Source organism: Pseudomonas sp. B414 (assembly GCF_055408445.1).
Genome location: NZ_JBUZTQ010000002.1, coordinates 1 through 56,424, shown reverse-complemented (window position 1 = coordinate 56,424; position 56,424 = coordinate 1). Strand labels below are relative to the sequence as shown.

Genomic DNA, 56,424 nt, shown 5'->3' with positions numbered 1-56,424 from the left:
CGGCAACCATGAAGTCCTCAAGGGCGTGTCGCTCAAGGCCAAGGCCGGTGATGTAATCAGCATCATTGGCTCCAGCGGCTCGGGCAAAAGCACCTTTTTGCGCTGTATCAACTTTCTCGAACAACCCTGCGCCGGCAGCATCGCGGTCAATGACGAGCCTATCCGCACCCGGCAGGATCTCAACGGTGCCATGCACGTGGCCGATCCGCGCCAGTTGCAAAAAATCCGCACAAAACTGGCGATGGTGTTTCAGCACTTCAATTTGTGGCAGCACATGACCGTGCTGGAAAACATCATCGAAGCCCCGGTGCATGTGCTGGGGATCAAGCGCAAAGAAGCTGTCGAGCGGGCGCGTCAGTACCTGCACAAGGTCGGCCTGGCACCGGAGGTCGAAAGCAAATACCCGTCGCACCTGTCCGGCGGTCAACAACAGCGGGTCGCCATTGCCCGGGCGCTGGCGATGGAGCCGGAGGTGATGCTGTTCGACGAACCCACCTCGGCCCTGGACCCGGAACTGGTGGGCGAAGTGCTCAAGGTGATGCAGGCTCTGGCCGAGGAAGGCCGCACCATGGTGGTGGTGACCCATGAAATGGGCTTTGCACGCAACGTCTCCAACCATGTGATGTTCCTGCATCAGGGCCTGGTTGAAGAACAGGGGCCGCCCGGCGAAGTGCTGGTCAACCCCAGGAGCGAGCGCCTGACCCAGTTCCTTTCCGGGCGCTTGAAGTGAGCATTTTTGAGCAGGAGCAAGGCATGACCACAGGTTTCCCTTCACACCGCAGTTTTGCCCACCAGCGGGAACAGTTTCTGGCCGCGGCCAACGAGGCCGGGGCACAGCTTTACGAGTACCCACACCCGCTACGCGGCCCGTTTGGCGAGGCTCTGGGCACTGACGTCGCCGTGCTGGGCAATCCGCTGGCCAAACACCTGCTGGTGGCCCTGAGCGGCACCCACGGCGTGGAAGGCTATTACGGCTCGGACTGCCAGCGCCAATGGCTGCACAGCTTGCGCGGGCGCAGCCTGCCCGATGATGTCGCGGTGCTGATGATTCATCTGATCAACCCCTGGGGTACGGCGTGGATGCGCCGGGTCAATGAAGACAATATCGACCTCAACCGCAACTATCTGGACTTCAGCCGCACACCGCCCGACAACCAGGCCTATGAAGCGCTGCATGAGGTCTACAGTTGCGACCAATTGCACGGCCCGCACCGCGACCGGGCCGATGCCCTGCTCAATGAGCGGGTGCAGGGCGAAGGCTGGTCGGCGGTGATGTCCATCGTCGAAGCGGGCCAGTATCGGCATCCCGACGGTCTGTTTTACGGCGGCAACAGTGCCAGCTGGTCGAACCGGACGTTGCACCGCATTCTCCAGGAACACCTCGGGCACGCCAGCAGCGTCATGTGCTTCGACCTGCACACCGGCGCCGGTGACTATGGTCATCCGATGCTGATGACCATCGCCCAGGCCCCTTACCCGGCACTGGAAGATGCACAGCATCTGTTTGGCCCCTGGCTGTTCACCCTGATGACCGGCGCTGGCAGCCACAGCGACACCGGCGTTGCCGCGACCGCCACCGGTTACACCTCGCAGGCAATCATCGACGCCCTCCCCGGGGTGCGTTTGATGCCCTTTGTGATCGAGTGCGGCACCTACCCCGGCGAGCAGATTCACACGGTGCTGCGCGACGACCAGTGGCTGCATCTGCACGGTGATTTGTTCAGCCCCGAGGCGCGGCAGATCAAGCTCAAGCTGCTGGAGCAATTCTTCCCGGCCGACCCGGACTGGCAGGAACTGGCGTGGGTGCGTACACGGCAAATCTGGGAGCGGGCGTTGGCCTCTCTGACCGGTTAATCGCGGTAGTGACTCACTACTGTGTGAGCGGGCTTGATAGTTAAGCAAAGCTAAATCACTTAACAGTTTTAGCCATCTATTCTTACTCAATCACTCCCTCTTATTCTGGTCTCGTCCTCGCACAGGGCACACCCCAGAATAATAAGGAGAGACCGCATGTTTATGCGCAACGCGTGGTACGTCGCAGCCAGTGAAACTGAATTGGGCGATGCCCTGCTCCCGGTCAAGCTGCTCAACGAATCTGTGGTGCTGTATCGCAAGGGCGATGGCACCCCGGTCGCCCTGGAGGATGCCTGCCCGCACCGCAAGTTGCCGCTGTCATTAGGCCGACGCAAGGGTGATGACATCGAGTGCGGTTATCACGGTCTGACCTTCGACTGTTCCGGCAGTTGTGTAAAGGCTCCCGGCAGCAGCCATGTGCCCAAGGGCGCAAAGGTGCGCAGCTACCCGCTGCAGATCCGTTATGGCCTGATCTGGATCTGGATGGGCGATGCCGCTCTGGCCGATGCCGACAAGATCTGCCACGTGCCGGAATGGGATGACCCGGACTGGGGCCTGAACCGTGGCGACAGCATGCTGATCCCCTGCAATTACCTGTATATGACCGACAACCTGCTGGACCCGTCCCATGTGGCCTGGGTCCATCAATCATCCTTTGGCAACGCCGCCTGCGCCCTGGAGCCGCTGAAAACCACGGTCACCGATGCTGGTGTGATTGTCTCGCGCTGGATGCGTGACGTTGAGGTGGCGCCCTTCTATGCCAAGTTCGTCAAATTCAGCGGCAACTGCGACCGCAAGCAACACTACGAAGTCCATTACCCGGCGCAAGCCATTATCAAGGCTATCTTCACCCCGGCGGGTACCGGCAGCGATGACGGCGAGCTGCATGAGCAGGTGTTCCTGATGAACTCCTACAACTTCATGACCCCCATCGATGAATCGAATACCCGCTACTACTGGTTTCAGGTGCGTAATTTCGATCAGGACAACCAGGAGATTTCCCGCCAGTTTGACGAAGACGTACGCCACGCCTTTGCTGAAGACCGGGTTGTGCTCAGCGCGGTTCATCAGGGCATGAGCCACAAGCGCAGCCCCAATATCGACCTGGCTTCAGACGCAGGGCCGCTGCGCTTTCGACGCAATCTGGGGCGGTTAATTGCCCTTGAGCAAGCCGAAAACCTGATCCCGCTGGTACCCGCCCTGTCGAACACTGTGGAGGCCTGAGATGAGCAGTTTCAACGCCTGGCGGGTGATCGACAAACAGCCGGAAAGCGCGATCATTACCTCCTTTGTCCTCGCCCCGGTCGATGGTATCAGACGTCTGGATTTTCGCCCGGGGCAATTTCTGACCCTGCGCTTGCGCCTGGCCGACAACAGCACCCTGCTGCGCAACTACAGCTTCAGTGCCTGCGCCACCCAGCCGGGCCAGGTGCGAATTTCGGTCAAGCGCGAGCCAGCGCCCTTCGACCAGCCTCACCTGAAACCGGGGCTGGGCTCCAACCATCTGCATGACTGTGTGCAAGTAGGGGACGAGTTGCAAGTCGCAGGCCCGTCCGGCACCTTTATGCTGGACGAACTCAGCACCCGGCCCGTGCTGCTGTTCAGCGGCGGGGTCGGGCTGACGCCGATGGTCAGCATGCTGCACACCCTGAGCCTGCAGCAGGGCCGCGCCGTGCACTTTGTGCATGCCTGTGAAAACGGTGCGGCGCATGCCTTGCGCGACGAAGTACTGGCACTGGCCGATCGGCGTCCGGGCATTGCGGTGCATTTTTGCTACCGCAACCCTGCTGCAGAGGACCGACAGCGCTATCACAGCCAAGGCCTGATCAGCCGCCAGACCCTGCAACAGTTACTGCCTCTGGATGACTACGATGTCTACCTGTGCGGCCCGCGCCCGTTTATGCAGGCGAACTGGCGCCTGTTGCGCAGCCTTGGAGTGGGCAAGGAGCGTATTCACTATGAATTTTTTGGGCCCGCCGCCGTGCTCGCGGAAGACGAGATCGGGCCGGTTGCAGCACCCGCCATCACACCCATCTTACCGAGCCCGGGCAACGACACGCTGAACGTGTGCTTTATGCCGTCAGGCACTCGGGTGGTTTGGGATAAAGATTGTCACTCGCTGCTGGACCTCGCAGAGCAGGCCGGCCTGGCACCCGCATTCAATTGCCGGGCGGGTTTGTGCAACACCTGCCAGGTTCGTCTGCAGGAAGGCTCTGTGGAGTACTTTGAAGAGCCGCTGGAGACACCGCAAAACGGCGACATCCTGTTGTGCTGCAGTCGGCCCACCAGTGCAATCACCGTGCATTTGTAGTCGCACACAAAAACGCCGGAGCAAGCCCGGCGTTTTTATCGATCTGATTTCAGGTATTGGCCTGAGGGCGCTTGTGGCGCTCCATGTAACGTTCTACATACGAGCATGAGGGAATCACCTCATAACCCATCTTGTCGGCGTAATCGAGCGCCTGCTCGGTCAATGCTGCCGCAATACCCCGACCACGCAAGGCATTGGGCACGAACGTGCGATAGATATCCAGAGTCTGCTTGCCCAGATCCATATAGGTCAGGTAAGCACGATGACCGTCGACAGTGGTCTCAAACTGGTGACCTGCCTGGTCATGGTGGATAGACAACGCCTCGCTCATCATTGCTCCTCGCGGGTCTTGAACCGTGACCCCTACCTTACTGTGGTTTTTCCGCTGAGGAAACAACTACGCCATCACGCACGCGTTGCCAGCACAGGTTGTGCCGACAGGTCTGATTACAGCGTAGCCAATCTCAATGCAAATGTTCGGCTCATGTAGTCGTCAGTTGTCAGCAGAACTCGACTGCCCAAACGACTCGTCAGAACCAGGGACATTTTCCGGAAGGTTGAGGCTATGACGCACAGCCGCACTTAAAGTCACGTGATGCCATCATGAGGATGTCACTGTGCACGCTCCAAACTGACTGTTTTACAAGCACAATCCGTTAAAGCTAGCCCATCTACATAGCTTGCCAATTATTTTTTTTGGTTCTTGCGCTAGGTCATTTTACTTACTACAAGTAATGGGTACTATGTACGCCGGCTGTTTCCTCACTTTGAAGGAGCAGCTTTAATTAGAAAGTCCTTGAAGGGGAACACGATGAACAACGTTCTGAAATTCTCTGCTCTGGCATTGGCCGCAGTTCTGGCTACCGGTTGCAGCAGCGTATCTAAAGAAACTGAAGCCCGTCTGACTGCAACTGAAGATGCAGCAGCTCGCTCCCAGGCTCGTGCTGACGAAGCCTACCGTAAAGCTGATGAAGCTCTGGCTGCTGCTCAAAAAGCACAGCAGACTGCTGATGAAGCTAACGAGCGCGCTCTGCGCATGCTTGAAAAAGCAAGCCGCAAGTAATAGTCCTTCGGGACTGTTATCAAGCCGACCTATTTTTAGGTCGGCTTTTTTATTGCCTGTCGCACAATAAGCAGGCAATAAAAAAGCCGCCGGGGGGTATTAACCACGGCGGCTTTTTATCGGGCTGTTTAAAGTACCTTACTGCACGTAATCCAGCGACTGGCCTGCAGCCACTGCCGAATTGGAAATGCCGATTTCTGCAGGTATGCCCGTTTCGGCACCCACTACAGGAAATGCCCTGTCTTTGTCGATCTGGACGCTGTTTTCCAGGTCTTTGTGCTTGAGCAGGAAGTTGATAAAACCCGCGTACTTGTTCTGCAAGTCTTCAGGGGTCAAATGGGACTTGTCGCTGACAGCCAGCAGCGAACCATCCTTGACGTTCAACGGCTCATGCACCTCCAGGAACACCTTGCCATCGCGAACACCCAGTTTGTACGGTTCGTTGATGATGCGCACCGGCGTGCCGACCGGCACCATCTGGGCCATTTCCAGCACGTTCTTGTTCAGCATGCGGAAGCAGCCGTGGCTGGTGCCAGTACCGATGCCGAACTTGGCATTAGAGCCGTGGATCAGGTAGCCGGGCATCCCGAGAGTGAACTTGAACGGGCCCAACGGGTTATCGGGGCCTGCGGGCACCACATTAGGCAACGGGTCGCCATTTTTGGCGTGCTCGGCCTTGATGGAGGCCGGAGGCGTCCAGGTCGGGTTCGGCGTCTTGGCGGTGATCTTGGTCTGCCCCAGAGGCGAGCCCCAGCCTTCGCGACCAATACCCAGCGGAAAGGTGTAAACCTTGTTCTGGTCCTTCGGGAAGTAATACAGCCGATATTCCGCCAGGTTGATCACGATTCCTTCACGCTTGCCCGGCGGCAGGATGAACTGGGTCGGCAACACGATATCGGTGTCGATGATAGTGCCATCCGGGTTCTTCTTGACCGGCAACCAGGCGTCTATTCCCGGGTTGGCAGCGATCATTTCCGAGTAGCCCAGTTCGTACTGACTGCCCAGATCGGCGAAGGAGTCTTCGTACTTGCCCTTGATCACCTGCACTTCGCCGACGACATCTTCGCCTGGCGGTGGCAGCGGGAACTCAAGCGCAACAGCGGGCCCCGCAACACAAAGTGCGGCAACTGACAGGTAGCGGGTGACTGCAGGTAGGCGCGACAACATCCGGAACATCCTTCGCATAAACAACGGGGGGACAAAAAAGGGAGTGTACACCGCGCCCACGGGGAGCGTGAGCCGGTCAGGGCAGCAAACAGCTTACATCATAGTTCAAAGCGCAGCTCTGGCCAGATGGGCTCGGTGCCACGGCGCTGCGACTCGATAATGGCCCGGCACAGCGGGCACAACCGGTGGTCCTGAAAGACCTTGCGCGTGACATCCGACCAGCGCGGTTGCGCAGGCAGCAACGAGCCACACAACGTACGGTCAATGGTGCCTCCCAGCTCCAGTTGACGCGTCACCAGATGCACCCGTACCTCCTGGCAGGCGAACAAATCGAGCTGCTCATCGGGCTCGATCAGTTGATAGGCATATAAAGACCAGGCAGGACGCGACATCGGGGGCTCCAAATCGGGGGGGCGCCACCTTAGCCGAAACACTGCCACTAGAAAAGCATCAAAGCAGGGGTTTTAACGCCGGCCATACATTATCCAGCAAAAGCCCCTGCGCACCGACCGCTGGATGGATGCGATCGGCCTGCATCAGCTCGGGTTTGCCGCCCACGCCTTCAAGGAAAAACGGTACCAGCACGATCTGTTTTTCCTTGCCCAGTTCGGCATAGACCGACGCAAACGCCTGGGTGTAACGCGCACCATAATTGGGCGGCAATTGCATACCCAGCAGCAGCACTTTGGCACCCGCCTGCTGCGACGCATCAATCATCCCTGCAAGATTTTGTTTCAATTGCGCGGGCAGTTGACCACGCAGGCCATCGTTGCCACCCAACTCGACAATCACCACATCCGGTTTATGCTCTGCAAGCAGCGCCGGCAGCCGCGCCAGCCCGCCAGCGCTGGTGTCGCCGCTGATCGAGGCATTGACCACCTGGTCGTCGTATCCTTGCTCCTTGAGCCGCTGTTCGAGCAAAGACACCCATCCCAGACGGGTATCCAGGCCGAAAGCTGCGCTGATACTATCGCCGACGATCAAGATTGTTCCCGCCGTTGCCGTCTGTGCCATGCACATCAGGGCCAGAGCAGCACTTATAAACCACACACGCATTGGATTCTCCATGGGCGAAAGTATTCTCACCGCGCAGAACCTTAGCAAAGTGGTTCCCAGCGCGGAAGGCGAGTTAACCATCCTGCACCCTTTGAGCCTTGAGCTGAACAAGGGCGACAGCCTGGCCATTGTCGGCGCATCCGGCTCCGGCAAGTCCACTTTGCTCGGCCTGCTGGCAGGCCTGGACCTGCCCAGCCAGGGCGAAGTGATCCTCGCCGGGTGTGCCCTGAGCACCCTCGACGAAGACCAGCGCGCACGGGTGCGGGCCGAGCACGTAGGCTTCGTGTTCCAGTCATTCCAGCTGCTCGACAGCCTCAACGCCCTGGAAAACGTCATGCTGCCGCTGGAGCTTGAGGGCCGCAAGGATGCCCGCGAGCATGCCCGCCATCTGCTTGAGCGCGTCGGCCTGGGCCAGCGCCTGAGCCATTCACCGCGCCAGCTGTCCGGTGGTGAGCAGCAGCGGGTAGCGATTGCCCGGGCCTTCGCGGCCAACCCGGACGTGCTGTTTGCCGATGAACCCACCGGCAACCTCGACAGCCACACCGGTGAGCGCATCACCGACCTGCTTTTCGAACTGAACAAGGAAAGCGGCACCACCCTGGTGCTGGTGACCCATGACGAACGCCTGGCTCATCGTTGCCGGCGCCTGATCCGTCTTGAAGCCGGCCATCTGGTCGGCCCTCTGGAGCCCTGATGGCACGCCTGCCGCTGTTGCGCCTGCTGAGTCTGGCCGTACGCCAATTGCTGCGCGATGCCCGCGCCGGTGAGCTGCGCGTGCTGTTCTTTGCCCTGCTGGTCGCGGTGGCGGCCAGTACCGCCATCGGTTACTTCGGTGCCCGCCTCAATGGTGCGATGCTGTTGCGCGCCACCGAATTCCTCGGTGCCGATCTGGTACTCGATGGCAGCGCCCCGGCCCGCGACGAGCAAATCAAGGCCGGTACCGACCTGCAGCTGCAACACGCCCGGGTGGTGGAGTTTGCCAGCGTGATTGCCACCGACAACGGCATCCAGCTCTCCAGCATCAAGGCGGCAGACGATGCCTACCCGTTGCGCGGCGAACTGAAAAGTGCCCCCCAGCCCTATGCCGAAGAACAGTCAGGCGGCGGCCCTGCCACCGGAGAAACCTGGGTTGAAGCCCGGCTGCTGACCGCGCTGGACCTCAAGGTCGGTGATGAGATCGATGTCGGCGCAAAAACCGTACGCATCACCCGCGTGCTGACCTACGAACCAGACCGCGCCGGCAATTTTTACAGCCTGACACCACGGGTACTGATCAATCTGGATGATCTGGAAGCCACCGGCATCGTCCAGCCGGGCAGCCGGGTGACCTATCGCGAGCTGTGGCGCGGGGAGGCACCAGCCCTTGAATCCTATCGCCAGGTGATCAAGCCCGGGCTTGAGGCCAATCAGCGCCTGCTCGACGGCCGTGATGGCAACCAGCAGATCGGCGGTGCCCTGGGCAAGGCCGAGCGCTACTTGAATATGGCCAGCCTGGTGGCGGTGCTGCTCGCGGGCGTGGCCGTGGCCCTGTCTGCCACCCGCTTTGCCAATCGACGCTTCGATGCCAGCGCCCTGCTGCGCTGCCTGGGCCTGTCACGGCGCGAAGCCCTGTTACTGTTTACCCTGCAACTGGCAGTGCTCGGGCTGCTGGCCAGCCTGGCCGGCGCATTGCTCGGCTGGCTGGCCCAGCTTGGCCTGTTTGCCCTGCTGCATGACCTGCTGCCGGCCAATGTGCCTGCTGGTGGCATGATGCCCGCGATCGCCGGCATGGGCACCGGGCTGGTAGCACTGGCGGGATTTGCCTTACCGCCGCTGGCAGCATTGGGCCGCGTGCCACCGTTGCGGGTTTTGCGCCGCGACATGCTGCCGATACCGGCCAGCACCTGGACGGTCTACGGTGCAGCCCTGCTGGCCCTGGGGCTGATCATGTGGCGCATGAGCCTGGATCTGGTACTGACCTTCGCCCTACTCGGCGGTGGGGTGATTGCCGCGTTGGTGCTTGGCGGCATCCTCCTGCTGGGCCTGCAAAGCCTGCGTCGCCTGCTGGCAGGGGCCTCGCTGCCTTGGCGCCTGGGCTTGGGCCAGTTGTTGCGTCACCCGCTGGCAGCCGCGGGCCAGGCCTTGGCTTTTGGCCTGATCCTGTTGTCGATGGCCCTGATCGCCCTGTTGCGCGGCGAGCTGCTCGACACCTGGCAAAACCAGTTGCCCAAGGACGCGCCCAACTACTTTGCCCTGAATATCCTGCCCGCCGACAAGGAGGCTTTTGGCGCCCACCTGATGACTCTTCAGGCCCAGGCAGCGCCGCTGTACCCGGTGATTCCGGGACGGTTGGTCAGCATCAATGGCGAGCCGGTGCAAGATATCGTCAGCAAGGATTCCAGCGGCGACAAGGCCATCCAGCGCGACCTGAGCCTGACCTGGGCCGCCGACCTGCCTGCCGAGAATAAACTGACAGCTGGAAGCTGGTGGGGACCGAAGCCCGACGGCAATGTGCCCGGCGTCTCGGTGGAAGCCAAAGTTGCTGAAAGCCTCAAGCTGAAGCTGGGCGATGTCATGACCTTCACCATTGCCGGGGTCAATCGCGAAGCGCGGGTCACCAGTTTGCGCAGCATCAACTGGGACAACTTCCAGCCCAACTTCTTCATGATCTTCCAGCCCGGCACCTTGCAGGATTTACCGGCCACCTACCTGACCAGCTTTTACCTGGCACCGGGGCACGACAAAGAGATCATCGAGCTGTCGCGTACCTTCCCGGCCGTGACCATCCTGCCCATCGACGCCTTGCTGGAGCAATTGCGCAGCATCCTGGCGCAAGTGACCATTGCCGTGGAATACGTGCTGCTGTTTGTGTTGGCGGCGGGCATGGCGGTGCTGTTCTCCGGCTTGCAATCCACCCTCGATGAACGCATCCGCCAGGGAGCCCTGCTGCGCGCACTGGGGGCCGAGCGGCAACTGCTGGTCAAGGCCCGGCGCATCGAGTTCGGCCTGCTGGGCGCCACTAGCGGCCTGCTCGCGGCGCTGGGCGCCGAATTGGTCAGCCTGGTGCTGTACCGTTTCGCCTTTGACCTGCCGTGGCAGCCGCATCCGTGGTTGTTGCTGCTGCCGGTGCTGGGCGCGGTGATGGTGGGGGGCGCCGGGGTGTTCGGCACTCGCCGGGCGCTCAATGCCAGCCCGTTAACGGTGTTGCGTGAGGGCTAAAGACTGAAAGTGTGGGGCTGGCTTGCTCGCGAAGGTGCTAACTGGATCACTGCCGTCGCGAGCAGGCTCGCTCCCACCTGCTGAGCTAGCTTTTTTCGTAATAAATATCGTTTATCCACCACAGCACTTCCCCGCTCGGGGTCTGCACTGTGGCTTCATCCCCCACTTCTTTCTTCAACAGCGCACGGGCCATTGGCGAATCGATGGAGATGTAATCGTTGCGACCGTAGATTTCGTCATAGCCCACAATGCGGAATTTCTTGACCTCCCCGGCTTCGTTTTCGATCTCGACCCAGGCACCAAAAAACACCCGGCCTTCCTGCTCAGGTGAGTAAGCCACCACCCGCACATCTTCAAGGCGCTTGCGCAGGTAGCGAACCCGGCGGTCGATCTCGCGCAGCAGCTTTTTGTTGTACTGGTAGTCGGCGTTCTCGCTGCGATCACCCAGAGAGGCCGCCCAAGTGACCTTGCGTGTGGTGTCCGGGCGCTTTTCCCGCCACAGGTAGTCGAGCTCCTTTTTCAGGGCTTCATGACCTTCCTTTGTGATGATGTTGGTACTCACTGACGGCTTGTCTCCAGCACGGTTGCATGGGCTCTAGGGGACGTATGTCACCCCGGCGCGACGAAATAAATAAGGGCGCTTGCACAGATCACAAGCGCTGCAGATATCTGGCCTTGACCTGATCGATATAGCGTATGACCGCCGGGGCCTTTTCAAAGCGCCGATAGATCAAGGCCAGCCAGGATGAACCAGCATTACCCTTGATCGTCCGGTAGATCACATTGGGCAAATTCAGATGCCCCACTACCGATTCAGGCACAACCGCCACGCCCTGCGCCAGTGACACCAGCGCAATCACTTCCAGCAGCCCCCCGGGTTGCGGCCCCAGTGTCGGGGAGAACCCTGCGTCGGCGGCGACTTGCAAGGTACCGCTGATTTGCTCCGGCAGAATGAAAATCTCCTGCTGCAGATGCTCGGCCCTGATTTCCGGTAACCCGCAGAGCCAGGAATCCGTGGCCAATGCCAGCACGAAACCCTCCGCATCAAGGCGCAAGGAGGCCACGCCATCAGGCAGAACCATCGGTGCGCGGATATAGCCGATATCCAAACGCCCATCAACAATCATCCCGGGCAGCGATGCCATAGGGCTTTCGCACAGCCTGAGGGTGACATCAGGGTATTCGCGGCTAAAGCCCTGGATCTGCTTTTGCAGTTGCCCCGAATATACCGCTGAGGCGACATAGCCCAACTCGATATGGCCGATTTCGCCACGCCCGGCGCGTTTTGCGCTGCGTTGGGCGAACTCGAATTGGCGCACGGCCGCTTCGGCCTCCCTGACCAGCGCCGCGCCTGCCTCGGTCAGGGTGACTTCGCGCTGCTGGCGAATAAACAGGCGTGTACCCAGTGCCTGCTCCATATCCTGGATCTGACGGCTCAAGGTTGGCGTTGCAATGCCCAGTTGCCCGGCTGCGCGGGTGAAATTGCGCTGCTGGGCGACTTCCAGGAAGTAGCGAAAATGACGAATATCCATAGTTGTGTCAGCTCGGGCTCAGCTCATTTGAGCGTATCGCATAAAAAACTGAGCGGATCGGGCAAATCCGGACCAGATTGAAAGAGGAAACTGAACGAGTCGAAACACTACACCCAACCTGCTCAGGAGTTAACCCATGTTCAATAACTGGTCTGAATTGCTGCCCACCATCCAGAAGGCGTTCGGTGCGCTGGGCAAGAGCAATCCAAAAATGGTCAAGGCCTATATGGCCCTCGGTGAAGCCTCTGCCGAAAACGATGTGCTGGATGCCAAGACCCGCGAGCTGATTTCCATCGCCGTGGCCGTCACCACCCGCTGCGACGGCTGTATCACCGTTCACGCCGATGCGGCAATCAAGGCCGGGGCCAGCCGCGAAGAAATCGCGGCAACCCTGGCAACCGCCATCTCGCTCAATGCCGGTGCGGCCTATATCTACTCACTGCGCGCACTTGAAGCCTACGACACGCTGAAAAAGTAATCCTGCAAGGCAGTGCACCGGGCCACGGACACTTCACTGTGCCGTGGCCTGGCGGTACTGGCGTGGCGTGAAGCCGGTCAGTGCCTTGAACTGGCGGGTAAAAGCGCTGTGATCGGTGTAGCCGCACTGCAGGGCCACTTCAGTAATAGGGAGATCGGTCAACAACAGGCGATGGGCATGTTCCAGACGCACCTTCTGGATCATCTGCCGTGGCGTCAGGTGAAACACCCGCTTGCAATACCGCTCCAGCTGCGCCACGGAAATCCCGGCAATGCGGGTCAACTCGACCAGGGTGACGCGGCGATAGAAATGCGTACGAATATATTCGTCCACCGCTGCCAGCCGCTGATAGGCCGGGTGGGTGTCGCTGGCTGATTGCAGGTCCACGGAAATCCCGGCCAGACCGATGATCTCGCCCTGGCGGTTATACAGCGGGCGTTTGTGGGTCAGGCACCAGCCCGGCTCACGGGTCCCGTACAGATGCAGCTCCAACTGGTCTTCCAGCACCAGCCCCTGCTCCAGCACCTGGCGATCCTGCTCGGTATAACCGGGCCCCAGTTGCGCAGGAAAAACCTCGGCGCTGGTTTTGCCCAGCAGCGGTTGCAGATGCTTCAAGCCACAGCGCTGCACCAGAGTGCGATTGGCCAGGACATAGCGTGCGGCATTGTCCTTGATAAAGATCGCAGCATTGGGGATGGCATCCAGCATCGGCAGCAACAGCGCCACACCCGAGAGCAACTGCTCAAGGCTTTCAGGACGGCTCAGCTCATTGCCCTGGTTCAGGATTGCAAAAGCATTCTGCGTCATCAATCTCACTCTCCCACGTCTGACCAGGCATCGAGCGCCTGCCTGCATTGTGCCGATTTCGTCATCCGCTTCAATGGAAAAGATCAATCGCAAAATGCTTGAACGGCCCACTCTGGCTCCATTGTTCTCATCAATGGGCAGGCCTATGAAACAAGTACATGTCATTGATTCCCACACCGGCGGCGAACCCACCCGCCTGGTACTCAAAGGCTTTCCGCAACTGGCCGGGCGCAGCATTGCCGAGCAGCGCGATGCACTGCGCGACCAGCATGACCAATGGCGCCGGGCCTGCCTGCTGGAGCCCCGTGGCAACGATGTACTGGTCGGCGCGCTGTACTGCGAGCCGGTGTCGGCAGATGCCACCTGCGGCGTGATCTTTTTCAACAATGCCGGTTATCTGGGCATGTGCGGTCACGGCACCATCGGCCTGGTTGCCTCGCTGTACTACCTGGGCCTGATCGAGACGGGCGAGCACAAGATCGACACACCGGTCGGCCCGGTCACCGCCACCCTGCATCCAGACGGCCAAGTCACCGTAGGTAATGTGCCTTCCTACCGCTACCGCCAGCAGGTCGCCGTTGAGGTGCCGGGGCATGGCCAGGTGCATGGCGATATTGCCTGGGGCGGCAACTGGTTCTTCCTGGTTTCCGACCACGGCAAAGCGCTGCAACTGGACAATGTCGAAGCCTTGACCGAGTACACCTGGGCAATGCTCAAGGCCCTTGAGGCCCAGGGCATTCACGGCGAAGACGGTGCCCTGATCGACCATATCGAACTGTTTGCCGACGACGCCCGGGCCGACAGCCGCAACTTCGTCATGTGCCCGGGCAAGGCCTACGACCGCTCACCCTGTGGCACCGGCACCAGCGCCAAACTGGCGTGCCTGGCGGCCGACGGCAAACTGGCACCAGGACAGCCCTGGGTACAGGCCAGCATCACCGCCAGCCAGTTTGTCGGCAGCTATCAATGGCAAGGCGAGCGCATTCGCCCGTTTATTACCGGCCAGGCCTTTATGACTGCCGACAGCATGCTGCTGATCGACGAAAAAGATCCTTTCGCGTGGGGCATTTAAGCCCCTCGCTGTTCACATATCCGAATAAACGACTCGAGGCGTAAGAACAATGAGCGATAACATTTTCACCGGTTGCATGCCTGCCCTGATGACCCCGTGCACCGCCGAGCGCAAGCCGGACTTCGACGCACTGGTGGCCAAGGGCCGCGAACTGATCGAAATCGGCATGAGTGCCGTGGTGTATTGCGGCTCCATGGGGGACTGGCCGCTGCTGACCGAAGCCGAGCGTCAGGAAGGTGTGGCACGCCTGGTGGCTGCCGGGATTCCGACCATCGTCGGCACCGGTGCGGTCAACAGCCGTGAAGCGGTATCCCATGCGGCACACGCTGCCAAGGTCGGCGCCCAGGGCCTGATGGTGATTCCACGCCTGCTGTCCCGTGCCGCCTCGCCTGCTGCGCAAAAAGCTCACTTCGCCGCCATCCTGCAAGCCGCTCCACAGCTGCCAGCCGTGATCTACAACAGCCCTTACTACGGTTTTGCCACTCGTGCCGACCTGTTCTTCGAACTGCGCAGCCAGCACCCGAACCTGATCGGTTTCAAAGAGTTCGGCGGTGCTGCCGATATGCGTTACGCCGCCGAGCACATTACCTCCAAGGACGATGACGTGACCCTGATGGTCGGTGTCGACACCCAGGTGGTGCATGGCTTCGTCAACTGCAACGCCACTGGCGCCATTACCGGTATCGGCAACGCCCTGCCGCGCGAAGTGCTGCGACTGGTGGCCCTGAGCAAGCAAGCGGCCAAGGGCGACCCTAAAGCCCGCCGTCTGGCCCGTGAGCTGGAAGCCGCCCTGGGCGTGCTGTCGTCGTTCGATGAAGGCACTGATCTGGTGCTCTACTACAAGCACCTGATGGCGCTCAATGGTGACAGCGAATACAGCCTGCACTTCAACGACACCGATGCCCTGAGCGATGCCCAGCGCCACTACGCCGAGGACCAGTACAACCTGTTCCGCCAGTGGTACAAAAACTGGTCCGCAGAACAGAACGTCGCCTGACCCGGTACGCCACAGCCAGATGTTGGTCCGTCAAGGAGCATTGTCGGTGCGGGCTTGCTCGCGATACAGACTACGCGGTTTAAAGTTGGGCCGCGTTGCTCCAATCGCGAGCAAGTCGAATCGTCGCACCGCCGCTCCCACAGGGATTGAGCATCCCCACCTTATTGATCGGCATTAGCCCCCAGCCTTTTTTTCAGGAACACGCCATGACTCTGACAGGCAATATGCTGATCGGTCAGCAAGCCATCACCGGTAACCGCGAAGCGATCCGGGCGATCAACCCTGCCACCGGCACTGTGCTCGAACCGGCTTACCCCGGCGGCAGCGGCAAACATGTCGAGCAGGCGTGCGCCCTGGCCTGGGAGGCTTTTGACCGTTTTCGCGAGACACCACTGCAAACTCGCGGCACTTTTCTAGAGACCATCGCCGATGAGATCGAAGCCATAGGTGATGAACTGATTGACCGCGCCGTCAGCGAGTCCGGCCTGCCCCGCCCGCGTATCCTCGGTGAGCGCGGACGCACCTGCCAGCAACTGCGTACCTTTGCCCGTACCGTGCGCGCCGGGGAATGGCTGGATGTGCGCGTCGATAATGCGCTGCCTGAGCGCCAGCCCCTGCCCCGCGCAGACCTGCGCCAGCGCCAGGTACCGCTGGGGCCGGTGGCCGTGTTCGGCGCCAGTAACTTCCCGCTGGCCTTCTCCGTGGCGGGTGGCGACACCGCATCGGCGCTGGCGGCAGGCTGCCCGGTGGTGGTCAAGGCCCATAGCGCCCACCCCGGCACCAGCGAACTGGTTGGCCATGCGATTGCCCGCGCCGTGAAAAAATCAGGTCTGCCTGCCGGTGTGTTTTCCCTGTTGTTCGGCTCCGGCCGCGAAGTGGGTGTGGCTCTGGTCAGCGACCCACGTATCAAGGCTGTCGGTTTCACCGGCTCGCGCAGTGGCGGCATCGCGTTGTGCAAAGTAGCGGCCGCTCGTCCCGAACCCATTCCGGTGTATGCGGAGATGAGTTCGATCAATCCGGTGTTGCTCTTCCCAGCTGCGCTGCAGGCTCGCGGCGAAGCACTGGCGCAGGGTTTCGTTGCTTCGCTGACCCAGGGTGCAGGCCAGTTTTGCACCAACCCGGGGCTGGTTATTGCACACCAGGGCCCGGCACTGGATACCTTTATCAGCACCGCTGCCAGACTTGTCCAGCAGAGCCCGGCACAGACCATGCTCACGCCCGGGATTTTTCAGGCCTATGAGACCGGTATTGGCTCGCTGCAGGAACTGAGCAGTGCACAAGAAGCCGCTGCCGGTTTGCAGGGGGAGACGCCAAACCAGTGTCAGGCTCACCTGTTCGTGACCCAGGCCAGGGACTTCCTCGCCGACCCTGCATTGCAAGCCGAAGTATTCGGTGCTGTATCGCTGGTGGTGCAATGCGCCGATGAGCATGAGGTGCGCCAGGTACTCGAGCACCTTGAAGGCCAATTGACCATCACCCTGCAACTGGATGATGCCGACCTCGACAGTGCCAGGGCCTTGCTACCGACCCTGGAACGCAAGGCCGGGCGCCTGCTGGTCAATGGCTGGCCAACGGGGGTTGAAGTGTGCGACGCGATGGTCCACGGCGGGCCGTTCCCGGCTACCTCGGACACCCGTACCACGTCGGTCGGGACTGCTGCCATCCTGCGTTTCCTGCGCCCGGTCTGCTATCAGGACTTCCCCGACAGCCTGCTGCCGACCGCACTCAAGCACGCCAATCCTCTGCACGTGCGCCGCCTGCTCGATGGCCACAGAGAAGTACTGGAAAATGCCTGATCACTTCGACTCGAATACAGCCGACATTGCCGTCGTCGGCGCCGGCATTATCGGTGTCGCCTGTGCCCTGCAACTGGCGCGTCAGGGCCAGCGGGTGGTGGTCATCGACCCTCAGCAACCGGGCCACGGCGCCTCGTACGGGAATGCCGGGCACCTGGCCACTGAGCAAGTGTTTCCGATTGCCGACCTGTCGATTCTCAAACGCTTGCCGGCCATGCTGATGGACCCGATGGGCCCACTGCGCCTGGACTGGAAATACATGCCCCGCGCCCTGCCGTGGTTTACCCGCCTGCTGCTTAACCTGCGACCGGCGCCGTTTCAGCGCACCGTGGCCGGTATTCGTGCCCTTAACGAAAGCAGCCTGGGTGCCTGGCACCGGCTGCTGGAGGGCATTGATTGCCCGGGCCTGATGAGGGAGGACGGCTCGTTGCTGGTCTTCGAACGCCCCGAGTCCCGCCAGGTACTCCATACACTGCAAACACGTATGCGCCAACAGCAGGTACCGGTGGAGTTCTGGCAGGCCAAGACCGTACGCGAGACTGCGCCACAATTGAGCGAGCAGATTCAGGGCGGGTTGTTTTTCCCGGCCACGGGGCACTTTATCGACCCCTACCGCGTGGTCTGCGAACTGGTAGAAGCTGCCAAAAAATGCGCCGTGCAGTTTCTCCAACAGCAGGTAACCGGCGCGCAAGTGAGTGAGGCAGGTGTTTCTCTGGTTACCGCTCAGGGCCGGGTGACCGCCCGCCGGGTCGTGATTGCCTGCGGCGCCCACTCGGCCAAACTTACCGCTGCCCTCACCGGCAAGAAAGTCCCGCTGGATACCGAACGCGGGTACCACCTGATGCTGCCGCACGAGCATGAGCGGCTGCCGTTTGCCGTCACCTCGCTGGAGCGCAAGTTCATCATGACGCCGATGACCGATGGCCTGAGACTGGCAGGTACGGTCGAGTTTGCCGGGCTACAGGCCCCGCCCAGCATGGAGCGCGCCTGGCAGTTGCATCGCCTGAGCAAAGGGTTGTTTCGTGAGGATTTGAGCGCTGCAGGGGCCACGCCGTGGATGGGCTTTCGGCCATCGCTGCCTGACTCGCTGCCAATCATAGACCGGGTGTGCGACGGCAAGGTGCTGCTTGCTTTCGGCCATCAGCATCTGGGCCTGACGCAGGCGGCGGTGACGGCGGAGCTGATTGCGCAGTTGGCGGGGGCGACCAGCGCCCATGCACTACCTGAGCTGCAACCTTACCGGCTGGAGCGTTTTTGATACAGAGCTCGCTGCCTTCGTTCCTCGGCAGCGACTACAGGTCCAGTTCCCAGGGTTCAACGCAGGGTGATCAAGCCCTGCCGACAAACACGAGTCAGATTGCGAATCACCCGCTCGGCATTTTCTGCACAGGGGGACTGGATCACCGCCAGGTCAAAACTGTCAGCGGCAAAACGCTCCAGTTGATCACCCTCTTCCACAAACTGGATCAAAAACGCCGTGGCCCGACCTTTGCGCCGTGGCCAGCCATCGAGATAACGCAGCAAGGTAGGCTGGTGTTTACCACCCAGAAGGATTTTTGGATTGCGCAAGGCAGGGCTGGCCGAGATTGGCGCAAGACGTACAAGGGGACGTGGGTGACTCATGTGTCGGTTCTCCGCCTCAAGTTTCTGCGTGGCAGGTGAGAGGCAACACCGAACCAGCGCTTTAGCGGTATTTCAAGGCCTGTTACAAGCCTCTTAGACGGTCTGTGACCCTCTGGCGCCCCGCAAGTAGCTGTTTAAATCGGCGCAAGAAAACATCCTAGATAAACCTGCTTCCACCTGTCAACAGTCATGTAAAACGAAAAAGACCCGCTCTGGGCAGGCCTTTTGCTGAACATCCGGTTTTCAGTCGGCAATTGCACGATCAAGGGACAACCTGCCTGCACCTTCGATCAATACCGCTAGAGTGCCGCCCAGCAACGCCAGAGCGAATTCATAGCCATTGTTGGCCATAAACAGGCCGTTGCTGATGTGCACAGAGAAAATCGCCACCAGCAAGGTGAACGTCAAACCCAGTGCCGCAGGTCGGGCCAACAGGCCGACAATCAGCGCCAGACCACCAAAGAACTCGGTGCCACCGGCCAACGCGGCCATCAGCGTGCCCGGCGCCAGACCAATGCTTTCCATCCATTGCGCCGTACCGGCCAGGCCACCGCCGCCAAACCAGCCAAACAGTTTTTGCGACCCGTGGGCGGCAAAGATGATGCCCACAAAAATACGCAGCACCGTCAAGCCATACCCTGCACGGCTACCCAGAACGGTATCGATCAATTTGCTCATGGTGAAATCCTTTAGGTCATCAGTTGGGGAATGCTCGCCATACTAATCAGTTTTTATAATGTTAAAAGCCGAATAAACCGGGAATTACAATCAACTTCTTCGATTATTTGCGTAAGACCCGCTCAGCTTTTTTGGGCTCCAGCGAATCCCGTTCCCGATCAAAGGCCAAATAGTACTTGTTAACACTATTAACATAGCTGACAGCGCCCATTCCCACCTGCTCCATGGCAATCCGCTCCACCTGAAAGAACCACTGATTGGGGTTCAGGCCACGTCTTTTGGCCTCGGCACGCATGCCTTGCACCCGCTCGGGGCCCATGTTGTACGCCGCCAGCACGAAGGCCATACGCTCGCGCTCGTTAAGCCTGGGGCTGGCAAAGAATTTACGCCGGATCATCGCCAGGTATTTGGCCCCGGCCTGCACGTTGTTGTCGACGTTCTGAATATTGCGCACGCCCACCCGCTGCGCAGCAGAAGGGGTGATTTGCAGCAGACCGGTCGCCCCGCCGGTGCCTTTGGCATCGGGGTCGAGGGTGGATTCCTTGAATGCCAGCGCCGCCAGATTCAGCCAGTCCATGCCTTGCTGCTGCGCATGTTTCTGCAACACTGGACGCAGTTTCTCAAGCTGCTGACGATCGGCCCTGTCCAGCGGGTAATGCACCCGATACAAACGCCGGTAGACCCGTTCAAAGGCTACATCCTGATCGGCCGGGGCCTTATAGCCATCGAGAAAGCGGTCGATACTGGCACGCAACATCGAAGCATCGCGGCGCACATACCAATGCATGGCTTCGGGCTCGCTGACCAGCACCTTGCGATCAAAACGCAGCTTGGGCATCAGCGTGGCCCAGCGCTCGGCAATTGGCCGCTCGACAATGGTCAGGTGAAAAATACCGGCCTGCACCATCTCCAGCACATCTTCCACGGCCAGGGTCGGGTCTACCCATTCGATCTTCACGGGCGGCAATTTGCGCAGCGCCAGTTTCTGATTGATCAGATTGACCGATGCGCCAGCGGCACTGCCGGTGGTCAACGCCACGGTGCGGCCCGACAGTTGCTCCAGGCGGGTAAAACGGCGCTCACCCTTGACCCCGACCAGCAGCAAGGGCACATCGTCAACGATCGGATCACTGGCGCTGATGGCCCGGCTGGGCTTGAAGTCGATCAACTCACCCGGAGCGACCACATCGCCCTCGCCGCGAGACAAGGCACCCAGCAGCTGGTCCTTGGCCTTGGGAATGATCTTGAGGGTAATTTCCTGACCGTCACGGGCGTGACTGTTGAGGTAGCGCTCAAAGGCACGCAGCCTGTGATATTCAACGCCAATGGCCTGGCCCTGCACTTCGCCGGAGCTGTTGCGGCTCTGGTTGACCAGCACGCGCAGCACCTGACTGCTGCGAATTTGCGCCAGATCGCGGACCAGACTTGGCTGCCCGACCTGCAAGGGTCCAGCCAGGCGTGCCAGTGCCGGGAGTGGCAACAGCAGCAGGCACAGCGCAATCAATAGCGTCGGTCTTGTCATCCGTTCTCCGGAAAGAATACAGCCCAGCACCCTGTCGGATTTCCCGACAACCGGTTACCCCAATTGAGGCTTTCAAGCGCTGGAATCAGCGCGCAAAACAGTCAATGCGTCCTTTAAACAACCGGGCATTGCGTTGTTGCGGCATTCAAAGACAACCATAACTGTCTGTAGTTCTTGGTTTTTCTTGTAAATCTACAGCTCTGATATGCTTCGTGGCCTGTGGCCTGAGGTAAAACCATGCAACTCATTGATATCGGCGTCAACCTGACCAACCCAAGCTTCGACGGCAAACACCAGGCCGTGCTGGACCGCGCTTACGCAGCCGGGGTGTGCCAATTGGTACTGACCGGCACCAGCGTGGAAGGCAGCGAACAAGCCTTGCAACTGAGCCGCGAGCTGGACGAAAGCGGCCAGCGGCTGTTCTCGACTGCCGGTATTCACCCGCACTCGGCCAGTGACTGGAACGGCGACAGCGCCCGCCAGTTGCTGGCCTTGCTCAAGGAGCCAGGCGTGCGCGCCGTGGGTGAGTGCGGGCTGGATTTCAACCGTGATTTCTCGCCGCGCGCCCAGCAAGAAAAAGTGCTGGAAGAACACCTGGCCATGGCGGTGGACCTGCAATTGCCGGTGTTTGTGCATGAGCGTGATGCCAGCCAGCGCTTGCTGGAGATCTTGCGTGATTTCCGTGACCGCTTGCCGGCGGCTGTGGTGCATTGCTTCACCGGGGAGAAAAAGGCCCTGTTCAGTTACCTGGACATGGACCTGCACATCGGCATTACCGGCTGGATTTGCGACGAACGCCGTGGCACCCACCTGCACCCGCTGGTACGCGACATCCCGCGTGGCCGCCTGATGCTGGAAAGCGACGCGCCGTACCTGCTGCCGCGCACCCTGCGGCCCAAGCCGAAAAATGGCCGCAATGAACCGGCTTACCTGACGGACGTGCTGCGCGAAGTGGCGCTACATCGTGGCGAAAGCGAGCAGGACCTGGCCGAACACACCACAGCGTGCGCGCGGGCTTTTTACGGGTTGCCGGTGCTGGCTGATAACTGACGTCCCCTCTGTGGGAGCGGGCTTGCTCGCGATGGCAGACACGGTTTGTCTGAATCACCGCGTTGATGCCATCGCGAGCAAGCCCGCTCCAACAGAGAAACAGTGTTGACCCATATCAACAAGATCGTCACTGAATAGCGGCACAATGATGGCACCTTGCCAATATTGTTTGCGCCAAATCAGAGAAGACCTCCCATGGGTACCTGGCTTAGCAACATCTCGCTCAAATACAAATTCTGGGCCGTCAATGCGGTGGCCTTTGTCACCACCCTGCTGCTGGTGCTCTATGCCGTGCAGCTTGAGCAGCAGTCGCGCAGCAAAGCCGCCCAGGCCAACGCTCAAGCTCAAGCGCAATTGCTCAGTGCCTGGCCTGCCGGGCAAGCCCTGCCTCAGGCCGGGTATTTGCTGCGCCTTGAGCCCGGACACCCCCCCAGTGTCAATGATCAACCGCTGCCCCAACTGACCGCAGCCAATGGCTGGGTTGCAATCAATCCCATGCCATTGTTCGGCCGCGACCTGCTGCTGGGCGCCGATGTGCTGACCCGCGACGACGGGCAAAAAATCGCCGTCCTGGCCTACACCCCAAGCCTGGCCCAAGTGTTTGTCGAGCGGTTGCCCAACTATGCCGCCGCCGTACTGATACTGATGCTGGCCATGCTCTGCGCCTCGCAACTGCTGATCCGTTTTCTGCTCAGCCAGCTCAACACCCTCAAGGATGTGATGCTGCATGTGGAGAAAACCGGCGACCTGTCCGCCCGGGTGCCTTTGGCCTGTACCGATGAAGTCGGGCAGATGGCCAGTGCCTTTAACGCCATGCAGGCCGGCTACCAGCGGGTCGTCAACACCGTGGCCGAAACCGCCGCGCAACTGGACGCCGGCGCCGCGCGCCTGGCCAGCAGCATGGATGAGGTACGCCACGGCATGCTCGGTCAGCAAAGCGAGACCGATCAGGCCGCCACCGCCATCAATGAGATGTCGGCCACGGTCTACCATATCGCCCAACATGCCGGTGCCACCCGCGACCTGTCGCAAACCGCAGACGACCTTGCCGGCAGTGGCCAGCAGGTGGTCAGCCGCGTGCAGCAATCCATCGCCAGCCTGTCTGCCGGGGTGCAAACCACCGCCGAAATGATTCAACAACTGGCTCAGGACAGTCAGAAGATTAACGGTGTGGTCAGTGTGATTCACAGCATTGCCGAACAAACCAACCTGCTGGCATTGAACGCGGCCATTGAAGCCGCCCGCGCTGGCGAGATGGGCCGCGGCTTTGCCGTGGTCGCCGATGAAGTGCGGCACCTGGCCAAGCGCGTACAAACCTCCACAGACGAAATCACCGCCATGGTTGCAGCCTTGCAGGCCGGCACCCGTGACGCCGTGGACTTTATGCAGGAAAGCTCGTTCAAGGCCGACGACTGCGTGCAGCAAGCCCAGGAAGCAGGCGTAGCACTGGCTGAAATCACCCATGCCGTGGCACAGATGCGTGAAAGCAATACGCAAATTGCCGTGGCCGCCGAACAGCAAAGCCAGGTGGCTGAGGAGATGAACCGGGCGGTGGTGAGCATTCGTGATGTCACCGAAAACACCGTGCAACAGACCGTTGATTCGGCCACCACCAGTAATCAGTTGGCGACCCTGGCCGGCGAGCTGAACCGGGCAATTGGCCAGTTAAAGCTATAGGTATCTGGCTATAAGGCCAATAGCCATTGTTGATTCGCCGTGGATTAACCTCGGCCCTATTCTTTGTTTATCCGGTTCAGCCGAGGCTGAACCCCAGAACAAGGAGAGCAATCATGGGCAAACGTCATCCAAATCTACCGGCCTGGCAGTGGCGCTCCAACCCGCAGGGCCAGCACAGCACTGCCCATCAGGCCATCAACCTGATCGCAGTCCCTATGCTGGTAGTGGCCTTTCTGCTGCTGGTGTCTGGCGTGTTCAGTGAAAATGCCACCAGCGCAGTAATCGGTCTGGTTGCCTTGTTTGCAGCGCTGATCCTGCAACACCAGGGTCGCAAGCTCGACGACGCGACGCGCAACAGCCAGCAGTTCTGACTATCCGAAAACTGCCACCGTCTGGCGGCTGATCGCAATAAGCTCGCCACCCGGAGCCCAAAGATTGGCCGCCACATGGCCGTAGCCGTCACGGGCATGCTCGATGACGGCCAGGTACTTGCACCACTCCAGGGTACTGGCCTTGGGCAGTGGCTGCACAAATTCGATGGTCCAGGTCAGCGTGCTGCCCGCTGTCGGCTTGTTCAGCAACGGCAACAGTGCGGGTGGCCAGGTATCCACCAACGCCAGCAAATGGGTTTCGGTCAGAGGTTCGTCCTCAACCTCACCGTCAAAACGCACCCAACCGCCCATTTCCCGCGTTCCACGACCGGTAAACGGCAGTGCGCCCACGGCCCAGGCCATCGACATATGGCGCATGAATTCAGGGGTAACACCCTTGATATAGGGTAATAGCGGGCATTCTTCGGGCGCCTTCATTTCAGGAGCGAGCAAGCCGTCAACGCTGACGGCCGACTCCCGTGACGCGCCAAAACTGCCCTGTACCAGCGTCACCACCTGACCGTCTTGCACGGCGCGGCCGAGGACCTGACTGACCGCCTTGCCCTCGCGCAGCACCTCGACCTCAAAACGGATCGGCACATCCGCGGCAACCGGGCCCACAAAGCTCACCGCCAGCGAACGCAAAGCCCGTTCAACAGACACTTGCGCGCGCATGGCTTCGTACTGCAAAGCCACCACCAGCCCGCCAAAACAGGCACGGCCCTGGCCCCAATCTGCCGGGATGGTGACGTCCAGTGGCGTTGTACGTACTGCCGCAACCAATTCGCGAAACTGCATAGGCACCTCGAAACAGATAAATATGACGGGATACTACCCATCCATCTGAGTCTGCACAGTGCTATATCGGCCAAAGATCAGGAGCGAAAGCAGGCGGCGCTCAGTTTGATCAGTGCCTTGTCAGCCCGTTTTTCGCCGTGCTCCAGGGTGGCCTGCCACTGCGCAACACATGGTTGCAAATCGGCCTGTTGCCCGGCCTGCAGCAGCCACTGCCAGGCATCGTGCCACTCGCCCAGGGCCTGTTGCGCTCCCTTCAAACGCGCCAGAACCAGCGGCGACAACTGATTCAGCTCAGGGTAGGCCTCAGCTGCATAGCGCACCCGCTTGATCAGCAACCTGACACGGTGGCGGTCATGGCCCGGGTCATTGAGGGCCTTTTCCAGGGTTTGCCACTGTTTCTCCAGTACCTTTTCAATGCGCTGACGCAAACCACGCAACATGCCTTCACGCTCGGCAGCCCGCAGAAAACGCGGGAACACATCGAGGATCATCAGCAACTGGGTCAGTTGCTCGCTATCAGCGACCCGGGCATAACTGCCGGACAATTGCTGCAAGCGGCGTTGCGCCTGGGTCGTGTAACCATGCTTGTGCAAATGCGCAGCCAGCACTTCAAGGTCGCGCAACGGCGTGGTCAAAACCCCGACCTGAGACGCTGACATTTCCAGTTGCACCACCCCCGGCAGCCCGCGCAATGGCCGTAACAGGCTGCGCAAGCGGCGCACCGTGGTACGCAGGTCGTGCAGGGCCTCCGGGTCCGTATCGGCCTCCAGACGCGCCTGGCAGGCCAGCAACTTGACCTCCAGACGCACAATATTGGCCACTATCCGGTCAACCAGCTCAGACATCCTCACCCTCCCCCATTACCGCGACGGCTCAACGCCCGGCGCGGGATTCACGAATATAGAAACGCGCCTTTTCGGCTTTTTTGGTGCAGCCCTCAAAGGCTTCGAATTGCTGCTGGGTTTTGGCCGCGGTCAGCAAGGACAAGGCCTTGGAGTAGCTGACCGTACCGGCAAAGCCCTCAGCCTTGGCCAGGTCCAGCTCATGCCAGGCCGCATCCAGGTTGGTTGCACAGGTGTCGCGGTAGGCTTTGGTCCCCGCACAACCAGCCAATGCCAGGGCAATCAACGGCACACAAATCCATGCTTTCATGGTGTTTCCCTCAAAGATTAATTGTTCAGTGCAGTCTAAGACGAACAATCCGCATAAAAGTGCCACAACCAAACGCCAACAAACCCTAGCCTAGCTTGTGGATACGAGTTCATCCGCAAAGCTGTCACTACACTTAACAAAAAGGCATTGTGAGTGTCTGTCAGGGGGAAGGGGCCGCTCATGAAAAAACGTATTGCATTGGTATTGGGCTCAGGGGGCGCCAGGGGCTATGCCCATATTGGCGTGATCGAAGAACTCGAAAGCCGCGGCTATGACATCGCCTGTATCGCCGGCTGCTCCATGGGCGCGGTGGTGGGCGGAATTTACGCGGCCAGCAAGCTTGACCAGTATCGCGACTGGATTCAAAGCCTGGATTACCTCGATGTGTTGCGACTTGTGGATGTGAGCTTTCGCCTGGGGGCGATTCGTGGTGAAAAAGTCTTCGGCCAGATCCGCAATATCGTCGGCGAAATCAATATTGAAGACCTGCGTATCCCCTACACCGCTGTTGCCACCGACCTCACCCATCAGCAGGAAATCTGGTTTCAGGAAGGCTGCCTGCACCAGGCCATGCGCGCCTCGGCGGCGATTCCCAGCCTGTTTACCCCGGTGATGCAAGGCAACCGTATGCTGGTCGACGGCAGCCTGCTCAACCCGCTGCCGATCGTGCCGGTGGTGTCCAGCCACTGCGACCTGATCATTGCCGTCAACCTCAACTCAACCCATCAGAGTAACTACCAGCTACCCGTTATCCAGCGCCCTGCGGCCTTCAAGGGGCGCTTTGACAACCTGATGAGTTCGCTGGGTTCGCGCATGCCGTTTCGCAACAGACATGCCGAGCAGTTGCTCAATCTGGAACAGGAAATGCTCGCCCCCCTGGCCGAACCACTGAGCAACCCCTGGCTCGACTCGACTCAACCCGCCCGGCCTGCCACTGAAGAAGGCTCGCCCAAATCAGCCACCGGCTCGGTAATTATCGACAACGTTGGCCCGGCCTCACTGCTGGATTTGATCAACCAGAGTTTCGAGGTGATGCAAACCTCTCTGGCGCAATACAAGATCGCCGGTTACCCGCCCGATATCCTGATCAACGTGCCCAAGCGGGTATGCCGCTTTTTCGAGTTTTACAAAGCCGCAGAGCTGATTGAACTGGGCCGGATGATTGCCAAAGACACCCTCGACCGTTACGAAAAGGATGCAGGATCCAGCAACCGGTAACCAACCCCGGCTTCGGTTACGATAAACCGCGGCCGGGTCGGATCATCCGCCAGTTTCTGGCGTAAATGGCCAACCACGATGCGCAGGTAATGGCTGTTCTCGGTATGGGTCGGCCCCCAGATATCCTTGAGCAATTGCTGCTGGGTGATAACGCGACCGGGGTAGCGCGCCAGTTGCGCCAGCACTGCGTACTCCTTACGGGTCAGGGCTACTTCAACACCATCGAGCAAGACACGGCGAAAGGCCAGGTCGACGGTCAAGGGGCCAAGCTCCAGCGCGGACTCCTGAACTTCACCCACAGGGGCCTGACGCAGCAAGGCACGAATGCGCGCCAAAAACTCCTGAATGCCAAAGGGCTTGGTCACGTAGTCGTTGGCCCCGCCGTCCAGCGCCTGGACTTTCTGCGCTTCACTGGCCCGTACCGAAAGCACCAGCACCGGCACACCGGACCATTCGCGAAACTCGCGCAGCACCTGCTGGCCGTCCATATCCGGCAAGCCCAGGTCCAGCACCAGCACATCGGGGCGCCTGAGCGCAGCCTGGCTCAGCCCTTCGGCACCGGTCGCGGCCTCCAGTACGGTGTAGCCCTGGGACACCAGACTGATACGCAGGAATTTGCGGATCTGCGGTTCGTCGTCGATGACCAAAATGGTCGCGCTCTGGCTCATGGCTTGTTGTCGCGGTAAAGGAATGGGCAAAGAGTATCAGTCTTCACGTTCTGCCTCTTCATTCTCAACGCCAGGCTGCACACTCAGCGGCAGATACAGGGTGATGCAGGTGCCCAGCCCGCCAATGCCCTCACCCACCGTGATGCGCCCACCGTGGGCACCCACCATGCCCATGCAGATGGCCAGCCCCAGCCCCGTACCCTGGCCGCCGCGATCGCCACGGGCAGCGGTGTAGAACATGTCGAAAATCTTCGCCCGGTCTTCCTCGGGAATACCCGGCCCCTGATCACTGACGGCAAACCACAGTTCCTGGTCATCGGCCCCAGCGGTCAGCTGCAACTGACCTTGAGCCGGTGAAAAGCGTGCGGCGTTTTCCAGCACATTGACCAGTGCCTGCTCGATCAAGGCGCCATGCACATGCAGCAGCGGCAATTGCGCCGGCACATCCACCTGCACCTGCAAGGGCGCCAGCACCGCACGCAAGCGGTTCAGGGCGCTGCCGGCAATGTCGGCAGGCGATACCCAGTCACGGGCCAGCTTCAGGGCACCGTGGCCCAGGCGGGTCATATCCAGCAGGTTCTGGATATAGCGATCCAGGCGCTCGGCCTCATCGCGGGTGCCTTCGAGCAGCTCGCGGCGGTCAGCCAGCGGGATCGCTTCAGCCAACGCCAGCAAGGTGTCGATACTGCCGCGCATGCTGGTCAGCGGGGTGCGCAGGTCATGGGACACCGACGCCAGCAGCGCGCTGCGCAACTGCTCGGTTTCGCCGTGCAGGCGGGCGGCTTCGAGGTCCTGGACCAGACGCGCCCGGGCCAGCGCCTGGGCCAGGGGCTGACTGAGGGCCATCAGCAGGCGCCGACGTTGGCCGCTGAGTTGCTGCCCCGCTTTCGGACACACGCCGAGCAAGGCCAACGGCCCTTCTTCAGCGCTGATCGGCCACCACCACCAACGGCCCATCGGCAATGTCCCGGTGCCTTTGCCCGCTGGCTGATCATGGGTCCAGGCCCAGTCCGCAGCGGCGCGCTCGGCTTCAGAAAACTGCAGTGGCCCACCGTTTTCAACATCCCAGCCACCATTGCCATCGCGGTTGAGCAGGCACACATCCAGCTCTTTCCAGCCGCTCAAGTGCTGCCCGGCGGCATTCACTACGGCCTTGCGGTCGGTGGCGGCAGTGAGCTTGCGCGACAGGTCGAGCAGCTCGGTGGTTTCTTGCTGGGTATCACGCAAGGCCTGCAATTGCCGACGCTGGCGGGCCGCCAGTTTGCCGGTGAGCGCCGCCATCAGCAGAAAGAACAACAGGGTCAGCACATCTTCTTCGCGCTGGATGCTCAATGAGAAGTTGGGCGGGATAAACAGAAAATCATAGGCCAGAAAGGACAGCGCAGCACAGGCCAGCGCCGGCCCAAGGCTACTGCGCACCGCGACCAGCAAAACGGCGGCAAGAAACACCAATGAGATATTGGGCAGCGCCAGCACACTGGACACCCCCCAGGCCAGGGCGCTGGCCAGTACCGTGGCAACCACCGCCAGCCCGTAGTCAAACCACACCAGCGAGTGCTCCGGGCGGCTGACGGTGGGCGCTGGGGATTGCTCATTGTCGAGCACGTTGATTTCCAGGCCGTGAGCATCGCGCAACAAGCGCGCTGCCAGCCCGCCACCAAACAGGCGGCGGCGCCAGGTCAGCCGTGACTGGCCCACCAGCAGCAAGCTGGCGCGACGTTCGCTGGCGTGCTGGATCAGGGTTTTGGCCACTTCACCGGCGCGCAGCACTACCACTTCCCCACCCAGGCGCTCGGCCAGTTGCTGGGCGCTTTGCAGGCGCAGGCGCGACTGCTCGTCGCGCGCCGTGCCGTTGTCCACATGCACCAGGCTCCAGGGCAAATGCCTGCGCTCGGCAACCCGGCTGGCGTGGCGCACCAGGCGCTCGGCATGCATATCGCCATCGATCCCCACCAACAAGCGGCCGCGCAGCGCCGGGGCCGATTGCCCCTGCTGGCGATAGCCCTTGTCCAGTTCATCGTCGACATACACCGCCGCCGTCTGCATCGCCAGTTCGCGCAGGGCGTTGAGGTTGGTCTGGCTGAAAAACGCATCGATCGCCGCCCGCGCCTGCTCCGGCACATACACCTTGCCCTCGCGCAACCGCTCCAGCAGCTCCCGGGGTGGCAAGTCGATCAGCAGCAGTTCATAGGCTTCCTGCACCACCCAGTCCGGCACGGTTTCACGCACTTGCACCCCGGTGATGCCGCGCACCTGATCATTGAGGCTTTCCAGGTGCTGGACGTTGACCGTGGTGTACACGTCGATCCCGGCGGCCAGCAACTCCTGCACATCCTGCCAGCGCTTGGCATGGCGGCTGCCGGGGGCGTTGCTGTGGGCCAGCTCATCGACCAGCACCAGTTTGGGTCTGGCTGCGAGCAAGCCGTCGAGGTCCATTTCTTCGAGCTGCACACCGCGATATTCCGAGCGCAGCATCGGCTGTTGGAGCAAACCGTTGAGCAGTGCTTCGGTTTCAGCCCGGCCGTGGGTTTCGACCACCCCCGCGAGTACTTCGACGCCCTGACGCAGTTGCGTGTGAGCTGCTTGCAGCATGGCGTAGGTCTTGCCCACACCAGGTGCCGCGCCTAGAAACACTTTGAGCCGGCCACGGCCTGGGCGTGGTAGATCGGCTAGCAGCGCGTCGGCGCGGGCAGAATGAGTCATGGGGGGGTCCTGTGTATGTACGACCTGTGGGAGCGGGCTTGCTCGCGATGGCATCACGGCGGTTTGCCTGACAAAACGCGTCGACTGCATCGCGAGCAAGCCCGCTCCCACAGGATCAAGGTCAAGATCGAAGTCAGTTGTTAAGCTGCGCCAACGCCTGATTCAGCAGCAATACGTTAACCACCGGCGGGCCCACCAGCGGCTGCTCGATATGCTCTGCCACAAGCTGCTCAACAGCCTGCACCGGCAGATTGCGGGCGGCAGCGACACGGGCTAGTTGATAGCGTATTGCCGCTGGTGGCAAGTGCGGGTCCAGCCCGCTGCCCGAAGTGGTCAGCAACGCCAGTGGCACCGGGCCCTGATCGCTAACCGCAAGCTGGGCCGCGCTGTCCTTGATCCGTGCAGCCAGTGCCGGGTTGCTCGGCGCCAGGTTGCTGGCCGAGCTGGCCACGGTGGCAAACGCCCCCGCCGATGGCCGCGGATGAAACCAGCTATCGCCGGTAAAATCCTGGGCGATCAACGCTGATCCCAGCACCTTGCCAGCACTGTCGCGCAGCAAACTGCCGTTGGCCTGTTCCGGGAACGCCAGTTGCGCAATCCCGGTCACGGTCAGCGGGTAAACCACGCCGGTAATGGCGGTCATCAACAGCATCAGGCTCAGGGCCGGGCGTAATAAAGTAGTCATGGTGCCTCCAGGGCTTAAACCAGATGCAATGCGGTAAGCAGCAGGTCGATCAGCTTGATGCCCACAAACGGCACCACCAGCCCGCCCACGCCATAAATCAGCAGGTTGCGACGCAGCAGGTGCGCAGCGCTCGCGGCCTGTACCCGCACGCCGCGCAATGCCAGCGGAATCAGCACCACGATAATCAGTGCGTTGAACACGATGGCCGACAAAATCGCACTCTGCGGGCTGCTCAGGCCCATCACGTTAAGCACGCCCAGTTGCGGATAGACCGAGGCAAACAACGCCGGCAGAATGGCAAAGTACTTGGCCACATCGTTGGCAATCGAAAACGTGGTCAAGGCACCGCGGGTCACCAGCAACTCTTTGCCGATCTGCACCACATCCAGCAATTTGGTCGGGTCGCTGTCGAGGTCGACCATGTTCGCCGCCTCGCGGGCCGCCTGGGTGCCGTCATTCATCGCCATGCCGACGTCTGCCTGGGCCAGGGCCGGGGCGTCGTTGGCGCCGTCACCGCACATGGCTACCAATCGCCCGTCATTCTGTTCATGGCGAATGCGCGCCAGTTTTTTCTCCGGCGTGGCCTCGGCCAGCACGTCATCCACACCGGCTTCCGCAGCAATTGCAGCGGCGGTCAACGGGTTATCGCCGGTCACCATCACGGTGCGAATGCCCAGCTTGCGCAACTCGGCAAAGCGCTCGCGGATCCCCGGCTTGACCACGTCCTTGAGGTGAATCGCGCCGAGCAATTTGCCCTGGGCGCACACCAGCAACGGGGTGCCACCACTCTGGGCGATCTTGTCGATTTCCCGCGACAGCGCAGGCAACAGTTCACCGCGCTTGAGGCCGACAAACGCCAGCACCGAATCCACCGCACCCTTGCGGTATATCTGGCCGTTGTAGTCGATGCCCGACAGCCGCGTCTCGGCAGTAAACGGCACCGCGGTAAAGTCGGACACCGGCAGTTCAGGCAGGTTGTACTGGCCGCGAATAAACTCGACGATGGATTTGCCTTCAGCAGTTTCGTCCGCCAGCGAGGCGCGCAGAGCACCTTCGGCCAGCTCTTTGGCGGTTATCCCGGGAGAGGCATACAGCGCCGTGCAGCGACGGTTGCCGAAGGTGATGGTGCCGGTCTTGTCGAGCATCAGTACATGCACATCACCGGCTGCTTCCACCGCCCGCCCGGATTTGGCGATCACATTGAGGCGCACCAGCCGGTCCATACCGGCGATACCAATGGCCGAAAGCAAGCCGCCGATAGTGGTGGGGATCAGCGTTACCAGCAACGCCACCAGAAACACCAGCGGCAGGCTACCACCGGCGAAGTAAGCAAATGGCTGCAAGGTCACAACCACTATCAGAAAGATCAGGGTCAGGCCGATCAGCAGGATATCCAGCGCCACTTCGTTGGGAGTTTTCTGCCGTTTGGCGCCTTCGACCAGAGCGATCATGCGGTCCAGGGTCGATTCGCCGGGGTTGGCGCTGATCTGCACCAGCAACCAGTCACTGACCAGCCGCGTGTTGCCGGTCACCGCCGAGCGATCACCGCCCGATTCGCGGATCACCGGCGCGGACTCGCCGGTAATCGCCGCTTCGTTGACCGCGGCAATCCCTTCAATCACCTCGCCATCACCGGGGATCATCTCCCCCGCTTCGACGCGCACCACATCGCCCTTGCGCAAACGGGTCGCGGGGACGATTTCAAAGTCACCACTGGCGCTGCGGCGGCGTGCACTCAAGCCCACGCTACCGGCCTTGAGGCTGTCGGCCCGGGCCTTACCCCGGCCTTCAGCGAGGGCTTCGGCAAAGTTGGCGAACAACACGGTAAACCACAGCCACAGGGCGATTTGCACCGCCACCCCGGTGGGCACCGCAGGCTCGGGGATAAAGCACAGCACAGTGGTGAAGATCGCCGTCAGCTCGACCACCAGCATCACCGGCGAACGCTTGAGCTGGCGCGGGTCGAGCTTGACGAACGCTTGCAGCAGCGCCGGGCGCCAGATATCGGCGAACGAGGTTTTCGGTGACTCCGGCGCCTTGGCTTCAGGCGTTGGCGTCAGTTTTGAAACAGGAGCAGGCATAGTCATGATCGTCTCCTCAGAAGCCCAGAGTCAGTTGTTCGGCGATTGGGCCAAGGGCCAGGGTCGGCAAAAAGGTCAGGCCGCCCACCAGCAAAATGGTCATGGTCAGCAGCGCGACAAACAGCGGGCCGTGGGTGGGAAAACTGTCCTGGCCAATCGGCGCGGATTTCTTCAGCGCCAGGCTGCCCGCTAATGCCAGCACTGGCAGGATGTAACCGAAACGTCCGATCAACATGCCCAGGCCGAGCATCAGGTTGTAGAACGGCGTGTTGGCGTTGAGCCCGGCAAAGGCTGAGCCGTTGTTGGCACTGGCCGAGGTGAAGGCATACAGGATCTGGCTGAAACCGTGGGGCCCGGGGTTGCTCACCGAGGCCACGGCAGCGGGCAGCACGGCGGCAATCGAACCCAGCACCAGCACGCCCACCGGCATCACCAGCAAGGTCACCACCAGCAACTGGACTTCCCTGGCCTGAAGTTTTTTACCCAGGTATTCAGGGGTACGACCAATCATCAGGCCCGCAAGGAACACCGCGATCAGCACGTTGAGCAACATGCCGTAGAGCCCTGCACCGACACCGCCGAAGATCACTTCACCGACCATCATATTGACCAGCGCCACCATCCCGGTCAGCGGGTTGAGGCTGTCGTGCATGGCGTTGACCGAGCCGTTGGAGGCCGAGGTAGTGGTTTCGGTCCAAAGCACACTACCGGTGGTACCGAAGCGTGTCTCCTTGCCTTCCAGCGGTGCGGTCTGTTCCACCAGCGGGCTGTTGAGTGCCGGGTTCGGTTGGTACTCGGCATACAGCGCGGTGCCGCCGCCGATCAGGAACAACGCCAGCATGCAGGCAACGATCGCCCGGCTCTGACGCAGGTCCTTGACGTAATGACCGAAGGTAAACACCAGCGCCACCGGGATCAGGATGATCGAGGCCAGCTCGAACAGGTTGCTCCAGGCACTCGGGTTCTCGAACGGGTGCGCCGAGTTCACGCCAAAAAAGCCCCCGCCGTTGGTGCCCAGCTGCTTGATCGCAATCTGGCTGGCAGCCGGGCCCAGCGGGATGACTTGATCCACGCCTTGCAGGGTCAGCGCATTGACGTAATGAGCGAAGGTTTGCGGCACCCCCTGCCAGACCAGCAACAGCGCCAGCACCAGGCACAGCGGCAGCAGGCCGTATAGCGTGGCACGGGTCATGTCGACCCAGAAGTTGCCCAGGGTATGCGCCGAACGACGGCTGATACCCCGGCACAGTGCGACCAGCACGGCCAGGCCGGTGGCGGCGCTGACAAAGTTCTGCACAGTCAGGCCAGCCATCTGGCTGAAGTAACTGAGGGTCGCCTCACCGCTGTAGCTCTGCCAGTTGGTGTTGGTGACAAAACTGACTGCGGTGTTGAAGGCTTGTGTCCACTCCTGCCCCGGCAACTGCTGCGGGTTAAGCGGCAAGTACTGCTGAAACAGCAAAATGGCAAACAGCAGCACAAAGCCCATCAGGTTAAAGGCCAGCAGGGCCAGAGTGTATTTCTGCCAGCTTTGCTCGGTTTGCGGATCGACCCCGGCAATGCGGTAGCAGATTTTTTCCACCGGCCCGAACACCGGGCTCAGCCAGGTACGCTGGCCTTCCATGACCTTGTAGTAAAAACGCCCCAGCCAGGGTGCGGGCAACAGCACCAAGGCAAAAAAGGCGAGGATCAGCCCATAGTCATAACTGTGCATACCCGCTCCTAGTTCCGGTCTGCGCGCAACAGCGCAACCAGCAGATAAACGAACAGCGCCACTGCCAGCAGCAGTGACACCCCATCCAGAACGCCCATGGCAACTCTCCCGAAGCGGCATTTGCCGCGTATGGACAGAGTGTGGGGAATCAGGGCGTAAAGGATCGAGATCGAGAGGGATGCGGGGGCGTAAAGAAGGCGTAAAGAAGCAGGAAAAACAACCGACCCGGTGGGGTGACCCCATAGAAGGCTCAGCGCAGCAACGGCGTGTCCAGCACCTTGGAGGAGCCGCCAAGTACGCTTTCGCTTAGCTGGATAAAGCTCTGAGTGTTGACCTTGCCCATGCGCATCAGCGCCTGGCTGACATCATCCAGCGAGCGCTTGTTGTGGGTCTGCAAACGGATCTCACGGTCCAGCGCCTGCAACAGTGTGACCGCCCGCGCTACCATTGCCGGGCTGGCCTGCTGGCCGCGCAGGCGGGTGACGCCCTTGCCGGCCGCATTGAGCTTGTGCTGCAGGGCCTGGTACCGCTCATCACTCATGCCCCCGGCACGGCGCATCAACTCAATGGCGTAATACTCGCTCAGGCCTTCGCCAATCCAGTCATGGCCCGGTTCGTCATTGATGCCACTGAACAGTTGCACCACTTCACGCAGCAACGGGCTGGTGCCGCTCTCACTGACCAGCGGCAGGCCGCTGTACAGGTAGATCGAATTGCGCGCCGCCGCGCTGCCCTTCCACATCGGGCTACCGGCACCGACAATCAGCAGCTTGGGCGGGTTGCGCGGGAATACAGCCTGCACCTGCGGCCAGACAAACGTCAGCAGGGTCAGCACATCCATACGGTGCATGCCCTGCCCTTTGGGTGCACTGACCGTAACTTCGGTTTCACCTATCGTGGTGCGGCGGCTGCCCAGGTTGCCCGCCAGCATCCAGCCGGTGGGCCGGTCGAACAGCCGTGAGGTATCATCGATGCGAAAGCGGTTCTTGCCAATACGCGGCCAGGCGGTTTCAACGCTTTTCCAGCCGTCGGGTAATTCGAACTCAAGGCGCGACACCAACTCGACGCCATCCTGCTGATCGAGATTGGCGGGCGGAACCAGCGCTTCGCCACGAAACAAGGCCCATTCGGGGGTGATGCGCGCGTCATAAGTGCCATTTTTGCGCGGCTGGCTCAAACGTACTCGGTAGCTCAGGCTGGCCTTGCCCGGCGCGGGATGCCACAGGCCACGGCTATGGGCCGGGTCAGCAGTCAGTTGCCATTGCCCCTGCGCCTTGAAGTCGCTGTAACTGCCCGGCGCACCCAGGTCAAAATCCAGGCTGCGCACCGCCGAACCTTCAGCCAGGGTCAGGCGCACATCGGCCTGATCGCTTTGCGGCAACAGGCGCACGTGGTAATTCAGATCGACTTTTTGCCCGGCCCACAGCGGGCCGCCCGCCAGTAACAGCAGCAAGCCCAGGGACATTATGTAACGCAGCGGCATACTCACTCCTTTGGCAACCGCTCCGGCGTTTAACCGGCGCGGAAAATCAGATGATCTTCCCAGTCGTCTTCCGGCACGCTGCCCTCGGCGAGCATGCGGCCCGACTGCGAAATGCGTTCGTGGTGCACAGCGTCCGGGTCACCGCAGACCAGATGGTGCCAGAGCGGCAAATCCTTGCGCTCGCTCACCAGCCGGTAACCGCAGGTCGGCGGCAACCACTTGAACTCTTCAGCCTTGCCCGGCGACAGCTGAATGCAGTCCGGGACTGAATCACGACGGTTAGGATAGTCGGTGCACTGACAGGTCTTCAGATCGAGCAGTTTGCAGGCGATGCGCGTGTAGTAGACGCTGTTGTCGTCTTCATCTTCGAGCTTTTGCAAGCAGCACAAGCCGCAGCCGTCGCACAGCGACTCCCATTCCTCTTGATCAAGTTGATCGAGGGTTTTGCGGATCCAGAACGGTTCAACTATTGCGGCCATGGCTCAAACATCAACATCAGGGAGTGGAAAAGGCCGCCAGTCTAGTGCCCAAGGCCGCGCGGGCCAAGGGCTTGTCGTCAGACTTGTCAGCTTGACGGCATCCCAGTAGTTTTAGCCCCCTGAATTGAGCCGTTACATTTACCTCAGGAAACCGCCATGCCTGCTAACAGCCGTAAAGCCGACCACTCGATTGACCAGCAATTTACCCTGCGCTGGTCGCCCCGCGCCTTTACCGACGCGACCATCGACAAGCCCACCCTGATGAGCTTTTTCGAAGCCGCTCGCTGGGCACCATCGGCCTACAACGCACAACCCTGGCGCTTCTTGTTTGCCCTGCGCGGCACCCCGGAGTTTGACCGTTACCTGAGCCTGCTGGTGGAGTTCAACCAGGGCTGGGCCAAGCATGCGGCCGCATTGGTGGTGATTGTTTCCAAGACTTCATTCGCCGCACCGGGCACCACCGAAGAAAAACCCGCGCCAACTCACGCCTTCGACACGGGCGCGGCCTGGGGCCATCTGGCCCTGCAAGCGCACCTCAGCGGCTGGCACACCCACGGCATGAGCGGTCTGGATTTCGAGCGGGCGCGCACAGAGCTGAAAATCCCTGAGGGCTATGCGGTGCAAGCGATGGTTGCCATCGGCAAGATCGGCGACAAGTCGACCCTGGTCGATTATCTGCAAGCCAAGGAAGTGCCAAGCCAGCGCGAACCGCTGAGCAAGCTGGTGGCTGAAGGCGATTTCAGCCTGTAAACACACCACACTCTTGCTGTGGGAGCGGGCTTGCTCGCGATGGCATCAGCGCGGTTTATCAGTTAGACCGCGTCGCCTGCATCGCGAGCAAGCCCGCTCCCACAGAGTCAAGCCAGGGTTTCAATAGCCGCGGTCAAAATCCACTTCGCCACGCAGGGCTTCACCCGCCTGAAATGCACGCAGGTTGTCGACAAACAGCTGCACCATCATCGGTGGCGAAGTCGGCGCCGAACTGTGACCAGTCAGCAACAAGCCCCAGGCAGTCCAGAACGGATGCTTGGCCGGCAACGGCTCCTGACGGCAAACATCAATCACCGCCCCCGCCAGATGCCCCACGCGCAAGGCCTCGACCAGATCGGCATCGACCACGGCCACGCCACGCCCGGCATTGATAAGTACGGCATTGGGATTGAACTGCGCAAACAGCTCGGCATCGTACACATCATGAGTGTCCGGGGTGTTGGGCAGCAGGTTGATCACGTAATCCACCTGCCCGACCAGACGCGGCAGATCGCTCAGCACGCCCACTTCCTTGAACGGCGCCAGCTCACGGGGGGTATTGGCAATGGCGTAAAGCTCAACGCCAAAGGGCAGCAGAAACTGCGCCACAGTCTGACCGATATCTCCAGCGCCAACGATCAACACCTTGCGCCCGACCAGGCTCTGGCCCATGCGGTTGTCCCACTTGCGCTCGACCTGGCTGACCAGGCGGGCCATGACTTCACGCTCGTGACCAAGCATATAAGTCAGAACGTATTCGGCCATCACCTGGCCAAAAATCCCCACCGCGCGGGTCAGTCGATAATCACGATTAAGGCCCTCGGCCAGTAACGGCGTTATCCCCGCCCAGGTCGACTGCAACCACTGTGGCTTGTGGCCCTGACGCATCAGGGTCGCCAGCAGGTCCGGCTGGCCCAGCCACACCGGGCACTCGCCCGCCATGCGCGACAGTTGCTCAGAGTCACCGCTGGACAGCACCTCAAGGTCCGGCGCAAGGCGTTGCAGTAGCTGGGTATAGAGCGGGTAGTCTTTCTCGGCAATCAGGACGCGCATGTTGCTAACCTTTCCAAAACACTGCCAGCACCCGCCGCCGGGATTTGCCCCGTCGCGCTCGGCCACCGCCAATCAAAATGAGTCCGCTTGAGACAGGTGCCCGGAACCGGGCACCTGGCGCTGCACTTACATCGGGTCGTTGCGACGCAACAACTCTTCGGGCAAGTGCTCGATATATTCGTCTTCAGCCGGTGGCATTTGCAGGTGATAGCCCTGGGTCTCCAGGTTTTCCAGCACCTTGACGATGTCTTCGCGCGACAGCTTGCGCTCCGGGGTCAACACCAGATCAAAGGCATGGATCGGCTTGCCGAACGCCAGCATCAGGTTTTCCGGCACGCGCTCCAGGGCATCGGCCTTGAGCACATACAGGTACATTTCGTTGCGTTTGGTGCTGCGGTAGATAGAGCAAATACGTTTCAAGACGGTTCTCCAGCGGTGGCCAGGCAATCGAGCAAGCCCTGGCCCATCAGCTCACGGCGCCAGCCGCGCAGTGATTCCGGCAATTGATAAGGGCCATTGGGGAAGCCGCTTTTAAGCAGGGCTTCCAGGGTTTTCTTGCGCAGCATCAGTTCCGGCGCCATATTCAGGCGCTCGGCCTCAGCCTGGCCGATGGCCCGCAGACGCTTGATCTGCAAGGCCGCTTCAACCGGCAAGGGCTCGGGCACGGCGGGCGGCCATTGTTCCGGTGGCAGACTGCCAGCACGCTTGATCAGATCAAGCAAAAACTCGCCGTCCTGACGCACGGTACGCGGGTGCATATCTTCGATACGCGCCAGTGCGACCAGATTGTCGGGCTGCGTCTTGGCCAAAGGCCACAAGGCGTGTTCACGAATCACCCGGTTACGCGGCAGATCGCGGGCACGGGCTTCGTGCTCGCGCCAGGCGCAGATTTCCCGCAATACCGCCAGTTGGGCCCGTGACAGCTTCCAGGCCAGCTTGGCTTCGCGGTAAACCTCGTAAGGGTCTGTTTCGCGACGCAGGTTGGCGACCAGTTCAGCACCATCTTCCAGCACCCAGTTGTACTTTTCGGCCGACAGCCGCGGGTACAGTAACTTGTAGACTTCAGCCAGATGCAGGGCATCTTCGGCGGCGTAGCTGATCTGGGTTTCCGACAGCGGGCGTTGCAACCAGTCGGAGCGGGTCTCGCCCTTGGGCAGGTCGATATCCAGCACTTCCTTGACCAGGCGCGAGTAGCCCATGGAGAAGCCCAGGTTCAAATAGGCAGCGGCCAGTTGGGTGTCGAACAACGGCACCGGCAGGCTGCCAGTCAGGCGCAGCAAAACCTCAAGGTCTTCGCTGCAGGCGTGCAGGACTTTGACCACCGCCTGGTTTTCCAGCAGGTCAGCCAGCGGTTGCCAGTTGTCGATGGTCAACGGGTCGATCAGGTACGCCCGGGTGCCGTCGCCAATCTGGATCAGGCCGGCAATCGGGTAAAAGGTATCGACCCGCATAAATTCGGTGTCGAGGGCTACGAACGGCAATTGTTGCCATTCGGCGCAATGTTGGCCGAGGCTATCGTTGTCGCGAATCCAGTGAATATCGATGGCCACACGGCTCTCCCTTGAAGAATGGCGCGCAGTATATATCGCTGCCAGGGATTTCCGGACATCGACTCGTCATGTTGTGCACGAAAAAACCTACAAGGAATCGATATAAAACCTGCATCCACATACTGTTTTTACCTGTAGGTTGCTCGATTGCGCATCACACAAGTTTTGTTACAACACATTATGTGACAAGCCAACCGAACCGCAGCGTCAGGACACGGGTAGATTTGCGCCCTATAAGAACCGAGGATGATCCTATGCATATGTCCCGCAAACTGTCAGGTATTGCTCTCTCGCTGATAGGTATGAGCGCCTTCGTCAATGTTGCTCTGGCTGAAAATACCGGGCCAACGATCGATGCTGTTGTACAAAACGGCGCGAAAAAGCTCATGCAGGAGTACAACGTACCGGGCCTTGTCATCGCCGTAAGCGTTAACGGCAAGCAACAATTTTACAACTTTGGCGTGGCGTCAAAGGCCACCCAGGAGCCCGTAAGCCCCGACACGCTGTTTGAAGTCGGCTCCATCAGCAAAGTGTTTACCGCCACCCTGGCCACTTATGCCCAGGCCAAGGGCCAACTTTCGCTGAGCGATACGGTCGCCAAATACGAGCCGGAACTTGCAGGTACCCCCTTTGGCAAGGTGACGCTGATCCATCTGGCCACCCACACTGCAGGCGGCTTCCCGTTGCAGGTCCCGGACAGCGTGCAGAACGAACGTCAGTTGCTGGACTACCTAAAGGGCTGGCAGCCGGTCTACCCCACAGGCACCCAACGCAGCTACGCCAACCCCAGTATTGGCATGCTCGGCGTGATTGCGGCCAAAAGCATGAACCTGCCCTTTACCCAGGCCATGGAACAGCAACTGTTCCCGCAACTAGGGCTGACAAGCAGCTACTACTCCGTACCTGAAAACAAAATGGCGCTCTATGCCCAGGGCTACAACAAACAGGACGAACCGGTCAGGCTCAATCCAGGTGTACTGGGTAACGAAGCCTACGGCGTCAAAACCACTGCCCGCGACCTGATCCACTTCACTGAACTGAGTCTGGGCCAAGGCCAGGCCAGCCCTCTGTTGCGCAAGGCTCTGGCTGACACCCGCACCGGTTATTTCCGGGTTGGGCCCATGACACAGGACCTGATCTGGGAACAGTACGCTTACCCGGTCGAGCTGAAATCGCTGCTGGTGGGCAACTCGAACAAAATGGCTTACGAAAACAATGGGGCGATTGCCCTGAACCCGCCTTTAGCACCCCAGCAAGCGGTATGGGTCAACAAAACCGGCTCAACCAACGGTTTTGGCGCCTATGCGGTGTTGGTGCCGACGGAACAAAAAGCCATCGTTATCCTGGCCAACAAGAATTACCCCAACGACGCACGGGTCGAACTGGCGTACGAAATCCTCAAAGCACTGAATTAAGTGTCTTTACGCAAGATATAGATGCTGCCCATGCCACCACCGGGCAGCACTTCATACTGTTTGAAGATGCTAAAACCGGCCTGCTCAAACTGAGTTTCAATCTCGCCCTTGCCCACCACTATGCATTGCGGGTCATTACCCTGCCCCGCCGGGCGGCCGAGCGGGACTGACAGGATCAGGCTGTCACGGCTGACCCGGTGCAGCTCGCGCAAAATCGCCAGGCGATGATCACTGTCACGCACATGGTGAAACAACTGCATGCAAAAAATGCAGTCCACCGCGTTTTCGGAGATATCGATGGAAAACACCGAACTCTGGAACAGTTTGATGCGCGCCAGCAGGCTGGCAGGATGGTGGGTCTGGGCATGATTAAGCATGTCTTGCGACGAGTCACAGGCCAGAATCACCCGGTTGGCATGCTGGGCCAGTAACGGCCAGAAACGCCCGGCACCGCACGCCAGGTCCAGCACCAGCCCTGGTTCCCCGGCGACCTTGAGGGCACGGCGCACCAGACGCTTTTCGCGCCACAACGCCAACCTGTGAACAAGCCCCCGGGGTTCAGGTTGCCGGCAAACCTTCGCGTGCTCGCGGCCATAGCGCTCGGCGAACTCATGCTCAATATGGGTAGAAGGTGGCTGCGACGACATGGCCCGCGAACTCTTGAGTTTGATGATGATCGACACAGAGATTAACGGGGCGCCAGTGAAAAAATTGTCACAAAAGCATGAAAAGCCAAGGGATCAGGAGAATCGTTGGTGCATGTGTGGCAGTGGGCTTGCTCGCGATGATGACTCGGTATCTCAGACCGAAGTGATGCCATCACGAGCAAGTCGTGCGCCCCCACAGATCCAGGTCACTCCGTACTTAAGCCTGCTGCAGATACCAGCGCCAGTCCTGCTCGCCCACCTCGCCCATAAACTGGCGGTACTCGGAGTTTTTCACCGCCAGGTACACCTTCAGAAACTCAGGCCCGAACGCCTCTTTCGCCCATGCCGAGCCCTGCAGCGCGCGCAAGGTGGTCAACCAGTCGGTCGGCAGCATTTCCGTAGCCTGGGCATAGCCATTGCCTTCAACCGGCGCCCCCGGATCCATCTGCTGGCGGATGCCACGATGAATCCCGGCCAGAATCGCAGCGGCGGCCAGATACGGATTGGCATCAGCACCACAAATGCGATGCTCGATATGCCGTGAAAACGCCGGGCCTCCCGGCACCCGCAAGCTCACCGTACGATTGTCCACCCCCCAGGTCGCGGCCAGCGGTGCATAGCTGTTGCTCTGAAAGCGCCGATAGGAGTTGGCATTGGGGCAAAACATCAGCAAGGAGTCGAGCAAGGTGCTGAGCATCCCGCCCACCGCCTGTCTGAGCAACGGCGTACCGTCCGGCGCTTCACTGGCGAACAGGTTGTTGCCGTCTTTATCGGCCAGGCTCACATGCATATGCATGCCGGTGCCGGCCAGGTCATCGAATGGCTTGGCCATAAAACAGGCAACCATCCCGTGCTTGTGCGCCACACCCTTGACCAGACGCTTGTAACGAACCGCCTCGTCCATCGCCTGCAACGCGTCGCTGCGGTGCTCCAGGGTGATCTCCACCTGCCCCGGCGCATATTCGGAAATCGCCGTGCGTGCCGGAATTCCCTGCAATTTGCAGGCGCTGTACAAATCGGCCAGAAATGGCTCGATCTGCTCCAGCTCACGCAAGCCGTACACCTGGGTCGCCCGCGGGCGCTGGCCATCGGCATCGCGGGCCGGTTGCGGGCGCCCGTTGCTGTCACGCTGCTGGTCGAGCAGATAAAACTCCAGCTCGGCCGCCATCACCGGGTAGTAACCGTCGGCTTTTAGGTCATCGATCACCCTGGCCAGCAAATGCCGAGGGTCGGCCACGGTGGCGGGCATGCCTTGCTGCGGGTGCATGCTGACCTGCACGGCCGCAGTCGGAATCAAACGCCACGGCATGCGCTGCAAGCTGCCACTTATCGGATAGGCGCGGCAGTCAATATCGCCCACATCCCACACCAGCCCGGTGTTTTCCACATCATCACCATTGATGCTCAAACCCAGAATAGTGCTCGGCAGCGGCCGCCCGCTCTCGTAAACCGCCAGCAACTCGTCACGGTGCAGCAACTTGCCCCGGGGTACGCCGTTGTTGTCGATGATAAACAGCTCGAACATCTCGATGTCCGGGTTCAGTTGCAGAAAATCCAGGGCTTCTTGCAGCGGGGCAAACGCGGTTGTAGCACTCATGACAATACTCGTAGATTCGTATAGGCAGACACACCCCGTGGGGCGCAGACAGTCAGGACTTAACGGAAAATACGGGCATCCGGCGGGCGGGCATGGCGACAATGGAACAAGGCCCAGAAAGCCAGCTCAGAAGGCAGGCAAGGCACACGCCGCACGGCTGGGGCACGCGCTTGCCACAGGTACTGAGTACTGATCAGACCAAGCCTCATACCTGCAACCGTTGCCAAAAAGGGACCCCAGCCTCACATGGCTGACCACGTTGTTTAAATGCAGGCTTTTATACCTTTGGTTACACCGGCGCTAAACATTCAAATCATTCCACCTGTTGCCATATTTGTGGGAGCGGGCTTGCTCGCGATTGCATCCCCCCTGTTTGGCTGACAGACAGCACTGCCTGCATCGCGAACAGGTTTACAAATTCCCCATCGAACGTTCCTTAACCCTGCAAGGTCGGATGCAGTGTCTATTCTGCTGGGGCCAAGGCAGAACACCTGCCGCCCTGCCATCTGCTTTGTAACTTCGAGGAGCCTTACCATGACCAGAACGGTAGCCGATTTCATCACCGAAACCCTGCAGCAAGCCGGCGTAAAACGTGTGTTTGGCGTAGTGGGCGACTCTCTCAACGGCTTTACCGACTCACTGCGCCGCCAGGAACACATCCAGTGGATCCATATGCGCAATGAAGAGTCCGCCGCGTTCGCCGCCGGCGCCGAAGCCCACCTCACCGGCGAGCTGGCGGTTTGCGCCGGCAGTTGCGGGCCAGGCAACCTGCATTTGATCAACGGCCTGTTCGACGCCCACCGTAGCGGTGTGCCGGTACTGGCCCTGGCGGCGCATATCCCCAGCAGTGAAATCGGTATCGATTACTTCCAGGCCACCCATCCCGAAAGCCTGTTCAAGGAGTGCAGCCATTACGTCGAGCTGGTGTCCCATGCCGATCAGTTACCGCAGATTCTCGAACGGGCCATGCGTGTGGCCATCGCCAAACGCGGGGTGGCCGTAGTGGTAATACCCGGCGACGTGGCACTGCAAGCCACCGAGGCCAAAGTACCGAACTGGCTCAAACCTGCCCAACCGCTGATTTGCCCGAACGCCAACGAAATCCAGCAACTGGCGTCGTTTCTCAATGATGGCAAAAAAGTCACCCTGCTCTGCGGTGCTGGCTGCGCCGGTGCCCATGCTGAAATCCTGGCATTGGCCGAACGCTTGAACGCGCCCATCGTGCACGCCCTGCGCGGCAAGGAACATGTTGAATACGACAACCCCTACGACGTCGGCATGACAGGCCTGATCGGCTTCGCCTCGGGCTACAAGGCAATGATGAACTGCGACACGCTGCTAATGCTCGGCACCAACTTCCCCTATCGCCAGTTTTATCCCGAACACGGCTATATCGCACAAATCGACCTGCGCCCCGAAGCCCTGGGCAATCGCTGCCCGTTAGAGCTGGGGCTGCTGGGTGATGTGAAACTGACGTTGCAGGCGGTGCTGCCCAAGGTGTCGAAAAACCCGGACCGCGAGCACCTTGATGCAGCGCTGGATGACTACAAAAAGGCCAGGGAAGACCTCGACGCGCTGGCTGAAAGCAGCCCCAACAGCTCGATTATCCACCCGCAGTACCTCAATCGCCTGGTCAGTGAACTGGCCGCAGAGGATGCAATTTTCACCTGTGATGTCGGTACCCCTACCGCTTGGGCAGCACGTTACTTAAAGATGAATGGCAAGCGTCGTCTGATCGGCTCGTTCAACCACGGCTCGATGGCCAACGCCATGCTGCAGGCGATTGGTGCGCAGGCGACCTGCCCTGATCGCCAGGTTATTTCGATGTCTGGCGACGGTGGCTTCACCATGATGATGGGCGATTTTCTGACTCTCAATCAGGTGGGTTTACCGATCAAGGTCATCGTGCTCAATAACGGCACCCTGGGCTTTGTGGAGATGGAGATGAAGGCGGCGGGATTCCCGGATGTGGGCTGTGATCTGAAAAACCCAAATTTTGCCGCGATGGCCGAGGCAATGGGCGTCAAGGGGATTCGTGTCGAACACCCCGCCGAGCTGGAGGCGGCGCTGCGCGAAGCGCTCAGCCATAATGGCCCGGTACTGGTGGACGTGGTCAGCGCCCGCCAGGAACTGGTCATGCCGCCGACCAAAACCTTTGAGCAAGCCAAGGGCTTCAGCCTGTTTATGCTCAAGACCGTAATGGACGGCCGGGCGCGGGAGCTGATCGATCTGGCCAAAGTCAATTTGTGGCGCTGAACAAAGCCTGGAGATCCGTGGATAACGCGGGTTGCGATCGCGCCTTGCTCTCGATTAATATACGTTTCATATATATTTCATATTGAGCATCAGCATGGGCATCGTAAAAATCTCGGACGCCACCCACGAAAATCTGCGGGTCGCCAGCAACGCACTTAACCGTTCGATCAACGCACAGGCCGAGCACTGGATGCGCATCGGCATGCTGACCGAACTGCACCCGGATCTGGATCACAATCAGATCTGCCGTTTGCTGATTCGCTCAGAGCTACAAGGCGGCCTCGACCTGAAGCAACTGTGCGAACTGGCTGATGCCACTGTGGGAGCACAGCTATGAGAACAGGCGTAGTCATCAACAGCCCGGCGCAAATCGCCCAGTCCAAGGTTGCGGGCAAACTTGCCGCCGAAGTACTGGCCATGATCGGTGAACACGTCAAGCCTGGCGTCACCACCGACCAGCTCGACCAGATCTGCCATGACTATATCGTCAATGTGCAGAAGGCCATCCCCGGCAATGTGGGCTATCACGGCTTCCCGAAAACCGTGTGTGCGTCGGTCAACGAGGTGGTGTGCCACGGCATTCCGTCGAACCGGGTGCTGCAGGACGGCGATATCGTCAATATCGATATCGCCGTGGTCAAGGATGGCTGGTACGGCGACACCAGCCGCATGTACTTCGTCGGCGAGCCCGGCCCCGCAGCGCGGCACCTGGTGAAGACCACCTACGACGCCATGTGCGCCGGTATCCGCATGGTGCGCCCCGGCGCGACCCTCGGTGATATCGGCCATGCCATCCAGACCCTGGCCGAGAAAGAAGGCTTCAGCGTGGTACGCGAGTACTGCGGCCACGGCATCGGCAAGGTCTATCACGATGAGCCGCAAGTGCTGCACTACGGCTATCCGGGCCAGGGCATGAAGCTCAAGACCGGGATGATTTTCACCATCGAGCCGATGCTCAACGCCGGCAAGCGCCATGTAAAAACCCTTCCTGACCACTGGACCGTGGTGACCAAGGACAATTCGCTGTCAGCCCAGTGGGAACATATGGTGGCCGTAACTGACAATGGTTTTGAAGTGTTGAGCCCCTGGCCTGACACTGTCGAGGGCTGCCCGGCCATCGTTTAAGCCGACTAAATAAACTGTGTGTTGGCGGCCGAGCGCCGCCAATAAACAAAGAGATGTGCATGAGTTGCGCGTGTGGCTAATGCACCCGATATCGCCTCAGACCTGACACTTTCTCGAAAACATCCCATAGCGCGATATCGCCTGGCAATCACACCTGAGCAACTAATTTTAACAACGCAAACAGCCCACCGAAGTGGGCTATTGCAATCGCTTATTCAAACTTTAGACACAACATTTTGAACTTGCGAAATACGCTAAATCACAATCACTCCGGCACGACAACAACCGGAATTCAGTGGATTAACGAATGCTACGGATACTGCCTTTATTGCCTTTGACAGTGACCGATACTTTCTTGAAGATAAAGTAGTTTTCTTCGCTTACTTCGTAACGGGGGGCAACCAGAAGATCAGCACCGGAGCTTTTCACTGCTTTGTAGGCTGCTGCCGACTTGACTGCACTGACCGGGTCCAGGAAGCCCAGATTGCCACCGGTGTCGCCGCCGTAAGCCACGCCATCAGCGAACTCGCTGTCGCCACCAAACTTCAAAAAGCCGAACAGGATATTGACAGACGATTGACCGGAAATAGCTTCACCCACGGCAACATCAGCTTTCAGGTCGGCCTTGACCGAGCTGTCAATCGGGGAGGCAGGCTGGCTGACGTTATAGCTTACACAGCCACCGGACAGAGCAATAGCGGAGGCCAATGCTGCAAACTTGAGAAACTTATTCAAAACGAAACTTCCTTGCAACGAGTTAAAAATATGGTTCTTGATGGGGTTCAAGAAGACCTTATAAACGGAAGAACCACGGTAATATTAAGTTACCGACTTGATCTATAGGAAATTTCCTAAAAATCGACAAGAACTCTAACAAAAACGATATTTCACTCAATTAAATTCAGCGCACAGCCTGATTAAACCTTTCAGCCATTTAATATTTAAATTATCAGCAAATTTTAAATCACTCGCTACCGGTTCATTGGCTACACAAGGTTGCCGCGACAGACGATGGTTACGGGTGCTGAAATGTCGAGGGTTCTCCGGTCATCGTTAGAAGAGGTTGCAAACCATCAGGGATAAAGCGGCGCGGGATGCCAACAGGTCGAGGTTTTCCGGTTCACAGGTGTGACATCGCACTCATGGCTACCTATCCTGCTAACTGTCTGTAACCAGCCTCGAAAACACTTCCCCCGCTTATTGCCCTGAATATACCTGCCATGACCGACAGCAAGAAATCATCCAAACCATTGCCGGTCAGCCTGCGCGGCCTGATCCTCTTCGTCGTACTGGCCTCAGTGATGGCGACCCTGTGCAACAGCCTTGTAGTCGCTTACCGGGTGCAGCGCGACGCCCTGACCCATGCAGTCCTGGAGTCCAATAGCGCCTATGCGGCGAAAGTCGCCTCCAGCATTGGTGAGTTCCTGCGCGCGACACACAACAATCTGAATTACAGCGCCAGGGTCCTGGGCGAGCACTGGGACGATCCTGAAGTTCTGCGCGAGGAAGCCTTGAGGCTGGAGGCACAGGATCAATACTTTAATTCCATCGAGATTCTGGATGCCAATGGCAAGGTCCTGGCGTCAAATCCGCCAGCGGCGCAAATCGTCGGCTCCAATGTCCCGCCCAGTAGCGTTGTGCAAGCCCTCAAGGAGCGCCGGGCACTGGTCAGCTCGACCTATGTTTCGCACAAGGGCAATTTGATCGTATTTGTCTCAGAGCCTGTTTTCAGCAAGACCGGAGCCTACCTCGGCGCGGTCGTCGGCTCGATTTACCTGCTTGATCAAAGCGCCCTGCACACCGTGATAAGCAGTCACTTCCACCATGAAGGGACATTTGCCTTTGTCGCCGACGGTAAACGACGACTGCTGTACCACCCCAACCCCAAGAGAATCGCCGAGGTACTGGTTGAAAACGCAGCGGTTGATGCTGCCTTGAGCGGCAAGCGCGGCTCAATGGAAATCAGGAATTCCCAAGGTACCGAGATGCTGGCCGGTTACGCACAGGTCCCGGATGCCAATTGGGCCGTCGTGGTGCAACAACCCAGGGAGCATAGTCAGGCTATATTGAGGCGCCTGATGCACGACATGATCATGGGCATGATTCCGGCGAGCCTTCTGGGGATGGTGCTGGTGCTTGTCGGTACATCGCTGATTGCCCGGCCGCTGCGCCTGCTGTCCGCAGCTGCACAGCAGTTGTCTGCGCCGCACACCACAGAGCAGCTGCAACGTATCAATGCCTGGTACCACGATGCCTCGGCCATTCGCCAGGCCATGCTGACAGGGGTACAACTGCTGCAACAAAAACTCGGCATGCTCAGCCACGAGGCGCAAAGTGACCCTCTCACGGGTCTGGCCAACCGCCGTGCCATGAATGACATGCTGAACTTGCTGGTCCAGACCAACCAGCCGTACTCGGTACTGGCGCTGGATATCGATCACTTTAAAAGGGTCAATGACACCTTCGGGCATGACGCCGGGGATATAGCGTTGAAGAAAGTTGCTGAAATCCTCAAGCACAACTCCAGGGCAAATGACCTTGCATGCCGCTCCGGAGGCGAGGAGTTTTCGCTTATTCTCCCGGATGCGTCTCAAGAGACTGCCAGCGCCATTGCAGAACGCATACGCGAAAACATCGCTGACAGCGAGATAACGGGTGTCGGAAAGCTGACCATTTCCATCGGCGTTGCCAGCAAAGGTCTCGAGCCCGTCACACCGCAAGCAGTACTCAAACTGGCCGACGAACGCCTTTACCGCGCCAAGGAAAGCGGGCGCAACAAGGTGGTAGCAGCCTGAGGCTGAACCGTCCTTAACCATCAGAGATCCCGACGATGAAAAGATTGATTTGCCTGACAACCCTGCTCGCCCTATCGGGCGTGGCAAATGCCGCAATCCCGATGTTCAACGCAAGCTGTCCGGGGGGAATCGAGGTGCATGCCGATGCTGGCGGCCCTGTTTACATCAACGGCAAAGAAGCCAGGCTGAAGAAATTCAACGACAACTACTTCGAAGCCAAGGGCAATGCTATTACCCTCTCCCTGAGCATTAATCCCGACGGTTCTGCCGCTGTTTCCTACACGAAAAAGAATCGGGTCAATGGGGTTTGTGAGGTGAAGGAAGGCTGAATACCTGACCGGGAGCCTGTCAGGTGAAAGGAAGCATTATCGATTAAAAGCCAGTTACAACTGATTAGACACTCCACTGCACTGCCACCATTAGTATTGCCACACAGCAGCCGAGAAGCAGAGGATAACCATGAGCAAGTTTTTGGATGAGCTGATGGAAAGCGTGCAGCAGATGGATAATTATCTGCATCTGAACAAAGCCAACTGGGATGAACGAGCGCCGCTGCATGCGGCCTCTGCGGATTACGCGACTGCCCGGTTTATCGCCGATCCAGGCTTTCTTTCCACGGTGGTGCGCTTCGACCAGTCGCGCCTGGGCAATATCGACGGCCTTCGCGGCCTGCATCTGCAATGCCATATAGGCACAGACACCTTGTCCCTCGCCCGCCTGGGGGCTGAGATGACAGGGCTGGACTTCTCAGGCGCCTCACTGGAACAAGCCCGTCGTTTGGCATCCGCCTGTAATACGGCAATCGACTATATCGAGGCCCCCGTTTATCAAGCATTGCAAAACCTGGACGGGGAATCGTTTGACCTGATCTACACAGGGATAGGCGCACTGAACTGGCTACCGCGCATTGATGAATGGGCGAAAAATGTAGCTGGCCTGCTTCGCCCTGGAGGGCGACTTTTCCTGCGCGAAGGGCATCCCATGCTTATGGCTGTGGATGAAGACTTTGCGGATCAACTAAGAATCAACCGCCCGTACTTCGAGCGCCCGGAACCCATGATCTGGGATGACGACGACACCTATGTGAAAGTGGACGCAGCGATAAAATCGTCTACTACCCACGAGTGGAATCACGGCCTTGGTGAAGTCATATCGGCGCTGTTGCGTCACGGGTTGAACCTTGTCGCCATGGAAGAGCATGACTCCATACCCTGGGAAGCACTCCCCGGGCAGATGACGCTTGGCAATGACGGCGAGTGGCGGCTGAAATCCGAACCCTGGCGCTTGCCGCTGAGTTACACATTGCAGGCTGTAAAACGGTGATGGGTTGGCATAACCAAAGAAATGTGTGCGTTCTGGACTGCTTTCGATTGTCCAGAAATACGGAAGATGACTAAACGCATGAACCGGCTAGCAACCCTGCACGCAACGACAGCAGCAGGGTTCCTCTTGGGGAAAGTAGCATTCGGCACGAGGTGAAGCCGGATGTCATGCGCATAGGGATAATGAATATGGCTTCGATTCAGGTGGATGGTGAGGACAAGACAGCAAAGATCAGCGACTGGGCGATTCGCTGGAACGACAAGTACAAAGCCCTGGAATTGACCTGTCACTTCCCCTCCAAGAAAAAATACACCCGCCCGCTCAGTAACTGCCAAGTTTCGCCCACCCGCGAGTTGACCAATGTATTGCTGCACAAGCCCGGCAGCACTATCGTCACACCCATTGCCAAAGCTACGATTTACGGCGAGCGATATGCCGTCGTGCACTACCCTGGCGCCGAAAGGCCCTATGTCTTCAAGATGCACGGTATCGGCTTTACCGCCCCGACATCGATAAAGGAAACTCCGGTCTTCCGCTACTTCACTCTCGTGGCGAATGCCCGACAGGATCACGCTGAGTCGAAGACTGATCGTGAAATTGCCGCCAATGTGGTGCGCCAGCTCGGAAAATTGCCCGCCATTTCTGGCACTGCCTTGCACGCCTATTGTACGGGGCACAACGGCACACTGACGCCGGGTCAGGGGCTCATTTATCCGTTCGGTCTTAACGAGAGTCAGCTTCAGGCGGTCGAACGTGCGTTCAGCGCACAAATCAGCGTGATCGAAGGCCCGCCAGGAACCGGCAAGACCCAGACGATCCTCAACATCCTCGCCAATATTCTGTTACGTGGGCAGACAGTAGCGGTGCTATCCAACAACAATGCTGCCGTGGAAAACGTCTACGAAAAGCTGGAGAAATACAACCTGGGCCACTTGATCGCCAAGCTTGGCAACCAGGACAAGCGTGAGGCCTTCTTCTCCGACCTGCCTGCGTGGCCATCAAGCGCCCCCGAGCCGGCACCGTGCCTGGATGAAATCCAGGCCTTGCTGACCCGTTTGAAAGAGCACCTGCAAGACCACAACAGGGTTGCACAACTGCAAATCGAGCTGGACGAGTTGCTCATCGAGCGGCGCTACCTGCAGCAGTGGCAGTCAGAAAGCCATGTACAGGCCACAGGCTCGCTCGACAAGTACGGACTGACACCGCGCAAGACTGCAGACCTCATGGCCTACCTGGCTTACCTCGGCGAGCAGCGCATTCATCTCAAAGACCGCATCGAGCTACTGTTCAAATTCAGAATCTTTCGCACCAAACCATTCGCCGAGGGCGAGGCGCGCATGGCCGTTTTCCATGCACTGCAGATGCATTACTACGACAAGTCGCTACGGGACAAGGAAGAGGAGCAGCGGGCGTGTCGTGAATCGTTGGCACGCGCGAATTTCACAGCCTTGCTGGAAGAACTGACAACAGCATCGATGCACCATCTGAAACAGCATCTGCAACTTCAGGTACCGGCGCCGGACAGCTTTGATCTGAAAACTTACCGCAGGCATTTCGATGCTTTCGTGCAGCGCTTCCCTATCCTGGGCAGCGGTACACACTCCATCGTCAATTCGATCGCGCCGGGAGCGGTCCTCGACTACGTGATCATCGATGAAGCCTCTTTACAGGACATCGTGCCAGGCATCCTGCCACTGGGCTGTGCAAAGAACCTGATCGTCGTTGGAGACAACCGCCAGTTGCCGCATATCCCTGTGGCACTGGGGCTTCGAGCTCCCGCCGAGGCCTACGATTGCGAGCACTACAACCTGCTGGATTCGTGCATTGCCGTGTTCCAGGACGCGCTGCCCAGAACCCTGCTGAAAGAGCATTACCGCTGCCACCCCAGAATCATCCAGTTCTGCAACCAGCAGTTCTACGACAACGCACTGGTGCCGATGACCGAGGACAAGGGCGAAGCCCCCCTGCGCCTGGTGGTTACAGCCAAGGGCAATCACGCCAGGAGGAACACCAACCATCGGGAGTTGGACTCCCTGCTGAAGCTGCTTGAGGACGAGGGGGCGCCCGTCGGAATGGACGGCGAAGCCCGCGGTTACATCGCCCCGTTCCGGGCGCAAGTCAACCTTTCCTACACGCACTTGCCGACGGATTTCGTCAAGGACACCGTGCACAAGTTTCAGGGTCGCGAATGCGACGAGATCGTCTTCTCCACCGTGCTGGACAAGAAGCGCTACAACCAGGCGCGAACACGCCTGGATTTCGTCGACGACCCACGCATGATCAACGTGGCAGTTTCGCGGGCCAAGCATCGCTTCACCCTGGTGACCGGCGACGAGGTGTTCACTGACAACAATGGCCACATCGCCGCGCTGATCCGCTACATCAGCTATTACGCGCAGGACGAGCAGATCGTACGCGCGCCCGTGGTATCGGCATTCGACTTGCTGTATCGCGAGTACGACCAGTCTCTGGCACGCTTGAACGCCCGCCTGCGGCCCGAGGACTCACGCTACAAGTCCGAGCAGATCCTGGCACAGCTGCTACGCGAAGCGCTGTCAGCCCCGGCGTGTCAGGCTTTGAAGTACCACACACAGATCCAGCTGGATAAGCTTGCATCGCCGGGTAGCCTCGACTGGACGCAGCCCCAGCGGGCGTTCATGAGGCGCGCCAGTTGCGATTTCGTGATCTATTTCAAAGTGGGCAAGAAACCGATAGGGGTGATCGAGGTCGATGGCGGGTACCACGATCGACCCATCCAGGCAGCTCGGGACGCCATGAAAAATGAGATTTTGGCTAGGTGTGGCATTCCTGTTCTGCGGCTGCGGACAGTTGAGAGTGACATAGAGCGCAAAGTTGGCGACTTCATCGGGCAGTGGGCTAGCCCTACGCATGGCGCATAAGCATTGTGTCAGAGGCTGTCAGTCGCTGATGGTAACAATCGACCCAAAGCAGCCATCTATGACAGGCTGCTTTGGTCAAACCTTAGATTTCAGATCAGGTCTGAGACTTTTACATTTTATACATGCAGGCCTATCATCCCTGAATTACACAAATAGCTGTAATAAGCTGGTTCGGCTGCTCCTCCAGAGCCCCCCCACCCCGTAACTTCAAGGGCACCATAATCACGACCGGTATAAAACCACTCTTCGGCCTCATCAAACTCTAAGCTAGTGAATGGCAAAAGATCAGATACAAGACTTCCCAAACCTATGCACTCCGACAAAAGCCCCTTGTAAACAAATCTATGCGCAGGCTCGCCTGGAAAGCTAAAGTCATAAACCTTAACTGCGTACACCCTCCCACTACGAATAAGAACAGATAATGCAGGAACTCCTTTTTTTAACTCACTGACAATTTCATCATCAAAAATTGAAAAAGAATAACCACCATTACCGCGCTCATCCAGACCATACCCACTCAAACAAAGGTCTGGCGCCCCTTCAAACCTATACCGCAAAGGAAACTCTGAAAAAGACTTCCAAATCTGGTGAAATGCCCACTTCGCACAAACTTAGCGGTTGAGCCCCCGATGAAACAGATGACCTTCGCCGATGCCGAGTATGCCGGGAAACGTAAGCAAACCCGCCGTGAGCGTTTCCTGATCGAGATGGATCAGGTCGTACCCTGGAAGGGGTTGATTGCCTTGATCGAGCCGCATTATCCGAAGGGCGAAGGTGGTCGTCCGGCATATCCGTTGCTGGCGATGTTGCGGGTTCATCTGATGCAGAACTGGTTTGGCTACAGCGACCCAGCGATGGAGGAGGCCCTCTACGAGACTACGATCCTGCGCCAGTTTTCGGGGCTGCACCTGGATCGAATTCCCGATGAAACCACGATCCTCAACTTCCGCCGTTTGTTAGAAAAACATGAGTTGGCGGGCGGGATTTTGCAGGTCATCAATGGCTATCTGGGTGATCGTGGATTGATGTTGCGCCAAGGCACAGTGGTCGATGCAACGATCATTCACGCGCCGAGTTCGACCAAGAACAAGGACGGCAAACGCGACCCCGAAATGCATCAAACCAAGAAAGGGAATCAGTATTTTTTTGGTATGAAAGCGCACATCAGCGTCGACGCCGAATCGGGCTTGGTGCATAGCCTGGTGGGCACGGCGGCGAATGTAGCGGACGTGACGCAGGTCGATCAGTTACTGCACGGCGATGAAACTTACGTGTGTGGCGACGCCGGTTACACTGGCGTGGACAAACGACCCGAGCATCAGGATCGTAAGATGATCTGGTCGATTGCCGCCCGCCCAAGCAGCTATAAAAAGCACGGAAAAAAGAGTCTGATCGGGCGCATGCGCCGCAAGATTGAATACGCAAAAGCGCAGGTGCGGGCCAAGGTTGAACACCCATTTCGCGTGATCAAACGCCAGTTTGGTTATACGAAAGTGCGTTTTCGTGGACTGGCAAAAAACATCGCGCAACAGATGACACTGTTTGCCTTGTCAAATCTGTGGATGGTGCGAAAACGGTTGATGGGTATGGGCGAGGTGCGCCCGTAATGTGGCCAATGACCATGGAGAGACACGATTATTGGAAATAATCATGAGTTAAGAGCAAAAAAGGTCTGATTTTTAGATGTAGAAGTTCAGACTTGATCTGACAGTTACCGGATTTGCGGTCATGACTGTCAGGTCAAATTCAGTTGATCATCTTGGCCTGCCAGATTTTCTTTCCA

The 56,424-nt window shown here is 59.5% G+C and carries 54 protein-coding genes (1 of these 54 only partly in view); 26 read left to right on the top strand and 28 right to left on the bottom strand.

Features of this window, described 5'->3' with window-relative positions:
• From ACZRMH_RS02475 to ACZRMH_RS02460, 4 genes are all read left to right on the top strand, one after another.
• Positions 1–730: the 3' portion of an ABC transporter ATP-binding protein gene (locus ACZRMH_RS02475; RefSeq protein WP_464012002.1), read on the top strand. The gene continues 38 nt to the left of window position 1, outside the view; the window shows 730 of its 768 coding nt (coding positions 39–768); its start codon lies off the left edge, out of view; its stop codon occupies positions 728–730.
• 23 nt (positions 731–753) lie between these two features.
• The gene (locus ACZRMH_RS02470) at positions 754–1,854 is read left to right on the top strand and encodes a DUF2817 domain-containing protein (protein ID WP_464012001.1); all 1,101 of its coding nucleotides are present in this window, start codon (positions 754–756) and stop codon (positions 1,852–1,854) included.
• A 156-nt stretch (positions 1,855–2,010) separates the two neighbouring features.
• Positions 2,011–3,078, top strand: coding sequence for an aromatic ring-hydroxylating dioxygenase subunit alpha (locus ACZRMH_RS02465; RefSeq protein ID WP_464012000.1), 1,068 nt, complete (start codon positions 2,011–2,013; stop codon positions 3,076–3,078).
• A gap of 1 nt (position 3,079) precedes the next feature.
• Positions 3,080–4,165 carry an FAD-binding oxidoreductase gene (locus ACZRMH_RS02460; RefSeq protein ID WP_464011999.1) on the top strand — a complete coding sequence of 362 codons (1,086 nt, stop codon included), beginning with the start codon at positions 3,080–3,082 and terminating at the stop codon, positions 4,163–4,165.
• 49 nt (positions 4,166–4,214) lie between these two features.
• On the opposite strand, the gene ACZRMH_RS02455 is transcribed toward ACZRMH_RS02460, so the two are convergent.
• The gene (locus ACZRMH_RS02455; RefSeq protein ID WP_019827604.1) at positions 4,215–4,496 is read right to left on the bottom strand and encodes a GNAT family N-acetyltransferase; all 282 of its coding nucleotides are present in this window, start codon (positions 4,494–4,496) and stop codon (positions 4,215–4,217) included.
• Between the two features lie 480 nt (positions 4,497–4,976).
• On the opposite strand from ACZRMH_RS02455, the gene oprI reads away from it, so the two are divergent.
• A complete protein-coding gene (oprI, locus tag ACZRMH_RS02450; RefSeq protein ID WP_003172710.1) occupies positions 4,977–5,228 on the top strand; it encodes an outer membrane lipoprotei OprI in 252 nt (83 codons plus the stop codon).
• Between the two features lie 138 nt (positions 5,229–5,366).
• Here the strand turns inward: oprI and ACZRMH_RS02445 are convergent, their stop codons facing one another.
• From ACZRMH_RS02445 to ACZRMH_RS02435, 3 genes are all read right to left on the bottom strand, one after another.
• Entirely contained in the window at positions 5,367–6,395 is a 1,029-nt protein-coding gene (locus ACZRMH_RS02445) for a L,D-transpeptidase family protein (RefSeq protein WP_464011998.1), read from the bottom strand.
• 98 nt (positions 6,396–6,493) lie between these two features.
• A complete protein-coding gene (locus ACZRMH_RS02440) occupies positions 6,494–6,787 on the bottom strand; it encodes a hypothetical protein (protein ID WP_003446817.1) in 294 nt (97 codons plus the stop codon).
• Positions 6,788–6,845: 58 nt separating this feature from the next.
• Entirely contained in the window at positions 6,846–7,451 is a 606-nt protein-coding gene (locus ACZRMH_RS02435) for an arylesterase (RefSeq protein WP_464011997.1), read from the bottom strand.
• A gap of 10 nt (positions 7,452–7,461) precedes the next feature.
• Between ACZRMH_RS02435 and ACZRMH_RS02430 the strand changes: the two genes are divergently transcribed.
• Positions 7,462–8,145 carry an ABC transporter ATP-binding protein gene (locus ACZRMH_RS02430; RefSeq protein ID WP_464011996.1) on the top strand — a complete coding sequence of 228 codons (684 nt, stop codon included), beginning with the start codon at positions 7,462–7,464 and terminating at the stop codon, positions 8,143–8,145.
• Positions 8,145–10,649, top strand: coding sequence for an ABC transporter permease (locus tag ACZRMH_RS02425; protein WP_464011995.1), 2,505 nt, complete (start codon positions 8,145–8,147; stop codon positions 10,647–10,649). The genes ACZRMH_RS02430 and ACZRMH_RS02425 overlap by 1 nt, the downstream gene beginning before the upstream one ends.
• An 85-nt stretch (positions 10,650–10,734) precedes the next feature.
• Here ACZRMH_RS02425 and greB read toward each other — a convergent pair whose 3' ends face one another.
• Both greB and ACZRMH_RS02415 read right to left on the bottom strand, forming a co-directional pair.
• The gene (gene greB, locus ACZRMH_RS02420) at positions 10,735–11,211 is read right to left on the bottom strand and encodes a transcription elongation factor GreB (RefSeq protein ID WP_464011994.1); all 477 of its coding nucleotides are present in this window, start codon (positions 11,209–11,211) and stop codon (positions 10,735–10,737) included.
• 88 nt (positions 11,212–11,299) lie between these two features.
• Entirely contained in the window at positions 11,300–12,181 is an 882-nt protein-coding gene (locus ACZRMH_RS02415) for a LysR family transcriptional regulator (protein ID WP_464011993.1), read from the bottom strand.
• 136 nt (positions 12,182–12,317) lie between these two features.
• Between ACZRMH_RS02415 and ACZRMH_RS02410 the strand changes: the two genes are divergently transcribed.
• On the top strand, positions 12,318–12,659 hold the full coding sequence (locus ACZRMH_RS02410; RefSeq protein ID WP_086796149.1) for a carboxymuconolactone decarboxylase family protein: 342 nt from the start codon (positions 12,318–12,320) through the stop codon (positions 12,657–12,659).
• Positions 12,660–12,692: 33 nt separating this feature from the next.
• Here the strand turns inward: ACZRMH_RS02410 and ACZRMH_RS02405 are convergent, their stop codons facing one another.
• Entirely contained in the window at positions 12,693–13,466 is a 774-nt protein-coding gene (locus tag ACZRMH_RS02405) for a PAS domain-containing protein (RefSeq protein WP_464011992.1), read from the bottom strand.
• Between the two features lie 145 nt (positions 13,467–13,611).
• Here ACZRMH_RS02405 and ACZRMH_RS02400 point away from each other — a divergent pair, with 145 nt between their 5' ends.
• The 4 genes from ACZRMH_RS02400 (at position 13,612) to ACZRMH_RS02385 (ending at position 18,589) form a co-directional block, all read left to right on the top strand.
• Positions 13,612–14,538, top strand: a complete 927-nt coding sequence (locus ACZRMH_RS02400) for a 4-hydroxyproline epimerase (RefSeq protein ID WP_464011991.1) — start codon at positions 13,612–13,614, stop codon at positions 14,536–14,538.
• Between the two features lie 49 nt (positions 14,539–14,587).
• Entirely contained in the window at positions 14,588–15,535 is a 948-nt protein-coding gene (locus ACZRMH_RS02395) for a dihydrodipicolinate synthase family protein (RefSeq protein ID WP_464011990.1), read from the top strand.
• Between the two features lie 206 nt (positions 15,536–15,741).
• Positions 15,742–17,331, top strand: coding sequence for an aldehyde dehydrogenase (NADP(+)) (locus ACZRMH_RS02390; protein ID WP_464011989.1), 1,590 nt, complete (start codon positions 15,742–15,744; stop codon positions 17,329–17,331).
• Entirely contained in the window at positions 17,324–18,589 is a 1,266-nt protein-coding gene (locus ACZRMH_RS02385) for an NAD(P)/FAD-dependent oxidoreductase (RefSeq protein ID WP_464011988.1), read from the top strand. Before ACZRMH_RS02390 ends, ACZRMH_RS02385 begins: the two co-directional genes overlap by 8 nt.
• 56 nt (positions 18,590–18,645) lie before the next feature.
• Here ACZRMH_RS02385 and ACZRMH_RS02380 read toward each other — a convergent pair whose 3' ends face one another.
• The 3 genes from ACZRMH_RS02380 to ACZRMH_RS02370 all read right to left on the bottom strand — a co-directional run bounded on the left by ACZRMH_RS02380 (position 18,646) and on the right by ACZRMH_RS02370 (position 21,154).
• Positions 18,646–18,954 carry a class I SAM-dependent methyltransferase gene (locus ACZRMH_RS02380; protein ID WP_464011987.1) on the bottom strand — a complete coding sequence of 103 codons (309 nt, stop codon included), beginning with the start codon at positions 18,952–18,954 and terminating at the stop codon, positions 18,646–18,648.
• A 243-nt stretch (positions 18,955–19,197) separates the two neighbouring features.
• Positions 19,198–19,632, bottom strand: coding sequence for a DoxX family protein (locus ACZRMH_RS02375; RefSeq protein ID WP_464011986.1), 435 nt, complete (start codon positions 19,630–19,632; stop codon positions 19,198–19,200).
• Between the two features lie 103 nt (positions 19,633–19,735).
• Positions 19,736–21,154: an MltF family protein gene (locus ACZRMH_RS02370; RefSeq protein ID WP_464011985.1), complete on the bottom strand. Its 1,419-nt coding sequence runs from the start codon at positions 21,152–21,154 to the stop codon at positions 19,736–19,738.
• 237 nt (positions 21,155–21,391) lie between these two features.
• Between ACZRMH_RS02370 and ACZRMH_RS02365 the strand changes: the two genes are divergently transcribed.
• The 3 genes from ACZRMH_RS02365 (at position 21,392) to ACZRMH_RS02355 (ending at position 24,252) form a co-directional block, all read left to right on the top strand.
• Entirely contained in the window at positions 21,392–22,204 is an 813-nt protein-coding gene (locus ACZRMH_RS02365; protein ID WP_464011984.1) for a TatD family hydrolase, read from the top strand.
• A 195-nt stretch (positions 22,205–22,399) separates the two neighbouring features.
• Positions 22,400–23,881 (top strand): methyl-accepting chemotaxis protein, encoded by a 1,482-nt coding sequence (locus ACZRMH_RS02360; RefSeq protein WP_464011983.1) that lies wholly within the window; start codon positions 22,400–22,402, stop codon positions 23,879–23,881.
• Between the two features lie 113 nt (positions 23,882–23,994).
• On the top strand, positions 23,995–24,252 hold the full coding sequence (locus ACZRMH_RS02355) for a terminase (protein WP_464011982.1): 258 nt from the start codon (positions 23,995–23,997) through the stop codon (positions 24,250–24,252).
• On the opposite strand, the gene ACZRMH_RS02350 is transcribed toward ACZRMH_RS02355, so the two are convergent.
• The 3 genes from ACZRMH_RS02350 to ACZRMH_RS02340 form a co-directional block, all read right to left on the bottom strand.
• On the bottom strand, positions 24,253–25,050 hold the full coding sequence (locus ACZRMH_RS02350) for an acyl-CoA thioesterase (protein ID WP_464011981.1): 798 nt from the start codon (positions 25,048–25,050) through the stop codon (positions 24,253–24,255).
• A 77-nt stretch (positions 25,051–25,127) separates the two neighbouring features.
• Positions 25,128–25,895 (bottom strand): CHAD domain-containing protein, encoded by a 768-nt coding sequence (locus tag ACZRMH_RS02345; protein WP_464011980.1) that lies wholly within the window; start codon positions 25,893–25,895, stop codon positions 25,128–25,130.
• Positions 25,896–25,923: 28 nt separating this feature from the next.
• Positions 25,924–26,202 carry a hypothetical protein gene (locus ACZRMH_RS02340; RefSeq protein ID WP_016780105.1) on the bottom strand — a complete coding sequence of 93 codons (279 nt, stop codon included), beginning with the start codon at positions 26,200–26,202 and terminating at the stop codon, positions 25,924–25,926.
• Between the two features lie 180 nt (positions 26,203–26,382).
• Between ACZRMH_RS02340 and ACZRMH_RS02335 the strand changes: the two genes are divergently transcribed.
• Complete coding sequence (locus ACZRMH_RS02335) at positions 26,383–27,420, top strand: patatin-like phospholipase family protein (RefSeq protein WP_464011979.1); 1,038 nt, start codon at positions 26,383–26,385, stop codon at positions 27,418–27,420.
• Here ACZRMH_RS02335 and ACZRMH_RS02330 read toward each other — a convergent pair.
• The 8 genes from ACZRMH_RS02330 to ACZRMH_RS02295 form a co-directional block, all read right to left on the bottom strand.
• Positions 27,387–28,088 carry a response regulator gene (locus ACZRMH_RS02330; protein WP_464011978.1) on the bottom strand — a complete coding sequence of 234 codons (702 nt, stop codon included), beginning with the start codon at positions 28,086–28,088 and terminating at the stop codon, positions 27,387–27,389. The genes ACZRMH_RS02335 and ACZRMH_RS02330 overlap by 34 nt on opposite strands.
• Before the next feature lie 36 nt (positions 28,089–28,124).
• Positions 28,125–30,791: a DUF4118 domain-containing protein gene (locus tag ACZRMH_RS02325; RefSeq protein ID WP_464011977.1), complete on the bottom strand. Its 2,667-nt coding sequence runs from the start codon at positions 30,789–30,791 to the stop codon at positions 28,125–28,127.
• A gap of 133 nt (positions 30,792–30,924) precedes the next feature.
• The gene (gene kdpC / locus ACZRMH_RS02320; protein WP_464011976.1) at positions 30,925–31,476 is read right to left on the bottom strand and encodes a potassium-transporting ATPase subunit KdpC; all 552 of its coding nucleotides are present in this window, start codon (positions 31,474–31,476) and stop codon (positions 30,925–30,927) included.
• Positions 31,477–31,490: 14 nt separating this feature from the next.
• A complete protein-coding gene (gene kdpB, locus ACZRMH_RS02315; RefSeq protein ID WP_464011975.1) occupies positions 31,491–33,563 on the bottom strand; it encodes a potassium-transporting ATPase subunit KdpB in 2,073 nt (690 codons plus the stop codon).
• A gap of 10 nt (positions 33,564–33,573) precedes the next feature.
• On the bottom strand, positions 33,574–35,268 hold the full coding sequence (gene kdpA / locus ACZRMH_RS02310; RefSeq protein ID WP_464011974.1) for a potassium-transporting ATPase subunit KdpA: 1,695 nt from the start codon (positions 35,266–35,268) through the stop codon (positions 33,574–33,576).
• Between the two features lie 8 nt (positions 35,269–35,276).
• Positions 35,277–35,366, bottom strand: a complete 90-nt coding sequence (kdpF, locus tag ACZRMH_RS02305) for a K(+)-transporting ATPase subunit F (protein WP_048358668.1) — start codon at positions 35,364–35,366, stop codon at positions 35,277–35,279.
• A 152-nt stretch (positions 35,367–35,518) separates the two neighbouring features.
• Positions 35,519–36,751, bottom strand: a complete 1,233-nt coding sequence (locus tag ACZRMH_RS02300; RefSeq protein WP_464011973.1) for a hypothetical protein — start codon at positions 36,749–36,751, stop codon at positions 35,519–35,521.
• Positions 36,752–36,780: 29 nt separating this feature from the next.
• Positions 36,781–37,230 (bottom strand): YcgN family cysteine cluster protein, encoded by a 450-nt coding sequence (locus ACZRMH_RS02295; protein WP_016780096.1) that lies wholly within the window; start codon positions 37,228–37,230, stop codon positions 36,781–36,783.
• Positions 37,231–37,386: 156 nt separating this feature from the next.
• On the opposite strand from ACZRMH_RS02295, the gene ACZRMH_RS02290 reads away from it, so the two are divergent.
• Positions 37,387–37,980 (top strand): nitroreductase family protein, encoded by a 594-nt coding sequence (locus ACZRMH_RS02290; protein WP_464011972.1) that lies wholly within the window; start codon positions 37,387–37,389, stop codon positions 37,978–37,980.
• Positions 37,981–38,100: 120 nt separating this feature from the next.
• On the opposite strand, the gene ACZRMH_RS02285 is transcribed toward ACZRMH_RS02290, so the two are convergent.
• The 3 genes from ACZRMH_RS02285 to rnd form a co-directional block, all read right to left on the bottom strand.
• Positions 38,101–39,033 carry a D-2-hydroxyacid dehydrogenase gene (locus ACZRMH_RS02285; protein WP_464011971.1) on the bottom strand — a complete coding sequence of 311 codons (933 nt, stop codon included), beginning with the start codon at positions 39,031–39,033 and terminating at the stop codon, positions 38,101–38,103.
• 126 nt (positions 39,034–39,159) lie between these two features.
• On the bottom strand, positions 39,160–39,453 hold the full coding sequence (locus ACZRMH_RS02280) for a YcgL domain-containing protein (protein ID WP_464011970.1): 294 nt from the start codon (positions 39,451–39,453) through the stop codon (positions 39,160–39,162).
• On the bottom strand, positions 39,450–40,583 hold the full coding sequence (rnd, locus tag ACZRMH_RS02275) for a ribonuclease D (protein ID WP_464011969.1): 1,134 nt from the start codon (positions 40,581–40,583) through the stop codon (positions 39,450–39,452). The genes ACZRMH_RS02280 and rnd overlap by 4 nt, the downstream gene beginning before the upstream one ends.
• A 254-nt stretch (positions 40,584–40,837) precedes the next feature.
• Here rnd and ampC point away from each other — a divergent pair, with 254 nt between their 5' ends.
• A complete protein-coding gene (gene ampC, locus ACZRMH_RS02270) occupies positions 40,838–41,998 on the top strand; it encodes a class C beta-lactamase (RefSeq protein WP_464011968.1) in 1,161 nt (386 codons plus the stop codon).
• Here the strand turns inward: ampC and ACZRMH_RS02265 are convergent.
• Complete coding sequence (locus ACZRMH_RS02265) at positions 41,995–42,645, bottom strand: class I SAM-dependent methyltransferase (RefSeq protein ID WP_464011967.1); 651 nt, start codon at positions 42,643–42,645, stop codon at positions 41,995–41,997. The genes ampC and ACZRMH_RS02265 overlap by 4 nt on opposite strands.
• A 217-nt stretch (positions 42,646–42,862) precedes the next feature.
• Positions 42,863–44,242 carry a glutamine synthetase family protein gene (locus ACZRMH_RS02260; protein WP_464011966.1) on the bottom strand — a complete coding sequence of 460 codons (1,380 nt, stop codon included), beginning with the start codon at positions 44,240–44,242 and terminating at the stop codon, positions 42,863–42,865.
• Positions 44,243–44,776: 534 nt separating this feature from the next.
• Here ACZRMH_RS02260 and poxB point away from each other — a divergent pair.
• From poxB to map, 3 genes are all read left to right on the top strand, one after another.
• Complete coding sequence (poxB, locus tag ACZRMH_RS02255; RefSeq protein ID WP_464011965.1) at positions 44,777–46,498, top strand: ubiquinone-dependent pyruvate dehydrogenase; 1,722 nt, start codon at positions 44,777–44,779, stop codon at positions 46,496–46,498.
• Between the two features lie 94 nt (positions 46,499–46,592).
• Complete coding sequence (locus tag ACZRMH_RS02250; RefSeq protein ID WP_464011964.1) at positions 46,593–46,835, top strand: ParD-like family protein; 243 nt, start codon at positions 46,593–46,595, stop codon at positions 46,833–46,835.
• Complete coding sequence (gene map, locus ACZRMH_RS02245; RefSeq protein ID WP_464011963.1) at positions 46,832–47,623, top strand: type I methionyl aminopeptidase; 792 nt, start codon at positions 46,832–46,834, stop codon at positions 47,621–47,623. Before ACZRMH_RS02250 ends, map begins: the two co-directional genes overlap by 4 nt.
• Before the next feature lie 300 nt (positions 47,624–47,923).
• Here map and ACZRMH_RS02240 read toward each other — a convergent pair whose 3' ends face one another.
• Positions 47,924–48,358 carry a hypothetical protein gene (locus tag ACZRMH_RS02240; protein ID WP_464011962.1) on the bottom strand — a complete coding sequence of 145 codons (435 nt, stop codon included), beginning with the start codon at positions 48,356–48,358 and terminating at the stop codon, positions 47,924–47,926.
• A 485-nt stretch (positions 48,359–48,843) separates the two neighbouring features.
• Here ACZRMH_RS02240 and ACZRMH_RS02235 point away from each other — a divergent pair, with 485 nt between their 5' ends.
• The 4 genes from ACZRMH_RS02235 (at position 48,844) to ACZRMH_RS02220 (ending at position 54,641) form a co-directional block, all read left to right on the top strand.
• A complete protein-coding gene (locus ACZRMH_RS02235) occupies positions 48,844–50,418 on the top strand; it encodes a sensor domain-containing diguanylate cyclase (protein WP_464011961.1) in 1,575 nt (524 codons plus the stop codon).
• 35 nt (positions 50,419–50,453) lie between these two features.
• Positions 50,454–50,747 carry a hypothetical protein gene (locus ACZRMH_RS02230; RefSeq protein ID WP_464011960.1) on the top strand — a complete coding sequence of 98 codons (294 nt, stop codon included), beginning with the start codon at positions 50,454–50,456 and terminating at the stop codon, positions 50,745–50,747.
• A 172-nt stretch (positions 50,748–50,919) separates the two neighbouring features.
• Positions 50,920–51,741, top strand: coding sequence for a class I SAM-dependent methyltransferase (locus ACZRMH_RS02225; protein ID WP_464012182.1), 822 nt, complete (start codon positions 50,920–50,922; stop codon positions 51,739–51,741).
• Positions 51,742–51,929: 188 nt separating this feature from the next.
• Positions 51,930–54,641 (top strand): AAA domain-containing protein, encoded by a 2,712-nt coding sequence (locus ACZRMH_RS02220; protein ID WP_464011959.1) that lies wholly within the window; start codon positions 51,930–51,932, stop codon positions 54,639–54,641.
• A gap of 116 nt (positions 54,642–54,757) precedes the next feature.
• Here ACZRMH_RS02220 and ACZRMH_RS02215 read toward each other — a convergent pair whose 3' ends face one another.
• Positions 54,758–55,162: a hypothetical protein gene (locus ACZRMH_RS02215; RefSeq protein WP_464011958.1), complete on the bottom strand. Its 405-nt coding sequence runs from the start codon at positions 55,160–55,162 to the stop codon at positions 54,758–54,760.
• Between the two features lie 108 nt (positions 55,163–55,270).
• On the opposite strand from ACZRMH_RS02215, the gene ACZRMH_RS02210 reads away from it, so the two are divergent.
• Positions 55,271–56,248 carry an IS5 family transposase gene (locus tag ACZRMH_RS02210; protein ID WP_464011957.1) on the top strand — a complete coding sequence of 326 codons (978 nt, stop codon included), beginning with the start codon at positions 55,271–55,273 and terminating at the stop codon, positions 56,246–56,248.
• Positions 56,249–56,424 lie beyond the last annotated feature (176 nt).

What these genes read in the sequence shown, in the direction of transcription:
- ampC (WP_464011968.1), top strand. Translation starts at nt 40,838, where the DNA reads ATGCATATGTCCCGCAAACTGTCAGGTATTGCTCTCTCGCTGATAGGT.
- ACZRMH_RS02300 (WP_464011973.1), bottom strand. Translation starts at nt 36,751, where the DNA reads ATGCCGCTGCGTTACATAATGTCCCTGGGCTTGCTGCTGTTACTGGCG.
- ACZRMH_RS02445 (WP_464011998.1), bottom strand. Translation starts at nt 6,395, where the DNA reads ATGTTGTCGCGCCTACCTGCAGTCACCCGCTACCTGTCAGTTGCCGCA.
- poxB (WP_464011965.1), top strand. Translation starts at nt 44,777, where the DNA reads ATGACCAGAACGGTAGCCGATTTCATCACCGAAACCCTGCAGCAAGCC.
- ACZRMH_RS02230 (WP_464011960.1), top strand. Translation starts at nt 50,454, where the DNA reads ATGAAAAGATTGATTTGCCTGACAACCCTGCTCGCCCTATCGGGCGTG.
- ACZRMH_RS02380 (WP_464011987.1), bottom strand. Translation starts at nt 18,954, where the DNA reads ATGAGTCACCCACGTCCCCTTGTACGTCTTGCGCCAATCTCGGCCAGC.
- ACZRMH_RS02405 (WP_464011992.1), bottom strand. Translation starts at nt 13,466, where the DNA reads ATGACGCAGAATGCTTTTGCAATCCTGAACCAGGGCAATGAGCTGAGC.
- ACZRMH_RS02465 (WP_464012000.1), top strand. Translation starts at nt 2,011, where the DNA reads ATGTTTATGCGCAACGCGTGGTACGTCGCAGCCAGTGAAACTGAATTG.
- ACZRMH_RS02455 (WP_019827604.1), bottom strand. Translation starts at nt 4,496, where the DNA reads ATGAGCGAGGCGTTGTCTATCCACCATGACCAGGCAGGTCACCAGTTT.
- ACZRMH_RS02360 (WP_464011983.1), top strand. Translation starts at nt 22,400, where the DNA reads ATGGGTACCTGGCTTAGCAACATCTCGCTCAAATACAAATTCTGGGCC.
- ACZRMH_RS02440 (WP_003446817.1), bottom strand. Translation starts at nt 6,787, where the DNA reads ATGTCGCGTCCTGCCTGGTCTTTATATGCCTATCAACTGATCGAGCCC.
- ACZRMH_RS02375 (WP_464011986.1), bottom strand. Translation starts at nt 19,632, where the DNA reads ATGAGCAAATTGATCGATACCGTTCTGGGTAGCCGTGCAGGGTATGGC.
- ACZRMH_RS02400 (WP_464011991.1), top strand. Translation starts at nt 13,612, where the DNA reads ATGAAACAAGTACATGTCATTGATTCCCACACCGGCGGCGAACCCACC.
- ACZRMH_RS02220 (WP_464011959.1), top strand. Translation starts at nt 51,930, where the DNA reads ATGGCTTCGATTCAGGTGGATGGTGAGGACAAGACAGCAAAGATCAGC.
- oprI (WP_003172710.1), top strand. Translation starts at nt 4,977, where the DNA reads ATGAACAACGTTCTGAAATTCTCTGCTCTGGCATTGGCCGCAGTTCTG.
- ACZRMH_RS02340 (WP_016780105.1), bottom strand. Translation starts at nt 26,202, where the DNA reads ATGAAAGCATGGATTTGTGTGCCGTTGATTGCCCTGGCATTGGCTGGT.
- ACZRMH_RS02410 (WP_086796149.1), top strand. Translation starts at nt 12,318, where the DNA reads ATGTTCAATAACTGGTCTGAATTGCTGCCCACCATCCAGAAGGCGTTC.
- ACZRMH_RS02355 (WP_464011982.1), top strand. Translation starts at nt 23,995, where the DNA reads ATGGGCAAACGTCATCCAAATCTACCGGCCTGGCAGTGGCGCTCCAAC.
- map (WP_464011963.1), top strand. Translation starts at nt 46,832, where the DNA reads ATGAGAACAGGCGTAGTCATCAACAGCCCGGCGCAAATCGCCCAGTCC.
- ACZRMH_RS02365 (WP_464011984.1), top strand. Translation starts at nt 21,392, where the DNA reads ATGCAACTCATTGATATCGGCGTCAACCTGACCAACCCAAGCTTCGAC.
- ACZRMH_RS02330 (WP_464011978.1), bottom strand. Translation starts at nt 28,088, where the DNA reads ATGAGCCAGAGCGCGACCATTTTGGTCATCGACGACGAACCGCAGATC.
- ACZRMH_RS02345 (WP_464011980.1), bottom strand. Translation starts at nt 25,895, where the DNA reads ATGTCTGAGCTGGTTGACCGGATAGTGGCCAATATTGTGCGTCTGGAG.
- kdpF (WP_048358668.1), bottom strand. Translation starts at nt 35,366, where the DNA reads ATGGGCGTTCTGGATGGGGTGTCACTGCTGCTGGCAGTGGCGCTGTTC.
- ACZRMH_RS02260 (WP_464011966.1), bottom strand. Translation starts at nt 44,242, where the DNA reads ATGAGTGCTACAACCGCGTTTGCCCCGCTGCAAGAAGCCCTGGATTTT.
- ACZRMH_RS02390 (WP_464011989.1), top strand. Translation starts at nt 15,742, where the DNA reads ATGACTCTGACAGGCAATATGCTGATCGGTCAGCAAGCCATCACCGGT.
- ACZRMH_RS02325 (WP_464011977.1), bottom strand. Translation starts at nt 30,791, where the DNA reads ATGACTCATTCTGCCCGCGCCGACGCGCTGCTAGCCGATCTACCACGC.
- ACZRMH_RS02335 (WP_464011979.1), top strand. Translation starts at nt 26,383, where the DNA reads ATGAAAAAACGTATTGCATTGGTATTGGGCTCAGGGGGCGCCAGGGGC.
- ACZRMH_RS02285 (WP_464011971.1), bottom strand. Translation starts at nt 39,033, where the DNA reads ATGCGCGTCCTGATTGCCGAGAAAGACTACCCGCTCTATACCCAGCTA.
- ACZRMH_RS02250 (WP_464011964.1), top strand. Translation starts at nt 46,593, where the DNA reads ATGGGCATCGTAAAAATCTCGGACGCCACCCACGAAAATCTGCGGGTC.
- ACZRMH_RS02350 (WP_464011981.1), bottom strand. Translation starts at nt 25,050, where the DNA reads ATGCAGTTTCGCGAATTGGTTGCGGCAGTACGTACAACGCCACTGGAC.
- kdpC (WP_464011976.1), bottom strand. Translation starts at nt 31,476, where the DNA reads ATGACTACTTTATTACGCCCGGCCCTGAGCCTGATGCTGTTGATGACC.
- ACZRMH_RS02210 (WP_464011957.1), top strand. Translation starts at nt 55,271, where the DNA reads ATGAAACAGATGACCTTCGCCGATGCCGAGTATGCCGGGAAACGTAAG.
- ACZRMH_RS02295 (WP_016780096.1), bottom strand. Translation starts at nt 37,230, where the DNA reads ATGGCCGCAATAGTTGAACCGTTCTGGATCCGCAAAACCCTCGATCAA.
- ACZRMH_RS02235 (WP_464011961.1), top strand. Translation starts at nt 48,844, where the DNA reads ATGACCGACAGCAAGAAATCATCCAAACCATTGCCGGTCAGCCTGCGC.
- ACZRMH_RS02225 (WP_464012182.1), top strand. Translation starts at nt 50,920, where the DNA reads ATGGATAATTATCTGCATCTGAACAAAGCCAACTGGGATGAACGAGCG.
- ACZRMH_RS02415 (WP_464011993.1), bottom strand. Translation starts at nt 12,181, where the DNA reads ATGGATATTCGTCATTTTCGCTACTTCCTGGAAGTCGCCCAGCAGCGC.
- kdpA (WP_464011974.1), bottom strand. Translation starts at nt 35,268, where the DNA reads ATGCACAGTTATGACTATGGGCTGATCCTCGCCTTTTTTGCCTTGGTG.
- ACZRMH_RS02290 (WP_464011972.1), top strand. Translation starts at nt 37,387, where the DNA reads ATGCCTGCTAACAGCCGTAAAGCCGACCACTCGATTGACCAGCAATTT.
- ACZRMH_RS02470 (WP_464012001.1), top strand. Translation starts at nt 754, where the DNA reads ATGACCACAGGTTTCCCTTCACACCGCAGTTTTGCCCACCAGCGGGAA.
- ACZRMH_RS02370 (WP_464011985.1), bottom strand. Translation starts at nt 21,154, where the DNA reads ATGACAAGACCGACGCTATTGATTGCGCTGTGCCTGCTGCTGTTGCCA.
- ACZRMH_RS02425 (WP_464011995.1), top strand. Translation starts at nt 8,145, where the DNA reads ATGGCACGCCTGCCGCTGTTGCGCCTGCTGAGTCTGGCCGTACGCCAA.
- ACZRMH_RS02395 (WP_464011990.1), top strand. Translation starts at nt 14,588, where the DNA reads ATGAGCGATAACATTTTCACCGGTTGCATGCCTGCCCTGATGACCCCG.
- ACZRMH_RS02435 (WP_464011997.1), bottom strand. Translation starts at nt 7,451, where the DNA reads ATGCGTGTGTGGTTTATAAGTGCTGCTCTGGCCCTGATGTGCATGGCA.
- kdpB (WP_464011975.1), bottom strand. Translation starts at nt 33,563, where the DNA reads ATGACTATGCCTGCTCCTGTTTCAAAACTGACGCCAACGCCTGAAGCC.
- ACZRMH_RS02265 (WP_464011967.1), bottom strand. Translation starts at nt 42,645, where the DNA reads ATGTCGTCGCAGCCACCTTCTACCCATATTGAGCATGAGTTCGCCGAG.
- ACZRMH_RS02430 (WP_464011996.1), top strand. Translation starts at nt 7,462, where the DNA reads ATGGGCGAAAGTATTCTCACCGCGCAGAACCTTAGCAAAGTGGTTCCC.
- ACZRMH_RS02385 (WP_464011988.1), top strand. Translation starts at nt 17,324, where the DNA reads ATGCCTGATCACTTCGACTCGAATACAGCCGACATTGCCGTCGTCGGC.
- ACZRMH_RS02460 (WP_464011999.1), top strand. Translation starts at nt 3,080, where the DNA reads ATGAGCAGTTTCAACGCCTGGCGGGTGATCGACAAACAGCCGGAAAGC.